General features: G+C 72.4%; 61 protein-coding genes (1 of these 61 running past the window's edge). 36 read left to right on the top strand and 25 right to left on the bottom strand.

Going from position 1 to position 55,751, the window contains the following annotated elements; translation table 11 throughout:
• A protein-coding gene (locus FHG89_RS31095; protein ID WP_139587945.1) for a S8 family serine peptidase crosses the window boundary here: on the bottom strand, positions 1-918 show its beginning. The gene continues 3,453 nt to the left of window position 1, outside the view; only the first 918 of its 4,371 coding nucleotides appear in the window; the start codon lies at positions 916-918; the stop codon falls past the left edge of the window.
• Between the two features lie 212 nt (positions 919-1,130).
• On the opposite strand from FHG89_RS31095, the gene FHG89_RS31090 reads away from it, so the two are divergent.
• Entirely contained in the window at positions 1,131-1,604 is a 474-nt protein-coding gene (locus FHG89_RS31090; protein WP_244296029.1) for a winged helix-turn-helix domain-containing protein, read from the top strand.
• Between the two features lie 67 nt (positions 1,605-1,671).
• The gene (locus FHG89_RS31085; protein WP_139587943.1) at positions 1,672-2,526 is read left to right on the top strand and encodes a hypothetical protein; all 855 of its coding nucleotides are present in this window, start codon (positions 1,672-1,674) and stop codon (positions 2,524-2,526) included.
• 20 nt (positions 2,527-2,546) lie between these two features.
• Here the strand turns inward: FHG89_RS31085 and FHG89_RS31080 are convergent, their stop codons facing one another.
• The 3 genes from FHG89_RS31080 to FHG89_RS31070 form a co-directional block, all read right to left on the bottom strand.
• Positions 2,547-4,598 carry an amylo-alpha-1,6-glucosidase gene (locus FHG89_RS31080; RefSeq protein WP_139587942.1) on the bottom strand — a complete coding sequence of 684 codons (2,052 nt, stop codon included), beginning with the start codon at positions 4,596-4,598 and terminating at the stop codon, positions 2,547-2,549.
• Complete coding sequence (locus tag FHG89_RS31075) at positions 4,595-4,975, bottom strand: SCP2 sterol-binding domain-containing protein (RefSeq protein WP_139587941.1); 381 nt, start codon at positions 4,973-4,975, stop codon at positions 4,595-4,597. Before FHG89_RS31075 ends, FHG89_RS31080 begins: the two co-directional genes overlap by 4 nt.
• 81 nt (positions 4,976-5,056) lie before the next feature.
• On the bottom strand, positions 5,057-5,431 hold the full coding sequence (locus tag FHG89_RS31070; protein WP_139587940.1) for a DsrE family protein: 375 nt from the start codon (positions 5,429-5,431) through the stop codon (positions 5,057-5,059).
• A 12-nt stretch (positions 5,432-5,443) separates the two neighbouring features.
• On the opposite strand from FHG89_RS31070, the gene mtfM reads away from it, so the two are divergent.
• A complete protein-coding gene (gene mtfM / locus FHG89_RS34245) occupies positions 5,444-5,548 on the top strand; it encodes a small membrane protein MtfM (protein WP_030327764.1) in 105 nt (34 codons plus the stop codon).
• A 5-nt stretch (positions 5,549-5,553) separates the two neighbouring features.
• Complete coding sequence (locus FHG89_RS31065; RefSeq protein ID WP_139587939.1) at positions 5,554-6,144, top strand: heme-binding beta-barrel domain-containing protein; 591 nt, start codon at positions 5,554-5,556, stop codon at positions 6,142-6,144.
• A gap of 3 nt (positions 6,145-6,147) precedes the next feature.
• Here FHG89_RS31065 and FHG89_RS31060 read toward each other — a convergent pair whose 3' ends face one another.
• Complete coding sequence (locus FHG89_RS31060) at positions 6,148-7,029, bottom strand: aminotransferase class IV (RefSeq protein WP_139587938.1); 882 nt, start codon at positions 7,027-7,029, stop codon at positions 6,148-6,150.
• A gap of 92 nt (positions 7,030-7,121) precedes the next feature.
• Here FHG89_RS31060 and FHG89_RS31055 point away from each other — a divergent pair, with 92 nt between their 5' ends.
• From FHG89_RS31055 to FHG89_RS31040, 4 genes are all read left to right on the top strand, one after another.
• Positions 7,122-7,526 (top strand): Fur family transcriptional regulator, encoded by a 405-nt coding sequence (locus tag FHG89_RS31055; protein WP_139587954.1) that lies wholly within the window; start codon positions 7,122-7,124, stop codon positions 7,524-7,526.
• Entirely contained in the window at positions 7,523-8,635 is a 1,113-nt protein-coding gene (gene ygfZ / locus FHG89_RS31050) for a CAF17-like 4Fe-4S cluster assembly/insertion protein YgfZ (protein ID WP_139587937.1), read from the top strand. Before FHG89_RS31055 ends, ygfZ begins: the two co-directional genes overlap by 4 nt.
• A 23-nt stretch (positions 8,636-8,658) precedes the next feature.
• A complete protein-coding gene (locus FHG89_RS31045; RefSeq protein ID WP_139587936.1) occupies positions 8,659-9,486 on the top strand; it encodes a beta-keto acid cleavage family enzyme in 828 nt (275 codons plus the stop codon).
• 94 nt (positions 9,487-9,580) lie between these two features.
• Entirely contained in the window at positions 9,581-10,540 is a 960-nt protein-coding gene (locus FHG89_RS31040) for an asparaginase (protein WP_139587935.1), read from the top strand.
• Positions 10,541-10,724: 184 nt separating this feature from the next.
• On the opposite strand, the gene FHG89_RS31035 is transcribed toward FHG89_RS31040, so the two are convergent.
• Positions 10,725-11,522: an alpha/beta fold hydrolase gene (locus tag FHG89_RS31035; RefSeq protein WP_139587934.1), complete on the bottom strand. Its 798-nt coding sequence runs from the start codon at positions 11,520-11,522 to the stop codon at positions 10,725-10,727.
• Positions 11,523-11,636: 114 nt separating this feature from the next.
• Between FHG89_RS31035 and FHG89_RS31030 the strand changes: the two genes are divergently transcribed.
• The 6 genes from FHG89_RS31030 (at position 11,637) to FHG89_RS31005 (ending at position 15,920) form a co-directional block, all read left to right on the top strand.
• Positions 11,637-12,245, top strand: coding sequence for a helix-turn-helix domain-containing protein (locus FHG89_RS31030; protein ID WP_139587933.1), 609 nt, complete (start codon positions 11,637-11,639; stop codon positions 12,243-12,245).
• Positions 12,242-12,940, top strand: a complete 699-nt coding sequence (locus FHG89_RS31025) for a hypothetical protein (RefSeq protein ID WP_139587932.1) — start codon at positions 12,242-12,244, stop codon at positions 12,938-12,940. Before FHG89_RS31030 ends, FHG89_RS31025 begins: the two co-directional genes overlap by 4 nt.
• Before the next feature lie 71 nt (positions 12,941-13,011).
• Positions 13,012-13,326, top strand: a complete 315-nt coding sequence (locus FHG89_RS31020) for a DUF2516 family protein (RefSeq protein ID WP_030327754.1) — start codon at positions 13,012-13,014, stop codon at positions 13,324-13,326.
• Entirely contained in the window at positions 13,323-14,210 is an 888-nt protein-coding gene (locus FHG89_RS31015; protein WP_139587931.1) for an alpha/beta fold hydrolase, read from the top strand. The genes FHG89_RS31020 and FHG89_RS31015 overlap by 4 nt, the downstream gene beginning before the upstream one ends.
• Before the next feature lie 11 nt (positions 14,211-14,221).
• Positions 14,222-14,959, top strand: coding sequence for an alanyl-tRNA editing protein (locus FHG89_RS31010; RefSeq protein ID WP_139587930.1), 738 nt, complete (start codon positions 14,222-14,224; stop codon positions 14,957-14,959).
• A gap of 46 nt (positions 14,960-15,005) precedes the next feature.
• On the top strand, positions 15,006-15,920 hold the full coding sequence (locus FHG89_RS31005; RefSeq protein WP_139587929.1) for an SDR family oxidoreductase: 915 nt from the start codon (positions 15,006-15,008) through the stop codon (positions 15,918-15,920).
• Here FHG89_RS31005 and FHG89_RS31000 read toward each other — a convergent pair.
• Positions 15,911-16,879, bottom strand: coding sequence for a helix-turn-helix transcriptional regulator (locus FHG89_RS31000; protein ID WP_139587928.1), 969 nt, complete (start codon positions 16,877-16,879; stop codon positions 15,911-15,913). The genes FHG89_RS31005 and FHG89_RS31000 overlap by 10 nt on opposite strands.
• Positions 16,880-16,947: 68 nt before the next feature.
• Between FHG89_RS31000 and FHG89_RS30995 the strand changes: the two genes are divergently transcribed.
• Both FHG89_RS30995 and FHG89_RS30990 read left to right on the top strand, forming a co-directional pair.
• Positions 16,948-17,739, top strand: a complete 792-nt coding sequence (locus FHG89_RS30995) for an EI24 domain-containing protein (protein ID WP_139587927.1) — start codon at positions 16,948-16,950, stop codon at positions 17,737-17,739.
• A 1-nt stretch (position 17,740) separates the two neighbouring features.
• Positions 17,741-18,262 (top strand): O-acetyl-ADP-ribose deacetylase, encoded by a 522-nt coding sequence (locus FHG89_RS30990; RefSeq protein ID WP_139587926.1) that lies wholly within the window; start codon positions 17,741-17,743, stop codon positions 18,260-18,262.
• A gap of 366 nt (positions 18,263-18,628) precedes the next feature.
• On the opposite strand, the gene FHG89_RS30980 is transcribed toward FHG89_RS30990, so the two are convergent.
• The 8 genes from FHG89_RS30980 to FHG89_RS30945 all read right to left on the bottom strand — a co-directional run bounded on the left by FHG89_RS30980 (position 18,629) and on the right by FHG89_RS30945 (position 26,586).
• Positions 18,629-19,525: a GNAT family N-acetyltransferase gene (locus FHG89_RS30980; RefSeq protein WP_139587925.1), complete on the bottom strand. Its 897-nt coding sequence runs from the start codon at positions 19,523-19,525 to the stop codon at positions 18,629-18,631.
• A gap of 1 nt (position 19,526) precedes the next feature.
• Positions 19,527-19,802: a Rid family hydrolase gene (locus tag FHG89_RS30975; RefSeq protein WP_139587924.1), complete on the bottom strand. Its 276-nt coding sequence runs from the start codon at positions 19,800-19,802 to the stop codon at positions 19,527-19,529.
• A 235-nt stretch (positions 19,803-20,037) separates the two neighbouring features.
• Positions 20,038-21,045 (bottom strand): LacI family DNA-binding transcriptional regulator, encoded by a 1,008-nt coding sequence (locus tag FHG89_RS30970; protein WP_139587923.1) that lies wholly within the window; start codon positions 21,043-21,045, stop codon positions 20,038-20,040.
• Positions 21,046-21,066: 21 nt separating this feature from the next.
• Complete coding sequence (locus FHG89_RS30965; RefSeq protein WP_139587922.1) at positions 21,067-22,446, bottom strand: GH1 family beta-glucosidase; 1,380 nt, start codon at positions 22,444-22,446, stop codon at positions 21,067-21,069.
• Entirely contained in the window at positions 22,443-23,276 is an 834-nt protein-coding gene (locus FHG89_RS30960) for a carbohydrate ABC transporter permease (protein ID WP_139587921.1), read from the bottom strand. Before FHG89_RS30960 ends, FHG89_RS30965 begins: the two co-directional genes overlap by 4 nt.
• A complete protein-coding gene (locus FHG89_RS30955; RefSeq protein WP_139587920.1) occupies positions 23,273-24,271 on the bottom strand; it encodes a carbohydrate ABC transporter permease in 999 nt (332 codons plus the stop codon). Before FHG89_RS30955 ends, FHG89_RS30960 begins: the two co-directional genes overlap by 4 nt.
• Positions 24,272-24,340: 69 nt before the next feature.
• Positions 24,341-25,648 carry an ABC transporter substrate-binding protein gene (locus FHG89_RS30950; RefSeq protein ID WP_139587919.1) on the bottom strand — a complete coding sequence of 436 codons (1,308 nt, stop codon included), beginning with the start codon at positions 25,646-25,648 and terminating at the stop codon, positions 24,341-24,343.
• Positions 25,649-25,827: 179 nt separating this feature from the next.
• Positions 25,828-26,586, bottom strand: coding sequence for a maleylpyruvate isomerase family mycothiol-dependent enzyme (locus FHG89_RS30945; protein WP_139587918.1), 759 nt, complete (start codon positions 26,584-26,586; stop codon positions 25,828-25,830).
• A gap of 69 nt (positions 26,587-26,655) precedes the next feature.
• On the opposite strand from FHG89_RS30945, the gene FHG89_RS30940 reads away from it, so the two are divergent.
• A complete protein-coding gene (locus FHG89_RS30940) occupies positions 26,656-27,738 on the top strand; it encodes a UDP-N-acetylmuramate dehydrogenase (RefSeq protein WP_139587917.1) in 1,083 nt (360 codons plus the stop codon).
• Between the two features lie 23 nt (positions 27,739-27,761).
• Here the strand turns inward: FHG89_RS30940 and FHG89_RS30935 are convergent, their stop codons facing one another.
• Both FHG89_RS30935 and FHG89_RS30930 read right to left on the bottom strand, forming a co-directional pair.
• A complete protein-coding gene (locus FHG89_RS30935) occupies positions 27,762-28,550 on the bottom strand; it encodes a class I SAM-dependent methyltransferase (RefSeq protein WP_139587916.1) in 789 nt (262 codons plus the stop codon).
• Between the two features lie 7 nt (positions 28,551-28,557).
• Positions 28,558-29,325: an SDR family oxidoreductase gene (locus FHG89_RS30930; protein WP_139587915.1), complete on the bottom strand. Its 768-nt coding sequence runs from the start codon at positions 29,323-29,325 to the stop codon at positions 28,558-28,560.
• Positions 29,326-29,528: 203 nt separating this feature from the next.
• Between FHG89_RS30930 and mshA the strand changes: the two genes are divergently transcribed.
• From mshA to FHG89_RS30915, 3 genes are all read left to right on the top strand, one after another.
• The gene (gene mshA / locus FHG89_RS30925; RefSeq protein WP_139587914.1) at positions 29,529-30,893 is read left to right on the top strand and encodes a D-inositol-3-phosphate glycosyltransferase; all 1,365 of its coding nucleotides are present in this window, start codon (positions 29,529-29,531) and stop codon (positions 30,891-30,893) included.
• Between the two features lie 51 nt (positions 30,894-30,944).
• Positions 30,945-31,460, top strand: coding sequence for a type III secretion system chaperone family protein (locus FHG89_RS30920; RefSeq protein WP_139587913.1), 516 nt, complete (start codon positions 30,945-30,947; stop codon positions 31,458-31,460).
• A 324-nt stretch (positions 31,461-31,784) separates the two neighbouring features.
• The gene (locus FHG89_RS30915; RefSeq protein WP_167517572.1) at positions 31,785-32,660 is read left to right on the top strand and encodes a hypothetical protein; all 876 of its coding nucleotides are present in this window, start codon (positions 31,785-31,787) and stop codon (positions 32,658-32,660) included.
• 392 nt (positions 32,661-33,052) lie between these two features.
• On the opposite strand, the gene FHG89_RS30910 is transcribed toward FHG89_RS30915, so the two are convergent.
• Both FHG89_RS30910 and FHG89_RS30905 read right to left on the bottom strand, forming a co-directional pair.
• Positions 33,053-34,336, bottom strand: coding sequence for an MFS transporter (locus FHG89_RS30910; RefSeq protein WP_139587911.1), 1,284 nt, complete (start codon positions 34,334-34,336; stop codon positions 33,053-33,055).
• A 44-nt stretch (positions 34,337-34,380) separates the two neighbouring features.
• The gene (locus tag FHG89_RS30905) at positions 34,381-35,664 is read right to left on the bottom strand and encodes an MDR family MFS transporter (RefSeq protein ID WP_139587910.1); all 1,284 of its coding nucleotides are present in this window, start codon (positions 35,662-35,664) and stop codon (positions 34,381-34,383) included.
• Between the two features lie 155 nt (positions 35,665-35,819).
• Here FHG89_RS30905 and FHG89_RS30900 point away from each other — a divergent pair, with 155 nt between their 5' ends.
• Entirely contained in the window at positions 35,820-36,587 is a 768-nt protein-coding gene (locus FHG89_RS30900) for a phosphoglyceromutase (RefSeq protein WP_139587909.1), read from the top strand.
• Positions 36,588-36,634: 47 nt separating this feature from the next.
• Here FHG89_RS30900 and phoU read toward each other — a convergent pair whose 3' ends face one another.
• Positions 36,635-37,288 carry a phosphate signaling complex protein PhoU gene (gene phoU / locus FHG89_RS30895; RefSeq protein WP_139587908.1) on the bottom strand — a complete coding sequence of 218 codons (654 nt, stop codon included), beginning with the start codon at positions 37,286-37,288 and terminating at the stop codon, positions 36,635-36,637.
• Between the two features lie 203 nt (positions 37,289-37,491).
• On the opposite strand from phoU, the gene FHG89_RS30890 reads away from it, so the two are divergent.
• Together FHG89_RS30890 and FHG89_RS30885 are read left to right on the top strand one after the other, a co-directional pair.
• Positions 37,492-38,772, top strand: coding sequence for a sensor histidine kinase (locus tag FHG89_RS30890; protein ID WP_139587907.1), 1,281 nt, complete (start codon positions 37,492-37,494; stop codon positions 38,770-38,772).
• Between the two features lie 24 nt (positions 38,773-38,796).
• Complete coding sequence (locus FHG89_RS30885; RefSeq protein ID WP_139587906.1) at positions 38,797-39,480, top strand: response regulator transcription factor; 684 nt, start codon at positions 38,797-38,799, stop codon at positions 39,478-39,480.
• 108 nt (positions 39,481-39,588) lie between these two features.
• Here the strand turns inward: FHG89_RS30885 and FHG89_RS30880 are convergent, their stop codons facing one another.
• The gene (locus FHG89_RS30880; RefSeq protein ID WP_139587953.1) at positions 39,589-40,389 is read right to left on the bottom strand and encodes a DUF3109 family protein; all 801 of its coding nucleotides are present in this window, start codon (positions 40,387-40,389) and stop codon (positions 39,589-39,591) included.
• An 80-nt stretch (positions 40,390-40,469) separates the two neighbouring features.
• Here FHG89_RS30880 and FHG89_RS30875 point away from each other — a divergent pair, with 80 nt between their 5' ends.
• The gene (locus FHG89_RS30875) at positions 40,470-41,414 is read left to right on the top strand and encodes a Ppx/GppA phosphatase family protein (protein WP_139587905.1); all 945 of its coding nucleotides are present in this window, start codon (positions 40,470-40,472) and stop codon (positions 41,412-41,414) included.
• 27 nt (positions 41,415-41,441) lie between these two features.
• Entirely contained in the window at positions 41,442-42,248 is an 807-nt protein-coding gene (locus FHG89_RS30870) for a sugar phosphate isomerase/epimerase family protein (protein ID WP_139587904.1), read from the top strand.
• Between the two features lie 27 nt (positions 42,249-42,275).
• Here FHG89_RS30870 and FHG89_RS30865 read toward each other — a convergent pair whose 3' ends face one another.
• From FHG89_RS30865 to FHG89_RS30855, 3 genes are read right to left on the bottom strand one after another with little or no spacing between them, the layout of a single operon-like run.
• Complete coding sequence (locus FHG89_RS30865; protein ID WP_139587903.1) at positions 42,276-42,863, bottom strand: CGNR zinc finger domain-containing protein; 588 nt, start codon at positions 42,861-42,863, stop codon at positions 42,276-42,278.
• A 19-nt stretch (positions 42,864-42,882) separates the two neighbouring features.
• Positions 42,883-44,049 carry a glutathionylspermidine synthase family protein gene (locus FHG89_RS30860; RefSeq protein WP_139587902.1) on the bottom strand — a complete coding sequence of 389 codons (1,167 nt, stop codon included), beginning with the start codon at positions 44,047-44,049 and terminating at the stop codon, positions 42,883-42,885.
• Position 44,050: 1 nt separating this feature from the next.
• On the bottom strand, positions 44,051-44,323 hold the full coding sequence (locus FHG89_RS30855; RefSeq protein WP_244296019.1) for a hypothetical protein: 273 nt from the start codon (positions 44,321-44,323) through the stop codon (positions 44,051-44,053).
• A 105-nt stretch (positions 44,324-44,428) separates the two neighbouring features.
• Here FHG89_RS30855 and FHG89_RS30850 point away from each other — a divergent pair, with 105 nt between their 5' ends.
• From FHG89_RS30850 to FHG89_RS30800, 11 genes are all read left to right on the top strand, one after another.
• Entirely contained in the window at positions 44,429-45,349 is a 921-nt protein-coding gene (locus tag FHG89_RS30850) for a proline dehydrogenase family protein (protein WP_139587901.1), read from the top strand.
• A gap of 109 nt (positions 45,350-45,458) precedes the next feature.
• The gene (locus FHG89_RS30845; RefSeq protein WP_139587900.1) at positions 45,459-46,259 is read left to right on the top strand and encodes an alpha/beta fold hydrolase; all 801 of its coding nucleotides are present in this window, start codon (positions 45,459-45,461) and stop codon (positions 46,257-46,259) included.
• Positions 46,252-46,845 (top strand): TetR/AcrR family transcriptional regulator, encoded by a 594-nt coding sequence (locus tag FHG89_RS30840; RefSeq protein ID WP_139587899.1) that lies wholly within the window; start codon positions 46,252-46,254, stop codon positions 46,843-46,845. Before FHG89_RS30845 ends, FHG89_RS30840 begins: the two co-directional genes overlap by 8 nt.
• A 19-nt stretch (positions 46,846-46,864) precedes the next feature.
• A complete protein-coding gene (locus FHG89_RS30835) occupies positions 46,865-48,154 on the top strand; it encodes a hypothetical protein (protein WP_139587898.1) in 1,290 nt (429 codons plus the stop codon).
• Between the two features lie 42 nt (positions 48,155-48,196).
• Entirely contained in the window at positions 48,197-49,579 is a 1,383-nt protein-coding gene (locus tag FHG89_RS30830; RefSeq protein ID WP_139587897.1) for an efflux RND transporter periplasmic adaptor subunit, read from the top strand.
• Positions 49,576-50,493, top strand: coding sequence for an ABC transporter ATP-binding protein (locus FHG89_RS30825; protein ID WP_244296017.1), 918 nt, complete (start codon positions 49,576-49,578; stop codon positions 50,491-50,493). The genes FHG89_RS30830 and FHG89_RS30825 overlap by 4 nt, the downstream gene beginning before the upstream one ends.
• Complete coding sequence (locus FHG89_RS30820) at positions 50,490-51,674, top strand: ABC transporter permease (RefSeq protein ID WP_139587896.1); 1,185 nt, start codon at positions 50,490-50,492, stop codon at positions 51,672-51,674. Before FHG89_RS30825 ends, FHG89_RS30820 begins: the two co-directional genes overlap by 4 nt.
• A 201-nt stretch (positions 51,675-51,875) precedes the next feature.
• Positions 51,876-52,085 (top strand): helix-turn-helix domain-containing protein, encoded by a 210-nt coding sequence (locus FHG89_RS30815; RefSeq protein ID WP_091079691.1) that lies wholly within the window; start codon positions 51,876-51,878, stop codon positions 52,083-52,085.
• A gap of 214 nt (positions 52,086-52,299) precedes the next feature.
• On the top strand, positions 52,300-52,401 hold the full coding sequence (locus FHG89_RS30810; RefSeq protein ID WP_007465623.1) for a 30S ribosomal protein bS22: 102 nt from the start codon (positions 52,300-52,302) through the stop codon (positions 52,399-52,401).
• A 122-nt stretch (positions 52,402-52,523) separates the two neighbouring features.
• Positions 52,524-53,600 carry an NAD-dependent epimerase/dehydratase family protein gene (locus FHG89_RS30805; protein WP_139587895.1) on the top strand — a complete coding sequence of 359 codons (1,077 nt, stop codon included), beginning with the start codon at positions 52,524-52,526 and terminating at the stop codon, positions 53,598-53,600.
• 313 nt (positions 53,601-53,913) lie between these two features.
• A complete protein-coding gene (locus tag FHG89_RS30800) occupies positions 53,914-54,723 on the top strand; it encodes a lysophospholipid acyltransferase family protein (protein WP_244296021.1) in 810 nt (269 codons plus the stop codon).
• 9 nt (positions 54,724-54,732) lie between these two features.
• Here the strand turns inward: FHG89_RS30800 and FHG89_RS30795 are convergent, their stop codons facing one another.
• The gene (locus FHG89_RS30795; protein WP_139587894.1) at positions 54,733-55,608 is read right to left on the bottom strand and encodes an HAD family hydrolase; all 876 of its coding nucleotides are present in this window, start codon (positions 55,606-55,608) and stop codon (positions 54,733-54,735) included.
• Positions 55,609-55,751 lie beyond the last annotated feature (143 nt).

Raw genomic sequence — 55,751 nt, 5'->3', positions numbered from 1 at the left:
CAGGTCCGGGCGGGGGTCCTGCCCGTTCAGGTCGGTGGGGGCCAGCACCCACTGACCGGCGGCGAGCAGGGAGGCGTCAGAGCAGGAGGTGGCCTCGCAGCCCTTCGCGGCGATCCATCTCGCGCGGGGGGCGACGCCGATCTGGTTGCCGGCGCCGTCGTCGCCGATCATCGTGCCCATCGTGTGGGTGCCGTGGTCGTTGTTGTCGCAGGGCGCGGCGCTAGGGCAGATGCCGGCCGGGTCGTACCAGTTGTGGTCGTGGTCGAAGGTGCCGTCGCCCAGGTTCCCCCGGTACGTGCCGACCAGCGCCGGGTGGTCGTACTGGACGCCGCTGTCGATGTTGGCGACCACGACGCCCTCGCCGCGGTCGCCGAACTCACTCCACACCTGCGGGGCGTTGATGTTGGTGAGCCCCCATTCGGCGCCGTCGGTGCGGGGACGGCTGGCGGTGGTGGGTTTCGGCCGCACCAGGGGGTAGTTGCGGGTGGGTTCGATCCGGGCGACCTCTGGCCGTTTGGCGATCTCGTCGGCAAGCGCCCGGTCGCCGGTCACCCGTACGGCGTTGGCGATCCAGTAGGTGGTGTGCGGCGCCCGGCGGGCCGTCAGCAGTTCGCGCAGGCCCTTCTGGGTGCGCTCGGCGGTAGTTGTGAGCAGCCGGTGCACCTCCCGGGCCCGGTCGTCCGGGTCGCGCAACCGCGTGGTCCGGGCCACCGGCGCGGTGTCGCGCAGGTAGACCAGGAAGGTTCCGCTGCCCGTCGTACCGAGCTGTCTGAGCAGACGGTGGTCCACGCTGGCCCGGGCCGGCGCGGGTTGGGGTGGAGCGGCGACCGCGGGTTGGGCGGTGAGGCCCAACCCGACCGCGGTGCACGCCAGGGCCGCCCGCCAGAGGGCGGACCGTGTGGCTGATGGTCGGAACATTCTTCCTCCCCACGTCATTGGTCCCGATCGGTTCGGGGCCCGTGCGCGCACCGCGCATCCACCCGGTGCCGAATGGATAACGTCGGTCAGTGCCTGGTCAGTGACGACCGGTGATCCTGCCCGGGGTCGGACCGACGAACTCCATCGGTATACGTCACTATCAATGGGTGGAATTCACGGGTGGAGGCGGCGTCGCCGGCGCAGGGGTCCCGATCGTCGTCTGCGTCAGCGCGGACGTCTCGGTGCGGGAGCGGGTGGTCCGCCAACTCGACGGCGTCGGCCCGGTGGTGAGCTGCGCCGACCTCACCGAGCTGCGCACGATGCTGTTCCCGGCGCCGTCCGGCGCGACGACGCTCCCGCCGACGGTGCCGCCGGGGCCGGTCAGCTGGGGTGAGCTGGTCGTCGACCGCGCCGGCCAGCGGGTCACCTGGCGTGGCGACCCGCTTCCGCTCAGCCGCACCGAACGCGAACTGCTCGCCCGGCTGATCGGCCCGCCGCTTGTGGTGTGGAGCCACGAACAGCTCTTCGCCTCGGTCTGGAGCGACGCGTACCTGGGTGACAGCGCGGTCCTGCACTCCGCGATCAGGCGGCTGCGGCACAAGCTGCGGAGCCTGCCGGGCGGCCCCCGGGTGCACACCGTGCGGGGCGTCGGCTACCGGCTCGACCCGCCACCGGGTCCCGCCTGACGCGGGGCCCGCCGCACCCCTCCCGACCGCCGCCGGAGGCCAGGACCGCCCGTGACACCATGGCCCGGTGAGCGGTGCTGTCCAGACGGGAAGCGTTTCGTCGACCGGTCCCGCCGCCCCGGCGCCCGCCCGGCGGCGGCGCTGGCTGCTGGCCGTGACCGTCCTGTGGGCCGTGCTGCTGGCCGCGCTCACCTGGACGTCGGTCCGCGACGATCCACCCACCGTCCGGGAGCAGCGCACGCTGGATCAGGCCGGCCCGGTGGTGGACCGGGCGGTCGGCGAGCTGGCCCGGGCGGCCGGCGCCTCCGCGCTGCTGGAGCTCGGCCCCGCGCGTATCGCCGCGGGCTGCCGGGTCACCCCGTTCGCCGACGGCGCCCGGCTGCGGCGCGAGGTCGGCGTCCTCGCGCCCGACGGCACCGAACGGTCCGTGCTGGACGGGCTCGCCGAGCGACTGCCGGCGAGCTGGCGCGCCGGCGTCGTCTCCGGTCCGGACGGCCCGGAGCTGTACGCCGACGCCGGGGAGTTCGTCGCCGTCGCGGGTCGACCGACGGGGGACGGCCGGGTCCGGTTGACCGTCGACACCGGCTGCCGGCCGGTCGGCTCCGGTTACACCGCGCCGCCGGCCACCGGCGACGGCGGGGAGGCCGCCGCCCTGACCGCCGCGCTGCGGGCGCTCGACCAGCCGGCCGAGGCCGCGCCGGAGCTGGTCACCGCGCCCTGCCCGGGTGGCGCGACGGCCCGTACCGCGCGCTCCACCGCCGGCCCGGCCAGCTCGGCGACCGCGCTCGCCCCGCTGGCCGGCGGCACCCCGCTGCTGGACGACCCGCCGGTGTACGCGTACCGCGCCGGGACGGTCACCGTGCTGGCCGACCTCACCCCGGACGCCTCCCGGCTGACCGCCACCGTCGGCTGCCCGGGCTGAGCGGGGGGGCGACCCTCCGGTCAGGTGCCCTGCCCGCCCTGCGGATCGCGGCTGCGCCCCAGCGCGTCGACCCGCCCCCAGCGGCCCGGGATGTCCAGCAGCTCCACCCGACCCATGCCCGGCGGCACCGCCGGATCGATGATCAGGTGCTCGCCCTGCGGCTCCAACCCGAGCATCACCCGCAGCAGCAGCAGCGGTGTGCCGGTCGACCAGGCCTGCGGGCTGCATGCCGTCGGATACTGCACCGGGTAGTCGGTGAGGTCTCGGGCGTACCCGGCGAACGCCTCCGGCAGCCGCCCGTCGAAGTAGCGGGACGCGGCGAGCATCCTGTCGCAGATCAGCCCGGCCTCGTCCCGGAAGCCGTACCGCCACAACCCCCAGGCGATTATCGAGTTGTCGAACGGCCACACGGTGCCCACGTGGTAGCCGATCGGGTTGTACCGGCCCTGGTCCTCGGCGAGGGTCCGTATCCCCCACCCGGAGAACAGGCGTGGCCCGAGCAGGTGCTCGACCACCTTGCCGGCCCGCGACTCGTCGACGATGCCGCTCCACAGCAGGTGCCCGATGTTCGACGTCAGCGCGTCCACCTGCTGACCGTCGGCGTCCAGGGCGAGCGCGTAGTACCCCCGGTCGGCGATCCAGAAGTCGTGGTTGAACCGCTGCTTCAGCTCGGCGGCCTCCCGCTCCAGCCGGTTGGCGTACTCCGGGTCGTTCCAGAACGTCCGGGCCAGCCGGGCGGCCCGGATCTTCGCGTCGTACGCGTAGCCCTGTAGCTCACAGGTGGCCCGGGGGAAGCCGGGCATCCGGCCGTCGGCGTACGAGATGGCGTCCCAGGAGTCCTTCCAGCACTGGTTCTGCAGGCCGGTCTCCGGGTTGCGGGTCTGGTACCAGAGGTAGCCGGTGCCGAGCAGGTCACCGTACGTGTCGATCCACTCCAGGCCCGCCCGGACCTGTGGCTCCAGCCGCTTGACCAGCGCGGAGTCGCCGGTCCAGCGCTCGTACTCGTCGAGCAGGATGATGAACAGCGGCGTCGAGTCGGCCGACCCGTAGTACGGCGAGTGTGGCTGCTCCTCGAAGCCGGCGGTCTCCCCGTACCGGAGCTCGTGCAGGATCTTGCCGGGCTCCTCGTCCCGGAAGTCGTCCACGCGGTGCCCCTGGAGGCCGGCGAGCATCAGGATGGTCGGCGGGATCAGGTCCGGCAGGAACGGCAGCACCTGCAACGAGGTGATGATGCTGTCCCGGCCGAACAGGGTCATGAACCAGGGCAGCCCGGCGGCGATCAGCCGTACGCCCAGGGCGATCGACTCGTAGCGCAGCGCGGCCAGGTCGTTGAGGCTGCGCCGGTACGCCCCGGCCAACGGCTCGCAGTCGCAGCCGAGTTTCGGCGCCCGGTCGATCAGCTCCTGCTGTTCGGCGCGGATGGCGTCGGCGCTGCGGCTGCCGCCGTACGGCAGGGTGGCCCGGATGTCCTCGCCGCGCGCCCCGTAGATGATGGTGGACGCGTGCAACCGGGTGGTCCACTCGCTGTTGCTGTCGATCCGGATCCGGAAGGTCATCCCGGCGGCGTCGACGTGCGCCGGCGCGCTCGAGCGGATCACCGTCTCCCGGTGGAACGCCTCCCGCCGGTAGACCAGCCGCAACTCGTTCTCGGCGACCGTGGCCGTCGTCCGGCCCTTCTTCTGGCGCGCGTGCTTGATCTCGAACAGGTCGGCGAAGTCGGCCGCCATCTCGATCCGGACGGTGAACTCCACCTCCCCGCCGGAGTGGTTGAGCACGGTCAGCTCCTCCTCGATGCTGCCCACGATCGCCCGGTTGCGGATCACCGACGCCTTGGCGTCCAGGTAGTGGGTGGGTTCGCCGGGCGCCAGGAAGAACCTGGTCCGGTACGGCTCGCCGGTGTCGATGGAGAGCGGGTGCAGCCGTTCGCCGTCGAGGGTGAGCACCCATTTGGACAGGAAGCGGGTGTCGAAGGAGAACAACCCGGTGGGGAAGTCGTACGACGGCTCGATGTCCCCTCGCCGGTCGCTGACCATGAAGGTGTTGCCGTCCAGGATGCTGACGAGGTCCTTCACCCCAGCCGCCCGGCTGCCCTACGGGCGACCTCGCGCGGGTCGCGGGTGCCCGGCGGGTCCGGGAAGAACCGCCGGAAGGAAAGGAAGAGCACCACGTTGCCGCTGAACGTGCTCTCGTTGCGCAGCACCGCCGCGATCGCCTGGGCCTCGCCGGCGATCAGCCGGTCGAACAACTCGGCGCTGCTGTACCAGATGGCGTCGGCCGGTCCCCGGTTCCGGTTGACCTCCACCGCACCCGGTCGCATCCGGACCAGCCAGTGCTCGGTCTGGTTGCCGGTGCCGAGGTCGATCTGGAGGGTTCCGTGGGCCAGGCCGCGCAGGACGGCGGGGGCGCGAGCCGACAGTGATGCGAAGAACCTCTCCGTCGCCTCGGTCACACCCGAATCGTAGGCAGCTGTCCGAGTTGTCGGGTCGGTATCCGCACTCCACCCGCCCGTCGGGCCGAGTCGCCCCGAAGATCAGTAGACGAGCGCCTGAGCGCCCTCGGCCAACGCCTCCTCGACGAAGGCCGCGGCTCCCGCGATCCGTACCCCCGGCAGGACGTCGTCCGGGCCGATCTCCCGCCGGGCCGCGCACTGGGTGCAGGCGGTCACCCGGCCACTGGTCAGGACGACGTGCAGCAGCTCGGCCAGCGGCGCGGAGTGCGGCAACTCGAACTCCTGCGCGCGGCCGGGCAGCGCGAACCAGGTCGACTCCCCGGTCAGCCAGAGCGACACCTCGGCTCCGGCCGCGACGGCGGTCGCGGCGACCGTGAACGCCTGCGCGCACCGCTCCGGGGCGTCCGCCCCCGCGGTGGCCTTGACGACGAGAGTGCGGGCCATGGGACCCAGCATAGGATGGTCGGGATGGTTACCGAGATCGGGTTCGTCAGCCTGCTGGTCGCCGGCCTGGGCGGGCTCGCCGGTGGTCTGGTCTACCTGGCCGTACGCATATCGAGAGGACGTTGGTGACACTGGTGAGCGACGAGAACCCGCTGCAGCCGCCGTGGTTGAACGCGCCTCCGGTCGAGGAGTACCCGTACGAGGAGAGCTACGACCTGCGGGTCGGGCCGAAGCTGCACCCGGCGCTTGACGGTCTGCTGCCCTACATCGGTCTCTGGCGGGGCCGGGGCAAGGGTGGTTTCCCCACCATCGAGGACTTCGACTACGCGCAGGAGATCCGGATCAGCCACGACGGCCGGCCGTTCCTGCACTACGAGTCCCGGGCCTGGCTCCTGGACGAGCAGAGCCGGCCGGTTCGCCCCGCCGGGCGTGAGGTCGGTTGGTGGCGGCCGGTCATGGTGGACGGCCGGTCCACCGACGAGTTGGAGGCGCTGCTGACCACGCCGACCGGCGTGATGGAGCTGCACCTCGGCAAGCGCACCGGCACCCAGGTCGAGTTCGCGACTGACGCGGTGGTGCGGACGGCGACGGCCAAGGAGGTCACCGGCGGGCACCGGCTCTTCGGCATCGTCGATGGCGCGTTGCTCTACGCGCAGGAGATGGCGGCGATGGGGCACCCGCTCAGCCCGCACCTGTCGGCCCGGCTCGTCCGGGTCGGGGGCTGACGCTCAGTCGACGGGAAAGCCCAGCAGGGCGTGCAGGGCCGGGGTGCGCGGGCAGTGGTCCCGACGCACCCCGTCGAGCATCCGGACCTCGGTGAGCCCGCGTACCGACGAGCTGAACCAGACCCCGTCGGCGTCGTGCAACTCGGCTGGCGTGACCATCCGTTCGGCGGCGCTCAGGCCCAGCTGGTCGGCGTGGGCGAGCAACCACGCCACGGTCGTGCCGGGCAGGATGCCGGTGGTGGCGGCCGGCACCGTGCAGAGCGTGTTCCCGGTGAGCCACACCACGTTGGCGATCGGTCCCTCCAGGGCGTACCCGTCGGAGGAGACCCAGAGCACGTCGTCCACGCCGGCCCGGCGCGCCCAGCGGCGGGCGGCGCTGTTGACCGCGTACGAGGTGGACTTGATGCCCGCCGGCAGCCAGTCCAGTCCGGTACGCGCGTCGGCGGGCACCCCCAGCGGCAGGATGGCCACGGTGATCCCGTTCCGCCGTGCCGCCTGCGAGGACGCCGGCACCTCGGTCAGCGTGGCGTAGACGGTCGGTGGGCCGCCGGCCTCCGAGCCTCGGGTGCAGACCAGCCGGAGCGCGCCCTCCACCGGCGCAGGCCAGCCCGCGCGCACCGTGTCGAGCAGGTCGATGAGCGCCTCGGTGGGGGGCAGATCCAGGTCGACGGCGGCCGCCGCCGTGGCCAGCCGGGCCAGGTGCTCGTCGCGCAGCCACGGCCGGCCCTGGCGCAGGTGCATGGACTCGAAGAGCCCGTCGCCGCGTAGGACACCCAGGTCGTCGCCGCGCAGCACGGGTTCGTCGGCCGGGATGAGACCCCGCCCGAGGACGGCGATCCGGGCGTTCGCGGTGGTCGGGGCCGTACCGACGGATGACGTCACCATGACCGTCGAGCGTAGCCGGGGACGGTCGCACGCAGGAGGGGCCGCGATTGCCGAACTATGATCGGACGGTGTCCGAATCCTCGCTCGCGGAAATGCTCCGAGCCCGTGGCCTGCGGCTGACAGCCCAGCGGCAGCTCGTCCTCCAGGCGGTGCTCGATCTGGGTCACGCCACACCGGAGCAGGTGCACACCGCGGTCCGGGAGGTCGCCGCCGGCGTCAACATCACCACCATCTATCGCACGCTTGAGCTGCTGGAACGGCTCGGCCTGGTGACCCACACCCACCTCTCGCACGGCTCGCCGACGTACCACGCGGCCGGTGAGCACCAGCACGTCCACCTGGTCTGCCGGGAGTGCGGCGCGATCGACGAGGTCGATCCGGAGCTGTTCCGCCCGCTCAGCGACCAACTGGCCGCGCAGCGGGGTTTCCGGGTGGACATCGGGCACGTGTCACTCTTCGGCGTCTGCGCACGCTGCGAGAACGGGGACCACAAATGATCGACATCGCGGGCGCGGTGGCCGTCGAGAGCATCGACGAGGCCAGCCGCGACCAGCCGGATCCGGCGCACGTCGCGGTCGGGGTGCGGGGCGTCGCCGCGCACTACGGCGACCCACTGCGCGAGCAGCGCGTCCTGGACACGGAGGTCGGCCTCGTCGACCGCTCGCACCGGGGCGTCATCGCGGTGCCGGGGGAGGAGCGCGCCGGCTGGCTGCACACGATCACCTCGCAGCACCTGACGACGCTGGCCGCCGGTGACGGCACCGAGCTGCTGGTGCTCTCCCCCCACGGGCACGTCGAGCAGCACGCGCTGGTGGCCGAGGACGGCGAGACCACCTGGCTGGACACCGAGCCCGGCGCGACCGAGGGCCTGCTGGCCTACCTGGAGAAGATGCGGTTCTTCAGCAGGGTCGATCCGCGTGACGCCACCGCCGAACGGGCGCTGTTGTCGCTGGTCGGGCCGGCCGCGCCGGAGGCGCTGGGCACGCTCGGCGTGACCGGGCTGGCCGAACCGGACCTGGTCGCGGTGCCCGGTCCGAAGTTCGCCGCCGGGGCCGTGCCGCCGCGGGCGAGCGTTCGGTACGACGTACGGCCGCTGCCGATCGGCGGGTGGGCCCGGCGAGGACCGCTCGGCGTGGACCTGCTGGTGCCCCGCTCGGCGATGGACCAGGTGGTGGCGGAGTTGCGTGGAGCGGGCGTGCCGGTGGCGGGCCTGTGGGCGTACGAGGCGATCCGGGTCGCCGCCCGTCGGCCCCGGCTCGGGGTGGACACCGACCACCGGACCATCCCGGCCGAGGTGGACCTGATCGGCCCGGCGGTGCACCTCGACAAGGGCTGCTACCGGGGGCAGGAGACGGTTGCCCGGGTGCACAACATGGGTCGCCCGCCGCGTCGCCTGGTGCTGCTGCACCTGGACGGCGTGACCACCGACCAGCCGCCGACGGCCGGTACGCCGGTGACCCTGGACGGTCGGGCGGTGGGCTTCGTCGGCACCGCCGTGCTGCACCACGAGCTGGGCCAGATCGCACTCGCCGTGCTGAAGCGGAACGTTCCGGACGACGCCGCTCTGCTGATCGGTGCGACGGCGGCGGCGATCGACCCGTCCTGAGCCGGCCGTCTAGGATCGCCGGCATGACGACAGGGACGTTGATCACGGTGGCCCCGACCGGCGCGGAGTCGGCCAAGGCGGAGGTGCCGGCACTGCCGGTGACGCTCGACGAGCTGCTGCTCACCGCCAAGGAATGCGAGGCGCTCGGCGCGGCCGTGATCCACGTCCACATCCGCGACGACGCGGCACGGCCCACCCTCGACCCGGCCCGCCTGGCCGAGACGGTGGCGGCTCTGCGGGACAGCACCGACCTGGTCGTGCAGCTCTCCTCGGGCGGCGCGGTGACCGACCCGGAGGCGTCCCGGCTGGCGGTGCTCGACGCCCGTCCCGACATGGCCTCCTGCACGATGGGCACTGTCAACTTCGGCGACGACGTCTTCCTCAACCGCTGGGAGTTCATCGTCGACCTGCACACCCGTATGCAGGACCGCGGGATCGTGCCGGAGTACGAGATCTTCGACCTCGGGCACCTGTCCGCGTTGCAGCGACTCCTGGGCAAGCACGGGATGCCGGCGGGCGGGCACGTGCACGTCGACTTCGTGATGGGTGTGCCGGGCGGTATGCCGGGCACCACCGAGACGCTTGTGGCGGCCCACCGGATGCTGCGGGACCTGCCGGAGGGCACCACCTTCTCGGCCACCGGCATCGGGCGCAGCACCATCCCGGTCATGCTGGCCTCGCTGTCGACGGGTGGGCACCTGCGCGTCGGCATGGAGGACACGGTGACGTACGCGAAGGGCCGGCCGGTGGAGTCCAACATGCAGCTGGTCGCCCGCGCCGTCGGCTTCGCGCAGCTCGCCCAGCGTCCACCGCTGACCACCACCGAGGCGCGCGAGCTGCTCGGGCTGTAAGGCCGCAGCCGTCCCGCGCCCCTGTCACCCGGGCGGTGGACGACCTGGTCACCCCGCCGCCGGTGCCCCCGGGAGCGTCGGTACCGTCCAGCACGTGGGAAAGACGTACGAGGGCGGCGCGCCGCTCGCCGAGGTGGTCCGGTCCGGGTTCGTCGAGGGTGTGCACCGTGGCTCGGTGGTGGTGCTGGACGCCGCCGGAGCGCCGGTGGCCGCCGCCGGGGATGTGACCTCTCCGGTCTTTCCCCGTTCGGCAAGCAAGCCGATGCAGACGATCGGGATGCTCCGCGCCGGCCTGCCGTTGACCGACCCGGCCGACCTGGCGCTGGTGTCGGCCAGCCACGCGGGCGAGGACTTCCACCTCGCCGGAGTCCATGCGCTGCTGGCCCGTGCCGGGCTCGACGCCTCGGCCCTGCACTGCCCGCCCGATCTGCCGGTGGGGGCGGCGGCCCGGGAGGCGGTGCTGCGTGCCGGGGGCGGCCCGACCCGGGTGCAGATGAACTGCTCCGGCAAGCACAGCGGCATGCTGCTGACCTGCGAGGCAGCCGGTTGGCCGCTGGACGGCTACTGGCGGCCGGAGCACCCGTTGCAGCAGGGTCTGCGGGCCGCCGTGGAGGAGTTCACCGGTGAGCCGGCGGCGGCCGTGGGGGTGGACGGCTGCGGCGCTCCGGTGCTCGCGGTGTCACTGACCGGCCTGGCCGGGGCGTACCTGCGCCTGGTCGACGCCGAACCTGGCTCGGTGCCGCGCGCGGTCGCCGACGCCATGCGCGCCCACCCGGAGATCGTCGGCGGTACCCGGGCCGACGACACCCGGCTCATGCGCGGCGTTCCGGGCCTGCTGGCGAAGGTCGGCGCCGAGGGCGTGATCGCGGTGGGGCTGCCGGGCGTCGGCGCCGTCGCCGTGAAGATCGACGACGGCGCCGACCGGGCCCGGATGCCGGTGCTGGTCTCCGCGCTGCGCCGGCTGGGCGTGGACGCCCCGGTGCTGACCGAGTACGCCGAGGTGCCGCTCTTCGGTGGTGGCGTTCCGGTCGGGGCGGTCCGCCCGCTCTGGTGACACCACCGGTCCGCCGGCTGCCCGACCCGGCGGCCGGCTCCGGGACGAGCGCTATACCTCACGGGTATGAATATGACTCTGAGGTATGGCGCTCGGCGCGGCAGGCATGCTGGCGGCGGTGCTGTCGGCCGCCCCCTGACGTCGCCGTCGCAGGGGCGGCCAGACCCGCACTGTGCCGGGCGTTTCAGCTCAGGAAGTCGAGCAACGCGGCGTTGACCGGCTCCGGACGCTCCAGCGGCAGCAGGTGCGCCGCGTCCGGCACGTCGGGCAGTCGTACCGCGCCGGGGACCTCGGCGGCGATCCGGTCGGCGAGCCGGCTGATGTCCGGCACGTCCGCCGCGCCGGCGGTGACCAGGACGGGCACCCTCAGCTCGCCGAGGCGGCCGATCGCGGGCGGGGACAGTTCGCCGACCTCGACCGCACCGAGCGCCAGCTCGGCGGCGAGGGCGCGCTGGTCCATCTCCTGCGCGAACGCGACCAGTCCGGGGTCGACGTCGGCCGGCTGACGGCCCGGGCCGACCACCCAGAAGCGCACCTCGCCGGCCGCCCCGGCGGCGAAGTCGTCCGGGTCGACCTCGCCGACCAGGCCGTCCCAGAGGTCGTTCGCCTCGTCGGACCACTCGTTGCCGGAGACGGCCGTGTCGAACAGCGCGAGCGCGCTCACCCGGTCGGGGTGGGCCAGGGCGGTGTCGATGGCCACCGACCCACCGAAGGAGCAGCCGACCAGGGCCGCCCGGGGCAGGTCGAGCGCGTCCAGCAGACCGGCCACGTCGTCGTGGTGCGCGAAGGGTGTCGGGGGGAGTTCGGAGTCGCCGTAGCCGCGCAGGTCGGGGACGATCACGCGGTGCCGGGCGGCGAGCGCCGGGACCTGCCCGCGCCACATCCGCCGGTCGGCGATGCCGGCGTGCAGCAGCACGACGGGCGACCCGGTGCCGGCCTCGTCGTACGCGAGAACTGCTCCGTTGACTGTGATCTTGTGCACGGAGGGGACGGTACGGACCGGACGAGTCGGGGCGCAAACGGGATGCTGAGACCTTGCTAACTTTGGTTAGCGTTTTGCTTGCAGGAGCTAGCACTCCCGGTTAGCGTCAGCGTCATGGCCACACCGAAGGACCTTCCCGACGTCGGCGGGTTCATCCGCGATCTGCGGCGCAACGCCAAGATCTCGCTCCGGCAGCTCGCCGAGCAGGCGGGGGTGAGCAACCCGTACCTCAGCCAGATCGAGCGCGGCCTGCGCAAGCCCAGCGCCGAGGTGCTCCAACAGCTGGCCAGCGCGCTGCGGGTCTCGACCCCGGCGATGTACCTGCGGGCCGGGCTGCTCGACGACAAGGAGGGTCACGGTGTGCTCGCCGCCATCGCGGTGGACACCGACCTGACGATGGCCCAGAAGCAGTCTCTCAGCCAGATCTACGAGACGTTCCGCCGGGAGAACGCGCGGCTGGCCGAGGCGCAGGCCGCCGCCGAGACCCCGGGCTCCACCGGCATCCCGACCGATGTCGCCGACCAGCCGGCCGACCTGGCCAACCTCGCGGCCACCGGCCCCACCACCGCCGGCGGCACGCCGACCGAGGCCGTCCTCGAGTCGGTCGCCGTCACCGAGGCGGGCACCGCTCCCGCCCCGAGCAGCACCAACACCCCCGAGAAGAAGGCCGCCGGTCCGGCGGTCCGGAAGGCCGCCGAGGCGGCCGAAGAGGAGACGTCATGACCGAGCCGAAGACCAACCGCATCCCCGCCCCGATCTACGCCGCCGCCGGCGCCGGTGAGTTGGCCCTGGAGCAGCTGCGCAAGCTGCCGAGCGTGGTAGGCGTCCTCGGCACCCGGGTCGTCGCCGACCTGGGCGGCCGGGCCGTGCTGACCGGCTTCGAGCTGCGCCAGAAGGCCACCGAGACGCTGCGTACCGCCAACGAGACCGCTGGCACCCTGCGTGGCCGGGCGCAGGCCGAACTGGACCTCGCCAAGCTGCGTGAGTCGGCCGACCTGGCCAAGCTGCGCGAGGTCGCCGACCTTGACAAGCTGCGCGCCGCCGCGACCCGCAACGCCGCCGTGGTGGTCGCGAGCGCCCAGGCCGCGCAGGAGCGGGCGTTCGCCGCGTACGGCGCGCTTGTCGCCCGCGGTGAGCGGGTCGTCGGCGCCGGTGTGCTGGAGGCCGCCGAGACGGTGAACGCCGACATCGAGGCCACCCAGGCCACGACGCCGGACACCACCCCGGCCGTCGAGACCACCACCCCGGCCGCCGCCCCGGCCGAGGTGCCGACCCCGGCCGAGGTCGCCGAGATCGCCGAGGCCAAGCCGGCCGCCGTCAAGAAGGCCGCCCGCGCGCCGAAGGCCGCCAAGCCCGCCGCCACCCCGTCGGCGAAGCTGCCCCGGGCCACCAAGCGGACCCGCCCGGCGGCCGAGTAGTTCGCCGCGTCGGCGACCCCGGCGGCGTCCTTGTCGGACGAAGCCGGGGTCGCCGACATAAGCTTGCCGGCATGGCCAACGCCGCGCCGATCTTCGCCTTTGAAGTCCGCTACGTGATCGAGCTGATCCTGCTCGTCTTCGCGCTGATCATCCAGGGCGTCGCACTGGTGCACGCCGTCACGCAGCGCTCCGACGCCTTCCCCGCCATCGGGACGCTGCCCAAGGGTGGCTGGATCGCCATCCTGGCGGTCTGCCTCGTGCTCACCCTGCTCGGCTTCGGTCCGATCAGTCTCTTCGGACTGATCGGCATCGCCGCCGCGCTCATCTACCTGCTCGATGTCCGGGTCGGCCTGCGCGACCTCAGTGACGGCAAAGGTTTCTGGTGAGAGGTTTCCGCTGGCCACCCCCACCGGACAGCGGGCCCCGCAGCTGGGGTCCCGGCCCGGGTGGGCCACGCACCGGCCGGCCCGCGTTACCGGAGCCGGAGACCGAACTGGTCACCACCCCGCACGGCGTACGCCTGGAGCGGCTGGTCACCGGCACCGGTGATCCGGTCACCGTGTTCGCGCACGGGCTGGGCAACGGCATCGCCACCACCCGCCCGTTCGGCAGCGGCGTGACCGGCCGCAAGGTGTTCTTCCAGTTCCGCGGGCACGGCCGTTCCGACGCCCCGGACGGCCCATGGACGTACCTGGACCTGGCCCGGGACCTGCGCGCGGTCGCGGATCTCACGGGTGCGGGTCGCGCGTTCGGGGCGAGCCTCGGCGCGGGCGCCCTCTGCCGGCTGCTGGCCGAGAGCCCGGAACGCTTCGAGAAGCTGGTCTTCTTCCTGCCCGCCGTGCTCGACGAGCCACGCGGGCCGGTGGCCCGGGAGCGCGTCACCGACCTGATCGAGGCGGTGGAGAGCGGAGACGCCTCGGCGGTGGCCGACGTCGTGTCGCTGGAGCTGCCGGCGGCGGTACGGAACACTCCGGCCGGCTGGGCGTACCTGCGGCAGCGGCTCGACCAGCTGCTCCGCGACGGTCTCGCCGACGGCCTGACCACACTGCCGGATCAGGCGCCGCTGCGCGACGTGACGGCCCTGGCGGCGGTCACCGCGCCGGCGCTGGTGATCGGCTGCGCGGGCGACGACCTGCACCCGGTCGAGGTCGCCGAGCGGCTCGCCGCCGCACTGCCCCAGGCGACCCTGCACGTGTACGACCGCCCCGGCGTGCTCTGGTCGGAACGCGCCGACCTGCGTGAGCGCATCTCCGGCTTCCTCAACGAGTAGCCTGCCCTGTCATGGGCGTCACACAGCATGGCCGGACGCACCGGCTGGATCTCGCCGACCCGACCCTTCGTGAGTGGACCTGCACGGTCCTGCACGCCGACCCGGAGCAGGGCATCGTGCTGGACCGCTCAGCGTTCTACCCGGGCGGTGGCGGCCAACCTCCCGACCACGGCGTGCTGCTGTGGCAGGGCGTGCAGACCCGCATCGTCGGCACCCGCAAGGGCGACGACCCGTACCTGATCCCCGCCGAGGGTGACCCGCTGCCGCCGGTCGGCACCGAGGTCGTCGGCGCGGTGGAGGACGAGCGCCGGACCCGGCTGATGCGCACCCACTCCGGCCTGCACGTGCTCTGCGGTGTGGTGTTCCGCGACTTCGGCGCGCTCGTCACCGGCGGAAACATGGAGCCCGGTGAGGCCAGAATGGACTTCAATCTCCCCGAGGTGCCGCCGGACTTCAAGAGCCGGATCGAGGAGCTGGTCAACGCCGAGGTGGCCGCCGACCGCTCGGTCGCCACCCGGGTGCTGCCGCGCACCGAGGCGCTGGCCCTGCCGGACATCATCCGCACCCAGTCCAACCTCATCCCGCCGGACGAGCAGGAGGTCCGGATCGTCGACATCGTCGGGCTGGACGTGCAGGCCGACGGCGGCACCCACGTGGCGTCCACCGCGCAGATCGGCAAGGTGCAGGTGGTGAAGGTGGAGAGCAAGGGCCGGGCCAACCGGCGGGTCCGCGTCCGACTGGCAGATTGACAAATTCGGACGGCGGTTGTCAGGTATCGCTGACAACCTCGCAGGTATGACACAACCGCTCACAGGAAAGATCGCGCTCGTCGCCGGCGCCACCCGGGGCGCCGGCCGGCAGATCGCGGTCCAGCTCGGCGCCGCCGGTGCCACCGTGTACGCCACCGGACGCAGCAGCCGCGCCGGCCGCTCGGAGATGGACCGGCCGGAGACCATCGAGGAGACCGCCGAGCTGGTCACCGCGGCCGGCGGCACCGGCATCGCCGTCCAGGTCGACCACCTGGTGCCCGAGCAGGTCCGCGACCTCATCGCCCGGATCGACGCCGAGCAGGGCCGACTCGACGTGCTGGTCAACGACATCTGGGGCGGCGACCCCCTGGTGACCTGGAACAAACCGCTCTGGGAGCAGCCGCTGGACGCGGGCTTCCGCACGCTGCGGCTGGCCGTCGACACGCACATCATCACCAGCCACTTCGCCCTGCCGCTGCTGATCCGCCGGCCCGGCGGCCTGGTCGTGGAGATGGGCGACGGCACCAAGGCGTACAACGACGACAACTACCGGCTGTCGGTCTTCTACGACCTGGCCAAGGTCTCGGTCAACCGGCTCGCCTTCAGCCAGGCGCACGAGCTGAAGCCGCACGGCTGCACGGCGGTCGCCCTCACCCCCGGCTGGATCCGCTCCGAGGCGATGCTGGAGCACTTCGGCGTGACCGAGGACAACTGGCGCGACGGCGCTGCCACCGACCCGAACTTCCTCATCTCGGAGACCCCCGCCTTCGTCGGGCGCGCGGTGGCCGCGCTCGCCGCCGACGAGGACAAGGCCCGCTGGAACGGCCAGTCCGTCGACGCGGGCACGCTGTCGAAGGTGTACGGCTTCACCGACGTCGACGGCAGCCAGCCGGAGGGCTTCCGGTACATCGTGGAGGTGGTGGACGCCGGCAAACCGGCCGACGTGACCGGCTACCGGTAGAGCGCCCGGGAACGCTCGGCCGCCTCGGCGAACAACCGCCGCAGCTCGGGCGGATCGAGGACCTCCACCTCGGGGCCGAGCCCCAGCAGCTGGTGGTACGCCACCGGGACCGACTCGACGGGCAGCCGGGCCACCACCCAGCCCTGCCCGTCGGGTGGGCCGGCGGCGGTGACCACCTCGTCGTACACGAAGGGGGCATCGACCAGGTGCCGGAGCTGGCGCAGGCCGGCGGGGCTGAGCCGGACGGTGACCTCGGCCCGCAGCATGGTCCGCAGGAACGACCCGGCCTGCTCGCCCCAGTGCCCGGCCAGGTCGAAGCCCTCGTCGCGGTCGAAGTGCTCGTCGCTCACCTCGACCCCGGTGACCCGGTCCACCCGGTAGGTGCGGGTGTCGTCGCCGACGCGGCCGACCAGATACCAGACCGCGCTCTTGAGGACCAGGCCGTACGGCTGGACCCGACGGGTCACCTCCTGGTCGCCGCGCCGGTAGCGCAACTCCACCACCCGGTCTCCCCAGACGGCCCGGGCCAGTTCGGGGAGCCGTAGAGGCGGTGCGGTCTCCCGGAACCAGCCCGGCACGTCCAGGTGGAACCGCTGCCCGGTGCGGGCCGGCGCGTCCCGCAGGGACGGCGGCAGCGCGGCGAGCACCTTCAACTCGGCCGCCGCGACCGCGTCGGCGAGCCCCATGTCGCCGGCCGGCCCGGGCAGGCCGGCGAGGAAGAGCGCCTCGGCCTCGTCCCGGGTCAGCCCGGTCAGTCGGGTCCGGTAGCCGCCGAGCAGCCGGTACCCGCCGGCCCGACCCCGGTCGGCGTACACCGGCACGCCGGCTGCGGAGAGCGCCAGGACGTCCCGGTAGACGGTCCGCTCGGAGACCTCCAACTCCCGCGCCAGCTCGCTCGCGGTCATCGACCCGCGCGCCTGCAACAGCAACAGCAACGAGATCAGTCGGGACGCGCGCACCCGCCCATCCTGCCTCGTACCGCTCGCCGCCCGGCGGATTCGATCACCGGTCGTTAGGCTGCTCGATCGTGGACGTCAGCAGAATCGCCAGCCCGGTGACCGGGGTCGTCGGACGCTTCTTCGCCGGTGCGGGGCTGCTCCTGCGCGGCCTCGGCCTGTACGTCCGCAGCCCGGGGCTGATGCTGCTCGGTATCGTGCCGGCGCTGATCTCCGGTGTCCTCTTCCTGGCCGCGCTGGCCACCCTCGTGTACTTCGTGGACGACCTCGCCGCGCTGGTCACCCCGTTCGCCGACGACTGGTCGACCTCCGCCCGCAGCCTGGTCCGGGTGATCGCCGGGCTGGCCTTCCTGGGGCTCGGCGGGCTCCTCGGCGTGCTCACCTTCACCGCCATCACCCTGGTCATCGGCGACCCGTTCTACGAGAAGATCTCCGAGCGGGTGGAGGAGCGGCTCGGCGGCACCCCTGAGGCGGTGGAGGTGCCCTTCTGGTCGTCGCTGCGCCGCAGCATCGCCGACTCGGTACGCCTGGTGGCGCTCACCGCGCTCGTCGGCATCCCGCTCTTCCTCGCCGGTTTCATCCCGGTGGTCGGCCAGACGGTCGTACCGGTGATCGGGGCTGCGGTCGGTGGCTGGTTCCTCGCCGTGGAGCTGGTCGGAGCGCCGTTCTACCGGCGCGGGATGCGGCTGCCGCAGCGCCGGACGATCCTCAAGGCGGACCGGCCGGCGGCGCTGGGTTTCGGAGTGGCGGTCTTCCTCTGCTTCCTCATTCCGCTCGGCGCGGTGCTGATCATGCCGGCGGCGGTCGCCGGTGCGACCCTGCTGGCCCGCCGATCGTTGGGCCAGTCGACCGAGGAGCGCTGACATGCAGATCACCCTGGTCGAGGGGGACATCACCACCGAGCGGGTGGACGCTGTCGTGAACGCCGCGAACTCGTCCCTGCTCGGCGGCGGCGGGGTCGACGGCGCCATCCACCGGCGCGGCGGGCCGGCCATCCTGGCCGAGTGCCGGGCGCTACGCGCGTCCCGGTACGGCAAGGGCCTGCCCACCGGGCAGGCGGTGGCGACCACCGCCGGGGAGCTGCCGGCCCGTTGGGTCATCCACACCGTCGGCCCGGTCTGGTCGTCCACCGAGGACCGGTCGGCGCTGCTGCGCGACTGCTACGCCAACAGCCTGCGCGTGGCGGACGAGTTGGGCGCGACGACGGTGGCGTTCCCGCTGATCTCCGCCGGCATCTACGGGTGGCCGGTCGACGACGCGGTCCGCCAGGCGCTGGAGGTCCTGCGGTCGGCCGCCCCGGCCACCGTCACCGAGGCCCGCCTGGTCCTCTTCGGCGCCGACACGTATGCCACCGCACGCCAGGTCTTCGGCGATCCCGTCAGCTAGGGGATGGATCGGCCTCGGTCCCCCTGGGGGTGAGAGTGTCGCTGGCGAGCCATATACCTGAGTGTCATATACATACCTCTGAGGTATATCGCTTACCGGAGCAACGCAGCCGGCGGCTACGCCGCCCGTGCGTCATCCCACAGGGACTCGAAGTGCTTCCTCCGGCCGATCTTCGTCCGGGTGATCCGGCTTCCCGACTGGGTGACGTATGACGGCTGGCTCTGGATTGAGGGCTACGAGTTGGGCCCGAAGGGCGAGGCGGTCGTACGGTGGTCGCCCGGATCCCGCCGTGATGCACACCCGCTTCCTCGGGTGGCTGTCCCTGGCCCGCCGATCGCGCGTCGGGCAGGGTGATTCATGATCAGGTCAGGTCAGGTCGGCCAGGCAGGTCCACTGGGATGCCACCGGCCGGTAGCCCAGCCGAGCGTTGATCGCCAGCATCGGCGCGTTGGCCTCGTCGTTGGAGGTGTACGCGATGCGGACGCCGTTGGCGGCGGCCCGGTGCAGCGCCGCCGCCTTGGCCAGCCGGGCCAACCCACGACCCCGGTACGCGGGGACCGAGCCGGTGTAGTCCGACCACATCCGGTCCCCGTCCCGCTTCACGAGGCTGAAGGCGACCACCGCGCCGTCGACCTCGACGGCGGTGCTGGACGCCTTGTCCAGCCCGAGGTTGTCCCACACGTCGTACTGCCAGCTTTCGTAACTCTTCGCGTCGACCGGCACGTCGCCCGGTTCGTCCGCCGCCGAGGCCACGTCCGCCACGTACAGCAGGTGTGGGTCCAGGTCGGCGATCGGGTGCAGTCGTACGCCCGGGGGCGGCTCGGGCAGCGCTGGCGCCGCATTCAGGTCGAGCGCCGAGTAGCGCACCTCCCGGCTGGGCTCGTACCCGTGGTGACGGGCGAACGGCAGCGCGTCCGGCTGTGCCATGGCACGTACCCGGCGGATTCCCAACGGGCGAAGGTGGTCGGTCGCGGCGGTCAGCAATGCCGTCCCGATGCCCCGCCGTCGGTGCTCCGGGTGCACGTGCAGCAGGTTGATGCCACCGACGTTCGCCGCCGAGGTCGTCCCGATGCGTTCGGCGGACACCCAACCCACCACGCGGCCGTCCACCTCAGCGACGAACGCGGTCCAGTCCTCCCCGGGCGGCGGATCGGCGATCATCGTGCGGGTCGACGCGACCCCGCGCACCAGGTACGGAAAGACCATCGCCCGCAGGGCCACCACACCCGGGGCGTCGTCCGGCTGCGCCACCCGGATGCGCATGTCAGGCCCCCGGCCGTACGGCGGCGACGGCCTCGACCTCGACGAGCTGGTCGGTGTAGCCGAGCGCGGCCACGCCGAGCGCGGTCTCCAGGTTCGCCAGCACCTGCCGGGCCTGCGCCGCATGGTCGCCGGGCGCGACGGTACGGCCCTCGGCGTCCAGCGGGCAGGCGCCGGCGGTGAACACCAGCCGGGCGGGCGGCTCGACGGTGGCCGCGTACGCGTACTCGGCGACGTCGGACAGGGCGGGGACGTGCAGCAGCGCGACAGGATCCGGCATGTCGGCGAGGCTAGCGACGATCGCCCGCCGCAGCGACGCATTAAGCGACCCCTGCGCCGTGATCGGGATCGTTAGGGTCCAGCGAAGTGCGATCGACGTGAGTGGCGTCGGTCGGTCGCCCATTCGAGATGGCCCGGCGTAGGTGGTGGGAGGCTGCCGTGACGATCGATGCGACCGAGGGGTACGACGACTGCCGGCTCTTCGTGCGGACCCTGAAGAGGCGCAGGACGCCCGGTCACGCCGACTCGCGGACGATCAGCTCGGTGGGGAGCATGATGGCCTGCTCGATGGTCTCCCCGGCGGCCAGCCGGAGCAGTTGTCGGGTCATCCGGCGGCCGAGTTCCACGATCGGTTGCCGGACGGTGGTCAGCGGCGGTTCGGTGTAGGCGGCGGTCTCGATGTCGTCGAAGCCGACCACCGCCACGTCCTCGGGCACGCGGCGGCCGGCCTCGCGCAGTGTCCGCATGGCGGCGTGCGCCATCAGGTCGGAGGCGGCGAACACGCCGTCCAGGTCGGGGTGTTCGGCGAGCAGCCGCTGCATCGCCGCGCCCCCGGACTCCCGGGTGAAGTCACCGACGGCGACCAGTTCGGGGAGCCCGGCGGCGGCCACGGCGGTGCGGTAGCCGGTGAGCCGTTCGATGCCGGCGACCATGTCCTGTGGGCCGGCGATGGTGGCGATCCGCCGGCGACCGCTGTCGATCAGGTGCCGGACGGCGGCGGTCACCCCACCGACGTGGTCGACGTCGACGTACGGCACGGGCACGTCGCCGAGCGGTCGGCCACTGCACACCACCGGGATGCCGAGCCGGGCGAGGGTGCCGGGCAGCGGGTCGGCGCCGTGCAGCGACGCGAACAGCACCCCGTCCACGTGCCGGCCGGTGGTGTACCGCTCGACGCGGTGATGCCCGGCCGGTGAGCCGGCGAGCATCAGCACCAGTTGCTTGTCGGCCGCCTCCAGTTCCTGGCTGACGCCGCGGATGATGCCGGGGAAGACCTGGTCGTCGGAGAAGACGCGGGTGGCCGCCTCCGGCATGACCAGGGCGATCGAGTCGGTGCGCTGGGTGACCAGGCTGCGGGCGGCCAGGTTGGGGACGTACCCCAGCTCGGCGACCGCCCGGTTGACGGCCTCGCGGATCGGCTCGGCGACGGTGGTGGAGCCGTTGACCACGCGGGAGACGGTGGCCCGGGAAACCCCGGCCCGTGCCGCCACCGCCTCAAGCGTCGGCCGGTGTGCCGTCGTCATCGCGACTCCTTCCCCCGCTCGTCACAGCCCGTTCCGGGAGATCACCTCCTGGTACCAGCGGGCGCTGGCCTTCGGTGTGCGCCGCTGGGTCAGGTAGTCGACGTGCACGATCCCGAACCGCTTGCGGTAGCCCTCCGCCCACTCGAAGTTGTCCAGGAATGACCATACGAGATAACCGCGCAGGTCCACGCCCCGGGAGATCGCCTCGTGCGCCGCACGGAGGTGCCCGTCGAGGTAGGCGATCCGGTCGGCGTCGATCACCTGCGCCGGTCCGTCGGGCGAGTCGGCGCCGGGCTTGTCGGGGAACGCCGCGCCGTTCTCGGTGATCAGCAGCGGCACGCCGGGGTAGTCGGCGGCGATCCGCTCCAGCAGCCGGGTCAGCCCGGCCGGCTCGATCATCCACCCCATGTCGGTGAGCGGCCCGGTGGGCGGCAGGAAGTGCACGGCGCCCTCGGTGCCCGGGTACGCGGCGTTGCCGGCGCCGTCCGGCCGACCTGCCACGTAGCCGGGCGCGTAGTAGTTGATGCCGAGCAGGTCGATGGGTGCGGCGATCAGCTTCTCGTCACCGTCGCGGATGAACGTCGGCTCGACGATGCGGGCCACGTGCTCGCGTACGTCGTCGGGGTAGCCGCCGGCCAGCAGTGGGTCGAGGAAGATCCGGTTGTGCAGGCCGTCGACCAGGCGGACCGCGGCGGCGTCCGCCGCGCTTTCGGGGTCGGCCGGCCGTACGTCGGCGGGGTTGACGGTGATGCCCACGCTGCGCGCGCCGGCCGCGCGGAGCGCCCGCGCCGCCAGGCCGTGCCCGAGCAGCAGATGGTGTACGGCGGTGAAGGCCGCCGCCGGGTCCTGCTCGCCGGGGGCGTGCACCCCGTTGCCGTACCCCAGGTACGCCGAGCACCACGGCTCGTTCAGGGTGGTCCACACGTCCACCCGGTCGCCGAGGCGGGCGTACACGGCGGTGGCGTACGTGGCGAAGTGCTCCGCGGTGTCCCGGTTGGTCCAGCCGCCCCGGTCGCCGAGGGTCTGCGGCAGGTCCCAGTGGTAGAGGGTGACGATCGGGTCGATTCCCCGGTCGAGGAGCGTGTCGGTGAGCCGGTCGTAGAAGTCCAGCCCGCGCGGGTTGGCCGGGCCGGTGCCGTCGGGCTGGATCCGGGGCCAGGAGACCGAGAAGCGGTACGCCCGCAGGCCCAGCTCGGCCATCAGCGCCACGTCGTCGGCGTACCGGTGGTAGTGGTCGCACGCGACGTCGCCGGTGTGGCCCTGGTACACCTTGCCCGGGGTACGGCTGAAGGTGTCCCAGATGGACGGCCCGCGGCCGTCGTCGCGGGCGGCGCCCTCGATCTGGTACGCGGCGGTGGCCGCCCCCCAGAGGAAATGCTCGGGAAAACGGAGTTCGTTCACGCCTTGACCGCACCTTCCATGATCCCGCCGATGATCTGACGGCCGAACAGCACGAAGACCAGTAGCAGGGGCAGTGTCGCGATTGCCGTTCCGGTGAACACCTGCGACATGTCCTGGTAATACCCGTCGGACAGCGCTCGCAGGGAGAGCTGAACGGTTGGGTTCGCCGGATCGTTCAGCACAGCGTACGGCCACAGGAAGTCGTTCCAGGTGGTCATGAACGTGAGCAGACCGAGCACGGCGGCGGCCGGGCGCAGCGCGGGCAGCACCACGTGCCACCAGATGCGGGCGGTGCCGCAGCCGTCCATCCGGGCGGCCTCGATCAGTTCGTCGCTGATGGCCTGGCCGGCGTACTGCCGCATCATGAACACGCCGAACCCGGTGACCAGCACCGGGACGATCACCGCGGGCAGTCGGTCGTTCCACTGCAGCTTGGTCATGAGCAGGTAGAGCGGGATCACGCCGAGCTGGGTCGGCACCATCATGGTCGCGATGATCACCAGCAGCAGGGCGTTGCGGCCCCGGAACCTCAGTTTGGCGAAGGCGAACCCGGCCAGGCTGGAGAAGAACACCACGGAGACGGTCACTGTGGTCGCGACGATCGCCGAGTTGATCAGGCCGGTGAGGAAGTACGCGTCGGTGTTGTCGAACAGCCGGGCGATGTTCGCGCCCAGGTTGCCGCCGGGGGTGACCGGGGGTGGCAGTTGGCCCATCGCGTCGTTGCTGCGGCTGGCGACGACGAACATCCACCAGATCGGGAAGATCGACAGGACGGCGGCGAACACCAGGGCCAGGTAGGTGAGCGGGGTGGCCCGCCAGAGCCGGCTCATCGGGTGGGTCCCTTCCGGGCGCTGGGACGCGCTCCGCCGCCGAGTCGGCGCAGGATCAGCACGTTGACCGCTGCCACGATCGCGATGAGCGCGAAGAGCAGCCAGGCCACGGCCGAGCCGTACCCGAAGTTGTAGTGCGGGGAGAAGGCGTTCTCGAACATGTACATGGTCAGGGTCTGCGACTCGCGCAGCGGCCCACCGCGGATCGGATTGGTGCCGGAGTTGAACATCCGGGGTTCGGTGAAGAGTTGCAGGCCGCCGATGGTGGCGATGATGGTGCAGAAGATGATCGTCGGTTTGAGCAGCGGCACGGTGACCGACCAGAACTGCCGGGCCCGGCTGGCGCCGTCGATCGCCGCCGCCTCGTACAGGTCGCGGGGGATGGCCTGCATCGCGGCCAGCAGGATCAGCGCGTTGTAGCCGGTCCACCGCCAGTCGACCATGGCGGAGATCGCCACCCAGGAGGCGATCCGGTTGGACTTCCACTCGATGGCGTCCATCCCGATCAGGTCGAGCAGCCAGTTGATCATGCCGAACTCGCGGCCGAAGAGCACCCCGAAGACGATCGCCACGGCGGCCGTGGAGGTGACGTTCGGGACGAGCACGGCCATCCGCCAGCCGGTGCGGGCCCGCAGCCCCCGGTTCAGGAGGTTGGCCAGCCAGAGCGCGGCGAGCAGTTGCGGCACCGTGGAGATCACGAAGATGCCAAGCGTGTTGACAAGCGCGTGCCAGAAGTCGACGTCGGCGAGCAGCCGGGTGTAGTTCTCCGCGCCGACGAACGGGTGGTCGCTGCCGAGCAGGTCCCAGTCGTGCAGCGACACCCAGAAGGTGTACGCCAGCGGGTACGCCCCGAAGACGCCGAAGATCAGGAAGAACGGGGCGATGTAGAGGTACGGCGAGAAGCGGGTGTCGAACCGGCTGAGCCGACCCGAGGATTGGCTGTGGTTACCGGTTGCCGGTGTGACCGGCGGACGGGCGTCGAGCTGGACGGCCATGCCCGAGAACTCCTTTCGTCGCGCGGGCGGGACCCCGGCTCCCGAGGCCCGCCCGCACGCTCGCTCGGGCTACTTGGCGGCGGCCTTCTTGGCGTTGTTCACCGCGTCCGTCCAGCCCTGGGCAGGGTTACGCTGGCCCAGCTCCACGGTCCGTACGGCGTTCTCCACCTCGGTGCGGACGGCCTGGTTCTTCGGGCCCATGTAGACCGGCTTGAGGCTCTTCGCGCCGCTGCCGAAGATCGAGCCGACGGGCGCCCCGGAGAAGTACGCGTTTGTCGCGCCGGTGATCGCCGGGTCGTCGAGGGCCTGCGGCGAGGAGGGCAGCGGGCCCTTGGCCTTGAACGCGCCGATCTGGCCCTTGGCGCTGGTCAGGAACTTGGCCAGCTCGATGGCCTCGGCCTGGTGCTTGCTCTGCTTGGGCACGGCGAGGTGCGAGCCGCCCCAGTTTCCGCCGTTGCCGGGCACCCGGGCGATGTCCCACTTGCCCGTGGCGGCCGGGCCGGCGTTCTGCTCGATGACACCGGTCATCCAGGCCGGGCAGGCGATGGTGGCGAACTTCGACTGCTTGAAGGCGGACACCCACTCCTCGGACCAGGAGCCGTACTTGCCGGAGAGGCCCGAGTCGATGATGTCCATTGTGGTGTCCCAGGCCTGCCGCACGGCCGGGTTGCTGTCGACAACCAGCTTCTCGCTTGTGTCGTAGTAGCTGTAGCCGGAGGTGTTGCCGGCGTTCTGGAGCAGGATGGTGTTGAAGGTGTTGGTGGCCGCGTCGAGGAAGGACGCGCCGGTCTTGGCGGCGACGAACTTCTCGCCGGTGGCGATGTAGTCCTGCCAGGTGGGCCAGAGCTTCGACACCTCGTCCCGCTCGGTGGGCAGGCCGGCCTTTTCGAAGAGGTCCTTGCGGTAGCACATGGCGATGCCGCCGACGTCGGTGCCGAGCCCGATGAGCTGCTTGCCGTCGGCGGTCAGACCGGCGTTCCACTTCCATTCGAGGAAGTTGCCCTTGAGGTCGGCCGCGCCGTGGTCCAGCAGGTTGACGAAGTTGCCCGGGTTGGCCTTGTACTCGACCAGCAGGCCCTCCTCGATGGCCACCACGTCGCCGGCGCCCCGGCCGGCGGCGAGCCACTGGGTGAGCTTCGGTGAGTACTCGTCGAGGTTGGTGCCGGTGCCCCGCTCGACGATCTTCACGTCGGGGTGCGCGGCCATGTACTCCTGGTAGAGCTGCTCGTAGCCGAACTGGCCGAAGACGTCGACGGTCAGTGTGACCGGTCCGTCTCCGCCCTGCTCGTCTCCGCTGCCGCAGCCGGCGGTGACGAGCAGGGCTGTGGTGGCGGCGAGGGCCACCGCTGCGAGGCGGCGGCGCGGGAAGACTGCCATGGGGTTCGGACCCCTCTCAAGGTGATCGATGGCGGTGTGTTGAGAGAGCGCTCTCACCCGAGAGTGGTGGGTGTGGTCGGCGCTGTCAAGAGAGCGCTCTCTCGAAGTTGCCGAGAAAGTCCCGAACACGAACGAGGGCGTCACCCCCTGGGGTGACGCCCTCGTTCGTGTTGGGTTGGTCAGCCGGTACGCAGACCGTCGAGCAGCGTGCCGTCCCCGGTGACGTCCAACGTCTCGAAGCTCACCCGACCCCAGAGCGCCAGCAGGAGGTCGCTCGCGGTGCCGGTGACCTGCGCCCGGGCGTGGTGATCGTCGTGGTCGAGGATGGTCGCGGTGTCCAGCAGGGCCACCCCCTGGCCGCGCAGCCGCAGATACCACTCCTGATCCGCGTCCGTCGCCGCGAGCTGCACCACGCCATGCCAGTCGCCCGGCACCTGCCGCCGGCCCGCCGGCAGCCAGGTGTCCAGCACCTCGCTCACCCCGTCCGCCGCGAGCTTCGCCTCCACCGGCTCACCGGCGGCGATGGCGAGCTGCGCGTCCCAGCGGTGCACCGCCGTCTCGTGCGCCATCCGGCGCGGCCAGAAACCCGCCCGCTTCGGCTGCGGGGCCCAGTTCCACGCCGGCGCCTCCGGGTCGAGGCCGTCGAAGAGGGTCATCACCTTGTCGTAGCCCTGCTGCCAGAACTGCAACGGGCTGACACCGGGCTCCAGCTCGACCCGTTCCCGGCGGGCCGGCGCGCTCGTCACGCCGGAACCGACGAACGAAGAAACCCAATGGTAGATACCGGCGAGGTGCAAGGTGAGATCGTTGACTGTCCAGCCCGGACAGGACAGCACCGGTGTCTCCGGCGGCGCCTCGGCCACCGCCGCGGCGAAGGCGGGCCCCTCCGCTCGGAGCGCACCGATCCAGAAATCCTTGCTGCCCTGCAGTCTGCTCATCGCCATCCTCCCGGGGGTGCCGGGCGACCAGTGGGTGCCACGGCTACTCCTCAGCCTAAGGTGAAAGACGTGTCAGACGCCTACGCCCAGCCGACAACCGAAGCCGATCGTGCCATCCCTGGTCCACTGGCCAGCTACACCACGCTGCGGATGGGCGGGCCGGCCGGGCGGATCGTGGCCGCGACCAGCGCCGACGAGATCGTCCGCGCCGTCCGCGCCGCCGAGGAACCGATCCTCGTCCTGGCCGGCGGCAGCAACGTGGTGATCAGCGACACAGGCTTCGCCGGCACCGTCGTGCTGGTGCGCTCCCGGGGCCTGCGGGTCGTCGCCGAGGACACCGGGTCGGTCACCGTACGCGTCGAGGCCGGCGAGCCATGGGACGACCTGGTCGCCGCCACAGTCGCCAACGGCTGGGCCGGCCTGGAATGCCTCTCCGGCGTCCCCGGCTCGACCGGCGCGACCCCGATCCAGAACGTCGGCGCGTACGGCCAGGAGGTCGCCGAGACGATCACCGGTGTCGAGGTGTACGACCGGGCCGAGGACACTCGCTACCTCATCCCCGCCGCCGACTGCGGATTCGCCTACCGGGGCAGCATCTTCAAGTACCGGGACCGCTGGGTGGTCCTCTCCGTCGACTTCCGGCTCACCCGGTCCCCGCTCTCCGGCCCGGTGCGGTACGCCGAACTGGCCCGGGCGCTCGGCGTCGAGGTCGGCGACCGGGTGGCGCTTGCCGACGCCCGCGCGGCCGTGCTGCGCCTACGCGCCGGCAAGGGCATGGTGCTCGACGCCGCCGACCCGGACACCCGCTCCGTCGGCTCCTTCTTCACCAACCCGGTGCTCGACCCGGCGACGTACGAGTCGCTGCGGGAACGCGCCGCCGACCTGGGTGACCCGCCGAACTGGCCCGGCGCCGACGGCATGGTCAAGGTGAGCGCCGCCTGGCTGATCGACAAGGCCGGCTTCGCGAAGGGGCACCCCGGCCCGGACGGCGTGGCCATCTCCGGCAAGCACACCCTGGCCCTCACCAACCACAGCGGCACGGCCAGCACCGGTGACCTGCTCACCCTGGCCGCCACCATCCGCGACGAGGTGCACGCCCGCTTCGGCGTGACCCTTCACCCCGAACCGGTCCTGATCAACTGCACCCTCTGACCCACCCCATGCGTTCGGGTGGGTCAGGAGAGGGGCCAGGGGAGGGTCAGTTCGCCCTGGCGCCAGCGCTTCGGGGTGGGCAGGACGGGCCAGCCGCTGTCCTTCAGGCTGGTCACCGCCCGCACCCAGCGCTGGCGGGGGCCGAAGGTGGCGTACGGGGCGGCGGCCCGCCAGGCGCCGTCCAGGGCCCGGATCAGGTCGTGGACCGGTTCACCAGGGACGTTGCGATGGATCAGCGCCTTGGGTAGCCGCTCGGCCAGCTCGGCGGGGCTGCCCAGCGTGGTGAGCTTCGCGGCCAGGGTCAACGTGCGGGGGCCGTCCGCGTCGATCAGCAACCAGCTGGCGAGTCGACCCAGCTCGTCGCAGGTGCCCTCGACGAGTGCCCCACCGGGGGCGAGCGCGGCGGTCATCGTCCGCCAGGCGTCGGTCACCTCGGTCTCGTCGTACTGTCGTAGGACGTTGAACGCGCGGACCAGCACCGGCCGGAGCCCGGCCAGCTCGAACCCACCGCGGGCGAAGGTCAGCCCGGGCGGGTCGGCGGCCGGCGCCGCGGCGGCCACCCGGGCCGGGTCGATCTCCAGCCCGACCAGGCGTACGTCGCGACGTACCGCCGCGGCCAGCCGGGCCCGCAGCTCCACCGCGGTCACCGGGGTCGCGCCGTAGCCGAGATCGACCACCAGCGGGTCGGCCGCCGCCACCAGCCGGTCGGCGCAGGTGGCGACGATCCAGTTGTCCACCCGGCGGAGCCGGTTCGGGTTGGTGGTGCCCCGGGTGACCACGCCGAGCGGCCGGCGCCGCGCTGCCCCGCTCATGCCAGCGTCAACTACCGATTCGGTGCACCTTGTGCTGGGCTGCCTGCGCCCGTGGCCGGACCACCAGCCGGTCCACGTTGACGTGCTGCGGGCGGGTGGCGCACCAGGCGATGCAGTCCGCCACGTCGTCGGCGACGAGCGGGTCGGGCACTCCGGCGTAGACGGCGGCGGCCCGGTCGGCGTCGCCGTCGAAGCGGACCAGCCCGAACTCGTCGGTCCTCACCATGCCCGGATCAATCTCGACGACCCGCAGCGGTCGGCCGCACAACTCCAGCCGGAGCGTGCCGGCGATGGCGGTCTGCGCGTGCTTCGCGGCCGTGTAGCCGCCTCCGCCCTCGTAGACGGTCAGGCCGGCGGTGGAGGAGACCACCACGATGGTGCCGCCGCCGGACGCCTCCAGCGCCGGCAGCAGCGCCTGGGTGACCCGCAGGGTGCCGAGCACGTTCACGTCGTACATCCACTGCCAGTCGCCGATCGAGGCGGACTCCACCGGGTCCAGCCCGCGCGCGCCGCCTGCGTTGTTGACGAGCAGGGTGACCGGACCGGGCGCCTGTGCGGCGGCCTCGGCCAGCCCGGCGACCGACTCGTCCGAGGTGACGTCGCAGGTCACCGCGGTGGCCTGACCGCCGGCGGCGGTGATCTCCTTGACGAGGTCGGCGAGCCGGTCGGCGCGGCGGGCGGCGGCGAGTACGTGGAAACCCTCGGCGGCGAGGCGACGGGCGGTGGCCGCGCCGATCCCGCTGGACGCTCCCGTGACGATGGCGACAGAGGTCATCGGGCCATTGTCACCCCGGCCGCGCGGCCGCCTCCGACCGGGCGTGGCGCGCATCGACGGGCGTCCGGTGATGAGGTCCGTCACCCCGGGCGGGCGCGCTGGCGCATTTCCGTAGCCCGATGGGGAAGATGACATCCGGCGTACAGGTTGACCGAGAAGCGCCGGTCGTGCGGGACGGCATCAACCGTGACAGAGGAGCGGACGTGGCGGAAATGCACACCGGCGTCGGTCGTCAGCGAGGTGCCCAACCCTGGCCCCGGCCGCGTCGGATCGCCACCCTGTCGGTGCACACGTCACCGCTGCACCAACCCGGCACGGGTGATGCCGGCGGGATGAACGTCTACATCCTGGAGGTCGCCCGGCGGCTGGCCGAGGCCAACGTCGAGGTGGAGATCTTCACCCGGGCCACCTCCGGCGACCTGCCTCCGGTGGTCGAGATGGCCCCCGGCGTGCAGGTCCGGCACATCACCTCCGGCCCGCTGGAGGGGCTGACCAAGGAGGAGCTGCCCGGGCAGCTCTGCGCCTTCACGGCCGGGGTGCTGCGGGCCGAGGCGTCCCGCCCGCCCGGTCACTACGACCTGATCCACTCCCACTACTGGCTCTCCGGCCAGGTCGGCTGGCTCGCCAAGGAGCGCTGGGGCGTGCCGCTGGTGCACACCGCGCACACCCTGGCGAAGGTCAAGAACGCCCAGCTCGCGGCCGACGACAGGCCGGAGCCCAAGGCCCGGGTGATCGGCGAGGAGCAGGTGGTCGCGGAGGCGGACCGGCTGGTCGCCAACACCCGCGTGGAGGCCGCCGACCTCGTCGATCGGTACGACGCCGATCCGGCCCGCGTGAGCGTGGTGCAGCCGGGCGTCGACCTGGACCGGTTCCGACCCGCGCCGGGCGAGCGGTCCGCGGCCACCCGCGACGCCCGTCGTCGGCTGGGACTGCCGGTCGAGGGGTACGTGGTCGCCTTCGTCGGTCGGATCCAGCCACTCAAGGCTCCCGACGTGCTGATCCGGGCGGTGGCCGCGCTGCGGCAGCGCGATCCGGCCCTTGCCGGTCAGGTGACCGTGGTGATCTGCGGTGGTCCCAGTGGCAGCGGCCTGGACCGGCCGACCGCGCTGATCGAGCTGGCCGCCACGCTCGGGGTGACCGACCGGGTGCGGTTCCTGCCGCCGCGTACCGGGGACGACCTGCCGGCGCTGTACCGGGCCGCCGACGTGGTCGCGGTGCCGTCGCACAACGAATCGTTCGGGCTGGTGGCGCTGGAGGCGCAGGCCTGCGGTACGCCGGTGCTGGCGGCCGCCGTGGGCGGGCTGGTCACCGCCGTACGGGACCAGGTGAGCGGGGTGCTGATCGACGGGCACGACCCGGTGGACTGGGCCCTCGCGTTGGGCCGTCTGCTGCCCGACCCGGCCCGCCGCGCCTCGCTGGCCCGGGGTGCCGAGCAGCACGCCCGGCACTTCTCCTGGGAACGGACGGTCGCCGGCCTGCTCGACGTGTACGGCGAGGCGATCGCCGCACACCGCACCCGCCTCGCCGCCGACCTGGTGGCCGATCCGGCGCTCTCCTGCTCCTGGTGACCGCCTGTCGTCGCCGGGTGGGGTGACCGGGTCGGTCGTAGAGTGGGTCCGGTGAGCCCGAAGAGCGATCTTGCGAGTCTTATCGAGTCGGTCTGCGCCGAGCGGGACCTGGCCTGGGAGTCGACAGGTCCCGGCTCGTACGCGGTGACCCTGCCGGGCACCCACAAGCTCAAGACGATCTGCAACCTGATCGTGGGTGAGCACGCGCTGCGGGTCGAGGCGTTCGTGATGCGCCAGCCGGACGAGCGGCGCGAGGAGCTGTGGGCCTGGCTGTTGCAGCGCAACGCCCGGATGTACGGTGTCTCGTTCTCCACCGACGCGGTGGGCGACGTGTACCTGACCGGGCGGGTCAACCCGGCCGGGGTGGACGCCGACGAGCTGGACCGGCTGCTCGGGGCGGTGCTCACGTACGCCGACGAGTCGTTCGACACCATGCTGGAGATCGGCTTCGGCAGCTCCATCCGGCGCGAGTACGAGTGGCGGGTCAAGCGCGGCGAGTCGACGGCGAATCTGGCCGCGTTCGCCCATCTCTTCGAGCCCTCCGGGTCCGGTCCCGACCCGACCTGACGCATCCGTTCCGCGGCCGGTGGTTCGGAGTGCTCCTGACGGGTATGCCGCACCGCGCGGTGCGGCAGGGACCCCCGCGCGCCGAGGACGGAGTGTCGAGGAGCGGAGCGTCCCATGGCTCAGCGGAACAGCTCGGGTCGCGGCGGAGTTGCGACCAGGACCAAACGACAGGCCGGTAACCAGACGCCTGGTACTCCTGGAGTCTCCGAGTCGGAGATCTCCCGGATGCGGGTGGACGACATCCGGGGGCAGCTGCGCAAGCGCGGTGTCTCCGGGATCTCCGCCCTGCGCAAGCCGGAACTGGTGAAACAGCTGGTGCGCTCGATGCGGGCCGGCGCGGGCCGGGGCAGCACCGGCCCGGCGGGTCGGGCCGGCGGCACCAGGGCGTCGGCGGGTCGCGCCGCCGCGACGAAGAAGACGGCGGCACGGCCGGCGTCGGGCCGGGCGAAGGCAGCGCCGGCGAACAAGAGCGCGCCGGCGAAGCGCGCCGCCGCGAAGAGGACCACCGCGGCCAAGAGGACCACTGCGGCGAAGAAGACCACTGCGGCGAAGAAGACCACTGCGGCGAAGAAGACCACTGCCGCGAAGAAGACCACTGCGGCGAAGAAGACCACCGCCGCGAAGCGGACCACCGCGGCGAAGAAGACCACCGCCGCGAAGCGGACCACGGCCGCGCGGAAGTCGACGGCGGCCAAGCGGACCACGGCGACGGCCCGTACCGCGCCCGCGCGTAAGGCGCCGGCGCGCAAGGCCCCGGCACGCCCGGCGGCGAAGCGGGCGCCCGCGAAGCGCGCGGCGACCCGGTCGACCGGGGGTACGACCGCCGGTGGGATCCGGACCGGTCGGGGCACCGGCCGCTCGGTCCGCAGTTCGCAGGTGATCTCGTCGATCGCGGACCGGCCGGAGCGGCCGGGGCGGAGTCTGATCACCGCGAACCACGAGGTGATCCAGCGGTGGGCCCGGGAGCGTGGTGCGAAGCCGGCCACCATCGCCGGTACCGAGCGGGACGGCCGGGCCGGGGTGTTGACGTTCAACATTCCCGGTTACCGGGAGAGCAGCCGGATCCGTGAGATCACCTGGGATGAGTGGTTCCACACGTTCGACCTGCGGCGGCTGAACCTGATCTATCAGGAGCAGATGCGGGACGGCCGGCAGAGCAATTTCTTCCGGACCGAGTCACCCGATCGTGAGGACGGGTGAGGTGTTTGCGGGAATGCCCCGGGGGTATGCGGCTGTTGCCAGTGAGCGACGCCCGAACTGGGGATACCGGCCAGTTGTGATCGGCGAGACAGCCGGTCTGGGTTGAATCCAGAATCCGGGCGAACTAACTTTATTGCACCGCGCCACGCTTGGAAACGTTCGGGGGAGCGGCGGATCGATCAGATCCGCGCACCAGGCGAGGTGCGAGGGGACGGGTGGACAAACCGTTGGGGGACGGTGGCCACCTGTTTGGACCGGCGGCGTGAGCGGGCGATGCTTACGGGGGTGAGTGTTGCCCGCCGCCGCCGGCCCCACCGGCGGGCGCCCACCATGACCTTCGGGACGTGGTGGGCGCTTTGCGTTGTGCGTACCCCATCGGGGTTTTGCCGGGATCACCCGGCCGACACACGGTCGGCGGGTGCCGTCGGCTCCCGGCCCGCGGCCCGACGCAGCGCTGCGACGTGCCGCTCCCGGGGCGGCCCGGCGAGCAGGTGGCCGAGCGCGGCCAGCAGCCCCAGCCCGCCGACGATGAGCCAGTGTCGGTCACCGAGGTACTGCAGGCTCACCCCGCCGAGTGTGGGAGCGACGAACGCGGCGGCCGGGAACGTCAGATAGAAGACCGACTGGTAGCGCGCCCTCAGTTGCGGCGGCGCGAGGTCGGCGTTGATCTGCGCGTTGGGTGGGGCGGCGAGCATGGACCCGACCGTCCAGACCACGGCGGCGCCGAGGTAGACCGCGAGGTCGTCCGCGACGGCGAGCACGCCGAAACCCAGCGCGAGCAGCGCGGTGGAGACCGCCAGCACCACGTCCTTGCGGTGCCTGTCGATCAGCCGGGGGACGAACAGTTGCCCGATGACGATCAGCGCGCCGCCCAGGGCGACCACCACCCCGTACGCCGACGGGCCCAGGCCGTCCGACCGCATCGCCAGCGGCATGATCGTCGAGGTCTGGAGGGTGAGGACGGCCAGCACGAAGGTGAGCCCGACGAAGACCAGGAAGGTCCGGTCGGTGAGCGCGGTGTACAGGCCGGGACGCCGGGTTCGGCCGGAGCCGGTCGGCGGCCCGAGGTCGACGGCCGGCGCGGCCCGTCGCAGGGTCTCCGGCACCTTCCAGCCGATCACGACGGCAGCGATCAGGGTGGCGCCCGCGTCGACGAGGAACAGGGCTGTGAAACTCGCCTCGGCCAGCAGGCCGGCGAGCAGCGATGCGGCAGCCATGCCCAGGTTGAACGCCCAGAACTGGAGGTTGAACGCGCGTGAGCGGCGATGCGCCGGCACCACGTCGACGATCGCCGCGACGAGGGCCGGGCTGGACATCGAGTGCGCGACCCCGGCCAGCGCGGCAAGTGCCGCGATCAGCCCGAGGGGCCGGCTGAACGCCATCGCGACCAGCAGGCCCGCGGTGGTCAGGTGTGCGGCGAGCAGCGTGGCTCGGCGGCCCCAGCGGTCGGCCAGGACTCCGCCGAGCAGCGCGCCGGCCGCCCCACCGGCTCCGTACGCGCCGACGACCGTGCCGGCCAACGCCTCGCTGGCCCCGCGCGCGTCGGTGAGGTAGAGCGACAGGAAGAGCATCGCGAACGCGCCGGCCCGGTTGATGAGCAGACCGGCCCAGAGGTACCAGAAGGTGGCGGGGAGCCCGCCGGCAGTGTCGTCCCACCAATGGCGCAGCGCCCGCACCCGACCTCCCGACAGTTCAGCTTCCTAACAGTAGCGGGACGGGTTCAGGCGACCGCCTCGGTGGGCTGCGCCTTCCGGGTGGTGCTGACCGGTGCCAGTGCCTCGCCGGAGCGGCGCAGCTCGGCGGCCCGCCGCTCCCGGGCCGGCCCGGACACCAGATGGGCCACCGCCGTCAGGGCGCCGATCACGGCGCAGGCGTACCAGAGCGTGTCGTTGCCGGCGTGCTCGCGCACCAGGCCGCCGAGGATCGGCGCGCTGGCACCCGCGATCTGCCAGGAGAGGGAGAAGACCCCCTGGTAGCGGCCCCGCAGCTCGGCCGGCGACAGCTCGGCGATCAGGGTGGAGTTGGACGGGGAGTTCAGCATCTCGCCGACCGTCCAGATCAGCACGGTGAGGCCGTAGAACCAGGCGGTGCCGGCGAACGCGGTGAGCCCGAAACCGACGCCCATCACCACGGCGGCCAGCGCGAGCACGTGGGAGCGGCTGCGACCCCGGATCAGTCGGGGCACGAAGAGCTGGCCGACCACGATCAGGATGCCGTTGAGCGCGATCACCGAACCGTAGGTGGCCGGGCTGAGGCCGTCGTCGCCCATGGCGATCGGCAGCATGGAGATGTGCTGGAGGAAGACGAGCGCGGCGAACAGGTTCAGCGCCACGAACCCGAGGTAGACGCGGTCGGTGAGGATCGTCCGCAGGGCGCCGCGCGGGGCCTGCGCCGTGGCCTTGGCGGCGGGTCCGGCCTCCCGGGTCTCTGGCACCCTGACGAAGATGATCAGCGCGGTGATCAGCATGGTGCCGGCGTCGACCACGAACAGCAGCAGGTAGTCCGCCTGTGCGGCCAAACCGGCGAGGATCGCGGCGCAGGCGAAGCCGAGGTTGATCGCCCAGTAGTTGAGCGAGAACGCCCGCAGCCGGTCCTTCGCCGGCACCACGTCGATCATCATGGCGCCGAACGCGGGCCGGGCCGCCTCGGCGAACAGGCCGAGCAGCAGGGCACCCAGCGCCACCGCCCAGAGGTCCCGGGCCAGGCCGAGCGCGAGCATCATGGCTGCCGCCCCGACGTGCGCGGTGAGCAGCGTGGGGCGGCGTCCCCACCGGTCGGCGAGCGTCCCGCCGGCGGTGGTGCCGACCGCGCCGCCGACGCCCCACAACCCCAGCACCAGGCCGGCCTGGGAGGCGGAGAACCCGCGTTCCTGGGTCAGGTAGATGGCGAGGAAGACGAGGACGAACGAGCCGAGCCGGTTGATCAGGGTGCCGGTCCACAGGTACCAGAAGGTGGTGGGTAGGCCGCCGGTGGTGTCCCGGAACCAGCTCCGCATCGTCCGCACGCCGTGCCCCCGCTTGCAGTGGTAATGAGCGCTATGACTACAGCGCCTTACAACCCTAGTGGCGCGTTGATCGAGAGGTCACCCGCTTTTTCACGTGGTGGTCGTCACGACGGGTGCCCGCGTGTCCCGTACCGGGTTGAGGCAGGATGATCCGCATGACTGCGAGCGAGGGGCCCACCATCGGGACGCTGGTCCTGCTGCGGCACGGCGAGAGCGACTGGAACGCCAAGAACCTCTTCACCGGCTGGGTCGACGTCGACCTGACCGAGAAGGGCGAGGGCGAGGCACGGCGCGGCGGCGAGCTGCTGCGCGAGCACAGCCTGCTGCCGGACGTCGTACACACCAGCGTGATGCGCCGGGCGATCCGCACCGCCGAGCTGGCGCTGAACGCCGCCGACCGGCACTGGATCGCGGTACGTCGGTCGTGGCGGCTCAACGAGCGGCACTACGGCGCCCTGCAGGGCAAGAACAAGAAGCAGACCCTTGACGAGTACGGCGAGGAGCAGTTCATGCTCTGGCGCCGCTCGTACGACACGCCCCCGCCTCCGATCGACGACAACGACGAGTGGTCGCAGGTCGGCGACCCGCGGTACGCGCTGCTGCCGACCGAGCTGATGCCGCGTACCGAGTGCCTCAAGGACGTCGTCGAGCGGATGCTGCCCTACTGGTACGACTCGATCGTGCCGGACATCCTGGCTGGCCGGACGGTGCTGGTGGCCGCGCACGGCAACTCGCTGCGCGCCCTCGTCAAGCACCTCGATCAGATCTCCGACGAGGCGATCGCCAAGCTGAACATCCCGACCGGCATCCCGCTGCGCTACGACCTCGACCCGCACCTGCGTCCGCTCAGCCTGGGCGGCACGTACCTGGACCCGACGGCGGCGAAGGAAGCGGCCGCCGCGGTCGCCAACCAGGGCCGCTGACCGCACGAGAAAGGGGCCCCGCACCGCGGGGCCCCTTTCTCGTCGGCTCAGTTGCTGGCGGGCTTGTTCTCCCCCGTGATCAGGAAGATCACGTGCTCGCCGGCGTTGACCGCATGGTCGGCGAAGCGCTCGTAGAAGCGGCCCAGCAGGGTGGCGTCGATCGCGGTCTCCACCCCGTACGGCCAGTCGTCGCCGAGCAGCACCGAGAACAGGCTCTTGTGCAGCTCGTCCATCGCGTCGTCGTCGCGGTCCAGTTCGCCGGCGAGGTCGGCGTCGGGCTTCGCCAGCACCGAACCGATCTTCGCCGCCATCCGGTCGGCGATTTCGGACATCTCGGTGAAGACCGTGCGCAGCTCGGCCGGCACGGCGGGCGACGGGTGCCGGCGCAGCGCCGTCTTCGCCACGTGGTCGGCGAGGTCGCCCATCCGCTCCAGGTCGGCGGCGACGTGCAGTGCGGTGATCATCGCCCGTAGGTCGGAGGCCACCGGCGCCTGACGGGCGAGCAGGTCACAGACCCGCTCCTCGACGTGTCGGTAGAGGTCGTCGATCTCGGCGTCCCGCTCGATGACCGTCTCGGCGGCCTGCCGGTCGGCGGTGAGCAGGGCCCGGGTGGCCTGGCGCATGGCGGCGCGGACGCCCTCCGCCATGTCCACCAGCAGTTGGCTGACGATCTGGAGGTCGGCCCGGAACTCGTCGCGCATCATCACGTCCTGTGGTCGGTCGCCGCCGACGGGGTGCCGGCGCAGTGTTGAGCAGGTGCGACGCCAACGGTAGGTGGCGCGGACGGACCCCGGATGAACCACGGTGAACGACGCCAGACGCGGGGGTGAACATTCCTCGAAGTGCGGGTGGTTCGTCCCGTTCTGTGTGGTAGCCAGGTTAACAATGACCCTACGATCGCCAGGTGGAGTGGGCGGTGGCGGTCGTGGTGGCCGTGGCGTTGGTGGCCGGTTTGGCCGCCGGTCTCGTGCTGCCCCGGTTCTGGTCGACCCGGAACCGCTCCACGTCGACGGGGAGCGAGAGCTCTCGCTGGAGCAGGGGGAGGCCCGCGATAGCCGACGAGCAGCAGGCCGGGCTCGGCCGCCGGACGATCGACTCGCTCCGGGCCGGTGTCGTGGTGCTGGACAACGACGACGTACCTGTGCTGATCAACCCGGCCGCCCGCGCGATGGGTCTGCTGCGCACCGGCGGCACGCCGGGCACGATCGCCGCGCACCCGTTGATCCGTACCCTCGCTGGCCAGGTGCGGCGCACAGGCGTGCGGCGCGAGATCGAGCTGGACCTGCCCCGGGGCCGCGACAGTGCGGGGGAGAACCCGCTCGGCGTGCACCTGCGGGCGATGGGCATCGGCAACGGTTTCATCGCGGTGGAGGCGGTCGACGTCACCGAGTCACACCGACTGGCCCGGGTGCGACGTGACTTCGTGGCCAACGTGAGCCACGAGCTCAAGACTCCGATCGGCGCGCTCCAACTGCTCGCCGAGGCGTTGCTGGACGCCACCGAACCGGCCGAGGCCGCGGCACCCGACCTCTCCGAGGACCTGGTCGCCGCCCGGCGGTTCGCCGAACGGATCCAGCACGAGTCGACCCGGCTGGGTCGACTCGTGCAGGAGCTGCTGGAGCTGACCCGGTTGCAGGGTGCCGAGCCGCAGCCGCCGGCGGAGCCGGTCGCGCTGGACTGGGTGATCGCGGAGGTGGTCGACCGGACCCGCACCACGGCCTCCGCCCGGGGCGTCGAGGTGACGGTGGACGGCGAACGTGGCCTCACCGTGTACGGCAGCGACACCCAGCTCGCCACGGCGGTGGCGAACCTGGTGGAGAACGCCATCAACTACTCGGCCGAGGACACCTCGGTACGGGTCACCCTGCGCGGGGGTGACGAGCACGTCGAGATCGCGGTCGCCGACCAGGGCATCGGTATCGCCCCGACCGACGTGGACCGGATCTTCGAACGGTTCTACCGGGCCGACCAGGCCCGCTCACGTTCCACCGGCGGCACCGGGCTCGGCCTGGCCATCGTCAAACACATCGCGAGCAACCATGGCGGACGGGTCGAGGTGTCGAGCACTCTTGGTGGTGGATCGACGTTCACCCTCCGGTTGCCCGCAAGTCCACCGGACGACCTGCTGGCGACACTGCCGCCGGTTGGGATCGAGGCCGGTCCGGCCGAGCTACGGCAGGTCTGACAGCAAATGGAAAGGAAATCCCCGTTGAGCCGCGTTCTCGTGGTCGAGGACGAGGAGTCGTTCTCCGACGCCTTGTCGTACATGCTCCGTAAGGAGGGCTTCGAGGTGTCGGTCGCTGCGACCGGCACCGACGCCCTCACCGAGTTCGACCGGACCGGCGCCGACATCGTGCTGCTCGACCTCATGTTGCCCGAGATGTCGGGGACCGAGGTCTGCCGGCAGCTCCGGCAGCGCTCGGCCGTGCCGATCATCATGGTGACCGCCCGGGACAGCGAGATCGACAAGGTGGTCGGGCTGGAGATCGGCGCCGACGACTACGTCACCAAGCCGTACTCGCCCCGCGAGCTGGTCGCCCGGATCCGCGCGGTGCTGCGCCGGCAGAGCCCGGAGGTAGCCGACGCCGGCGCCCCGACGCTCGCCGCCGGCCCGGTGCGGATGGACATCGAACGGCACGTGGTGACCGTCGAGGGCGGCGCGGTGCAGCTGCCGCTGAAGGAGTTCGAGCTGCTGGAGCTGCTGCTGCGCAACGCCGGCCGGGTGTTGACCCGTGGCCAGCTCATCGACCGGGTCTGGGGCGCCGACTACGTCGGTGACACCAAGACGCTTGACGTGCACGTCAAGCGCCTCCGCTCGAAGATCGAACCGGAGCCGTCCGCGCCGCGCTTCATCGTCACCGTCCGGGGACTGGGCTACAAGTTCGAGCCGTGATCGGCTGTCCGCTCTCGCCCTGGTCGCGTCCGAGGGCGCAGGACCGGGGTGTGGCCGCGGCTCCCGCCACCACCTCCAGCTGCTCCGCAGCGGGTCGTGCTACCAAGATCAGCTGAGATCGTCGGCGGGGTGCGGGGCGACCATGCCCTGCCTCACCCGGTCCGCGCACAGCTCGGCCAGCCGCTCGTACGCGGCCGCGCCGATCAACGCGGTCAACTCCGGCCCGTACGACAGGTACATCGGCTCGGCGCCGACGTGCGCGTCCGTCGAGGAGGTGCACCACCAGTCCAGGTCGTGCCCGCCGGCACCCCAGCCGCGCCTGTCGAACTCCGACAGGGTCGAGACCAGCACCTTGGTGTTGTCCGGACGCTTGACCCAGTCCTGGTCCCGCCGGATCGGGAGCTGCCAGCAGACGTCCGGCTTGTACTCCAGCGGGTGCACCCCGTCGCGGAGCGCCTGGGCGTGCAGCGCGCAGCCGCCCCCGCCGGGGAAGTCGGCGTCGTTGAGGAACACGCACGGCCCCTCGGCGCCCTGGGTGGCGGTGCGGCGGGCCGGGGTCTTGCCGTCGATGGTGTCCTCGTCGGTCCAGTTCTTGAACCCACGCCGGAAGTGCTGCCAGGTCGACGGGTTGAGCCGCCGGACGGCGCCGCGGACCCGCTTCTCGTCGTCCGAGTCGGTGAAGAACGCCCCGTGCGAACAGCAGCCGTCGGCGGACCGGCCGGCGATGATGCCGTGGCAGCCCCGGCCGAAGATGCAGGTCCAGCGGGACAGCAGCCAGGTCAGGTCGGCCCGGATCAGGTGGCTCTCGTCCGCCGGGTCGGCGAACTCGATCCACTCCCGGGGAAAGTCCAGTGGCACCTCTCGGCTGCGGGGGTCGCCCGGGTCGTCCACCAGCACACGGAGCTCCATCGTCACCCGGCCCAGCGTACGCGCGGTGCCGTCTGCGGGCCGGCGAGCCGCGCAAACGAGTTGCACCTAGGGTCTTCACCATGCGACTGGGTGTCCTCGACGTCGGATCCAACACGGTGCACCTGCTTGTGGTGGACGCGCACCACGGCGCGCACCCGTGGCCCGCGCACTCCGAGAAGGTGGTGCTGCGGCTGGCCGAGCAGATCGGCCCCGACGGCGCGTTGACCGAGGCGGGCGCGGACGGCCTGGTCAAGGCCGTGGGCATGGCCAAGGCGGCGTCCACCGGTCTGGACGCCGACGACCTCATCGCGTTCGCCACCTCCGCGGTGCGCGACGCCACCAACGCCGCCGACGTGCTCGCCCGGGTCCGGGAGGAGACAGGCGTACGTCTCGCTGTGCTCTCCGGCGCGGACGAGGCGCGGATGACCTTCCTGGCCGTGCGGCGCTGGTTCGGCTGGTCCGCGGGGCGGCTGCTGGTGCTGGACATCGGCGGCGGCTCGCTGGAGATCGCCGCCGGCATCGACGAGGACCCGGACGTCGCGGTCTCGCTGCCGCTGGGAGCCGGGCGACTGACCCGGGAGCGGCTGCGGGTCGCGCCGGACAGCACGACGCCGCCGTCCGCCGAGGCCGTCGACAAGCTGCGGGAGTACGTGGACGGCCGGCTGGACAAGGTCGTCGACCAGATGACCGAGGTGGGTTGGGACCGGGCGGTGGCCACCTCGAAGACGTTCCGCACCCTGGCCCGACTGGCCGGGGCGGCGCCGTCCGGGGCCGGGCTCTGGGTGCGGCGCAGCCTGACCCGGGCCGGGTTGCGGCAGGTCATCGGGTTCATCCGGCACATCCCGCCGGCCCAGTTGATGGAGTTGGAGGGGGTCAGCGCGGGCCGCGCACACCAGTTGCTGGCCGGCGCCGTGGTCGCCGAGGCGGTGATGCGCCGCCTGGATCTGGACTCGCTGGACATCTGCCCGTGGGCGCTGCGCGAGGGCGTCATCCTCCGTCGGTTGGATCAACTCGAACCGATCTGATCGCGCCACCGGGCTACGCTGGCCGATGTGACTTCCCGCGTTCCGGTGCTCCTGTCCAGCTCGTCGGTCTTCCCCGAGCCGACCGCGGCGGCGTTCCAACTGGCCGCGGCGCTCGGCTACGACGGCGTCGAGGTGATGGTCTGGACGGACGTCGTCAGCCAGGACGCGGGCGCCCTGCGCGGCCTGTCGGCGCACTACGACGTGCCGGTGCTCTCGGTGCACGCGCCCTGTCTGCTGGTCACCCAGCGGGTGTGGAGCCCGGACCCGTGGGAGCGGCTGCGCAGGGCCGCCGAGCTGGCCGAATCGCTGGGGGCGCCCACGGTCGTGGTGCACCCGCCGTTCACCTGGCAGCGCGACTACGCGCGCAACTTCGCCGAGGGTCTGGCCACCGTCGCGGACCGGTTCTCCGGGCTGCGCTTCGCCGTGGAGAACATGTACCCGGTACGGATGGCGGGCCGGCAGTTCGTCCCGTACGTCCCCGGATGGGACCCGACCGACACCGGCTATCCGTCGTACACCCTGGATCTGTCGCACTGCGCGGCGTCGCACAGCGACCCCCTCGAGATGGCCGACCGGATGGGCGCCGGGCTGGCGCACGTGCACCTGGGCGACGGCACCGGCGAGGGCCGCGACGAGCACCTGGTGCCCGGGCGCGGCACGCAGCCCTGCGGCGAGCTGCTCTCCTCGCTGGCCGGGCGGGGTTTCACCGGGTCGGTGGCGGTGGAGGTCGCGACCCGGGGCGCGAAGAGCCGCGCGGTGCGCGAAGCGGACCTGCGCGCCGCGCTGGAGTTCGCCCGCCAGCACCTGACCGCGCCGTCCCCGGTCGACGCCTGACCCGCCCGTGACCACCGGGCGGTGGCGTCAGCTGACCGGGGTGAGGGAGTCGGCGTCGCCGGTGGGCTGGGCGGCCACCGTCACCTGTTCGCCCACGGCGGCCCGCTTGCGGGCCCGGTGCGCCGCCACGTGCGACCGGGTCGCGCAGCGCTCGGAGCAGAACCGCCGGCAGCAGTTCGACGACGTGTCCAGGTAGACGTTGCCGCACCGCTCGTCGGCGCAGACCCCGAACCGGGCACTGCCGTACTCGCAGAGCCAGACCGACAGACCCCAGACCGCACCGGCCAGGTATTCGGCGCTGACCGAGGCGCCCCGACTGGTCACGTGCATGTGCCAGTCGCTGGAGTCGTGCCCGGAGATGCGCGGCTGGACCGGGAACGCCTCGAGCAGCGCGTTCAGCTCGGTCACCGCCTGGGCGTCACGCCCCGAGGTGCCGTACTCGAAGACGTCGCGGAGCCGCTTCTGCGCCCGCCGGAAGATCGCGACGTCGCGATCAGCGACCTCGTCGCGCATCCAGGCGTTGTCGTCGGGGAAGAGGGCCTGCAGGTCGTCGAGGTCGTCCAGACGGGCGTTGACCAGGTCAACGCCGGTCCGGGCGTACGCGTCGAAGTTCACGCCCCCAACGGTAGACGACTCACGGGGTGCGTGGCGCGTCGATGTAGTGCGGCAGGAACCGCGCGTAGCCGTCGGTGATCAGGCTGGCGCTCTCGCGCACCCCCACCCCGGCCGACTCGCCGTCGACGATCCAGCTGCCCAGCACCACCCGATTGCCGGCGAACTGCGGCAACGCCCGGAACTCCTGGTAGCACCATCCCTCGTCGCCGTAGATGCCCGGGTTGGTGATCTCCTCGTCGGCGGTGACGATGCGTACCGAACCGCCCTCCCGGCCGAGCAGCGGCTTGGCCACGTACTCCGTCATGCCGCGCGGCGAGTCCAGGTACGCCGGGAGCAGGTACTCGTGGCCGGGGAACAGCTCCCAGAGGACCGCGAGCAGCGCCTTGTTGGACAGCAGCAGCTTCCAGGCGGGCTCGATCCACGTGGTGGGGGTGCCCGGGGCCAACGCCGCCGGCCCGTACGGCTCGGCCAGCATCCACTCCCACGGGTAGAGCTTGAAGCAGGTGGTCACCGGGCGGTCGTCGGCGTCGACGAAGCGGCGGCCGTCCCAGCCGATGTCCTGGATGGGTTGCAGCTCGACGCTCAGCCCGGCCTGCCGGGCGGTCTCGGCGAGGTAGCCGGCGGTCATGTGGTCCTCGCCGGACTCCTCCTCGTTCGACCAGAGCACGTGCACAAGCGGGTCGTGCAGCCCGGCCCCGATCTTGGACCAGGCGCCGACCAGCCGCTCGTGCAGGCTGTTCCACTGGTCCAGGTCGGGTCGGGTCTGCTCCAGCCAGTACCACTGGATGATGCTCGCCTCGACAAGCGCGGTGGGGGTGTCCGCGTTGTACTCAAGCATCTTCGGGGGCCAGGTGCCGTCGTACGCGAGGTCGAAGCGCCCGTAGAGGGTGGGTGGCGTCTCCCGCAGCGACCGGGCCACCGCCTCGGCCGCCCACTCCGGGATGCCGAACTCGGCGTACCGGCGCTGCGCCACCACGTGCTCGGCGGCGGCTACCGACATCCGGTGCAGCTCCTCGGTGGCCTCCTCCAGCCGCAGCACCTCGTCCAGGTCGAAGGCGTACGCGGCGGTCTCGTCCCAGTACGACATGATGCCGCCGTCGGGCAGCTCGGTGTCGACGTAGACGAGCCCCTGGGACCGGATGGTGGCGTCCCAGTCCGTGCGCGGCGTGACCGTCTCGCGGCGCACCTCAGCCCCCGCAGGAGGCGAGGTGGGTGCCGAACCCGCCGCGATCGGGCAGGGCCGCGGTGGTCGGCTCCGGGGCGCCGCGGCCGGCGGCCGGGGCCGGCACCCGCATCGCCAGCGCGACGGTTCCGCCGCCGCCGACCGGCCCGAGAGCGCAGTCGTCGTCATCGTCGTCGTCCGAGGTCATGTTGCAGCCGGAGAGGGCGAGCGCGAGAGCGGTGAGCGCGCCGAGCTGCACGGAGGCCGACCGGAGCCGGCGGCGGGGGCGTTGGTCCACGGCATCGTTGTAGCCGATCGGCGCCACCACCGCCGCCCCGCCCCGGCGTCGAGCGGCCCGGCCGCCCCTCGGCGGGGCTGCTGGCAGGGGCGATACGCTCGGCTCATGCTCCGTTCCGTCATCCTCGCCGCCTCCCGGTCATCCCAGGTCGAGCGGCTCGTCGCGACCGCCCCGTACACCCGGGACGTCGTACGCCGGTTCGTCGCCGGCGCCGCCACCGACGACGCGTTGCGCGCGACCCGCGTGCTCGTCGACGACGGCCTCGCGGTCACCCTCGACCACCTCGGCGAGGACACCGTCACCCCCGAGCAGGCCACGGCCACCCGGGACGAGTACCTGAGGTTGCTCAAGATGCTCGCCGGCGCGGGGCTGACCCCGGCGGCCGAGGTGAGCGTGAAGCTCTCCGCCCTCGGCCAGATGTTCGACGAGCAGTTGGCGTACGACAACGCGCGGGCGATCTGCGCGGCCGCCGACGCGGCGGGCACCACTGTCACCCTGGACATGGAGGACCACACCACCACCGACTCGACGCTTGAGGTGCTGGGCCGGCTGCGCAAGGACTTCCCGTCGACCGGCGCGGTGCTCCAGGCGTACCTGCGCCGGACCGAGTCGGACTGCCGGGAGTTGGCGTACGCCGGGTCGCGGGTTCGGCTGTGCAAGGGCGCCTACAAGGAGCCCGAGTCGGTGGCGTACCAGTCGACCCGCGAAGTGGACAGGTCGTACGTGCGCTGCATGAACATCCTGATGTCGGGCGACGGCTACCCGATGCTGGCGACCCACGACCCGCGGATGATCGCCATCGGGGAGGACCGGGCCCGCTGGTTCGACAGGGGGCCGGAGCGCTTCGAGTTCCAGATGCTCTACGGCATCCGCCCGGAGGAGCAGGCCCGGCTGGCCGGCGAGGGCTACACGGTGCGCACCTACGTCCCGTACGGCGACCAGTGGTACGGCTACCTGATGCGCCGGCTCGCCGAGCGCCCGGCCAACCTGGTCTTCTTCGGCCGCGCCCTGGTCTCCAGGAAGTAACCCGACCCGGATCGGCTGACGGGCCGGCGGCGACCCCGACAGGGTCACCGCCGGCCCGTTTCGGTGACATGGCTTGACAGCCTTGGTTAAGTGCCTTAGCTTTACGGCTATGACAACTAGCCAGGTGCGGCGCGGCGGCGGACACATCGCGTACGAGGTGCAGGGCGAGGGGCCGTTGGTCGTCCTCGCGCACGGCATGGGCGAGAACAGGGCGAGCTACCGGCACCTCGTGCCCCTGCTGGTGGCCGCCGGTCACCGGGTCGCCTCGGTCGACGTCCGGGGTCACGGGGAGTCCAGCGCCGGCTGGCCCTCGTACGCCCCGGCGGAGGTCGGCGCGGACCTGCTGGCCGTGGTCCGCGACCTCGACGCCGGTCCGGCCGTCCTGGTCGGCAGCTCGTCCGCCGCGGCGGCGGTGGTCTTCGCCGCCACCGACGCGCCCGAGCTGGTCACCGGCATCGTGCAGATCGGCGCGTTCGTCGGTCAGCCGAAGCTCAACCCGCTGCTGCGGATGGCGATGTGGTCCGTGCTGCACAGCCCCCGACTCTTCGGGATGTTCCACAACACCCTGTTCCCGGTGCACCGACCCGCCGACGACGCGGCGTACCGCCGGTCCATGGTGGCCAACCTGCGCGAGCCCGGCCGGATGGCGGCGACGCGTGGCGTGATCGCACCGGCCGAGCCGCACTGGACCGCCCGAGCCCCGCAGGTGCGGCAACCGGTGCTTGTGCTGATGGGCACCAGGGACCCGGACTTCCCCGACCCGGGCGCCGAGGCGCGGGCCGCCCGCCGGCTCTACCGCCTCGCCGAGGCCCGGATGGTCGAGGGGTCCGGCCACTATCCGCACGCCGACCAGCCGCAGCGGACCGCCGACGAGCTTGTCGATTTCCTGGCGGTGTGCACCGGTGCCTAGGGTCGGGCTCAACCAGCAGATCGTGGTCCGGGAGGCGGCCCGGCTGGCCGACGAGGTCGGCTTCCAGCAGCTCACCCTCGCCGCGCTCGCCAGCCGGCTCGGGGTCGCGCTGCCCAGCCTCTACAAGCACGTGCGTGGTGCGGACGCGCTGGCCCAGAAGCTCTCCGCGCTGGCCACCGCCGAGCTGGCCACCGAGATGACCACCGCCGCCGCCGGTCGGGCCGGCGGGGAGGCGCTACGGGCGATGGCTGATGCCTACCGCGACTATGCCCGCCGGCACCCCGGCCGCTACCCGGCGACCCAGCGGGTGCCCGATCCGACCGACCCCGAGCACGTCGAGGCGGGGACACGGGCGGTCGGTGCCGTCTACGCGGTGCTGCGCGGGTACGGACTCACCGACGACGACGCGGTCGACGCGACCAGGGCGCTGCGCAGCGCCCTGCACGGCTTCGTCGCGCTGGAGGCCGCCGGTGGCTTCGGCCTGCCCCGCGAGGTGGACCGGTCGTACCACCAACTGGTCGCTGGTCTGGACATCGCGTTCCGCTCCTGGCCGTCCGCCGGGGCCGGCCTCGCCCGATCGGCGTAATGGTCGTACCCTTCGGCGGGTGATTGACGGGGTGCAGCGCCCGGCACCGCAGCGGCTCTGGCCGCTGTGGACGGCGTTTCTGGTGATCGTCCTGGTACTGGGCTGCGGTCTGCCGGCGCTGCTGATCGTCGGGGTGATACGCGAATCCGCAGGCCGACCCACGATCAGCCGGATCGGCGCCGCGGCGACGGACGACCCGGCGACCGCCGTCGCCCGTGGGCTGTCGGACCGGATGACCGCCCAGCTTCAGCGGCAGTCCACGGCCCTGCTCGGCGGGGACCGTGCCGGTTACCTCTCCATCGCCGACCCGGCCGCGCACGCCGACCTGCGCCGCCGCTTCGCCGCGCTGCGCGCGCTCCAGGTGACCGTCTGGCGTGCCGAACCGAGTGGCCTTCCCGCGCCGGTCGTCGGCAAGCCGGGCGAGTGGCGGCAGTTGGTGCGCTTCCAGTACTGCTTCGTGGCACCGGGCTGCCAGCCCAGCCCGGTGCTGATCGGCACCCGCTGGCGCGAGAACGGCGACCGGCCGCTGCTGGTCGCCATGGAGGAATCCAAGTCGGCCGAGACCGGCACCCGGCCGTGGGAGATCAGCGACCTGGCGGTGGCGGTCGGCGCGCGGACCATCGTCGCCACCACGCCCGCGCTGCGCGGCAAACTGCCAGGCCTGCTCGCCCAGGCCGAGGCGGCGGCCACGGTCGCCGACGGGTACGTGGTCACCGGCACTCCGCCGGACCGCTACCGGATCTTCTACGCCGGTCGCGCCGAGTGGCAGCGCTGGTACGGCGGCGGCCGACCACAGTGGACCGGCGGCTACGCGGTCACCGTGGGCGGTGGCCACCACGAGGTGGTCCTCAACGCGGACGGGTTGAGCAGCAGCGGCACCGACGACCTGCTCCGGCACGAGCTGACCCACGCGGCGTCCCTGCCGGCGCGCGGCTACCCGGGCAAGTTGACCTGGTGGCTGGTCGAGGGGCTCGCCGAGTACGCGGGTGCCGGCGGCCAGCCCGTCGACCGGTACGAGGGCCTCGCCGAGGTGCGCAAACTGGTCAAGGGTGGCTGGGACGGCAAGCTGGACGGCGTCACCCCCGCCGACGACGCCTCCGCCGAACGGGTCGGCGGCAGCTACGGGGTCGGCTACCTCGCCGTCCGGCACCTTGTCGACAGGTACGGGCCGCAGCGGCTGCTCGCCTTCTTCAAGGCCGTGGTGCACGACCGTAGAACCCTCGACGCCGCATCCGAGGAGGCGTTCGGCGAGCAGTGGTCGACGCTGCACGACGAGTGCGTGGCGTCCATCCGCGCCACCGCCGCCTGACAGCTCCCGGGCCGCTGTGACGGCGGGTCGTACGATCGACCGGTGCGCCGCACCCACCCGCCGCGGCCCGCGAGCGCCACGCGGCCCCGCCTGCTCGTCGCCCTGACCGCCGTCGCCGTCCTCACCGCCACCACCGCCGCGTCCTGCGGCGACGACGATCCCGACCTCGCGCTGGCGTCGGCCGCCCGCAACCCGGTGAGCGAGGTGATCGACGCCCCGGCGACGGTGACCGCCCGCGCCGCGGCGACGCTCACCGCTCCCGCCGACGGCACCCTGGCGAGCCTGCGCGTCCAACCTGGACAGCGGGTGAAGCGTGGCCAGGTCCTCGCGGTGGTCGACTCGCCGTCCGCCCAGCAGCGCCTGCGTCAGGCGAAGGAGGCGTTGACCGCCGCGAAGCGCGCCGGTCGGGGCGTCTCCACAGGCGACCTGACCGGCAGTCGGCGCGGCACCGACAAGGCCGCCGACGAGGCGTTCGACGCCGCCCGCAAGGCCGCCGAGAAGATCGCCGACCCGCAGTTGCGCGACGCGTTGCTCACCCAGGTGACGTCGGCGCAGCGGCAGTACGCGGCCGCCGCGCGCAGTGCCGACCAGGCGGTCCGCGCGGTGCAGCGGGGGATCGACGGGCTGGGTTCCGCCGTCGGCGCGCTCTCCGCGGCCCAGCGCCTCCAGGCCGAGCAGGCGTACGACCTGGCGAAGGCGACAGTCGACGCGTTGACGCTGCGCGCCCCGATCGCCGGGGTGGTGCAGCCGGGTGGCGCCCGCGCCGGCGGTGGCGCGAACGGGGGCCTGGCCGAGCTGTTGGAGCAGGCCGGTGGGGGCGGCATCGACCCGTCCGTGCTGGCCCCCGGCCAGGGTGGGCCGCCGGCTGGGGTGGACGACGCGGTAGCGGTCGGCGGTCAGGTCACCGCCGGCACGCCTGTGCTGACCGTGGTGGACACCGGGCAGCTGGGGCTGCTCGCCGAGGTGGACGAGACCGACGTGCTGCTGGTCCAGGCCGGTGTGACCGCCACCGTCGAGTTGGACGCCGTCACCGGCGCCAGCTACGACGCCACCGTCCGGTCGGTCGACGTGCTCCCCACCAGCTCCGCGCAGGGCGGCGTCACCTACCGGGTACGCCTCACCCTGGGCGCGGGGAAGCTGGCCGAGGACGAGCCGGCCCCGGCGCCCCGCCCCGGCATGAACGCGATCGTGCACCTGCGGGTACGCGAGGTGGCCGACGCGGTGACCGTCCCCGCCTCGGCGGTGTTCTCCGCCGACGGCCGTGACGCGGTCTGGGTGGTCCGCGACGGTAGGGCGGGCCGGGCGCCGGTGACCGTCGGCGTCCAGGGGTCCGACCTGGTGCAGATCCTCAACGGTGTGCAGCCCGGCGACCGGATCGTGGTGCGCGGCACCGACCAGGTCCGCGACGGCCAGGAGGTCCGGTGACCGGATCCCCGCCGGCCATCGAGGCGGTGGACGTCTCCCGGACGTACCAGCTCGACGGGGTGTCGGTGGAGGCGCTGCGTGGGGTGTCGTTGACCGTGCGGCCGGGTGACTACGTGGCGCTGGTCGGGCCGTCCGGCTCGGGCAAGTCCACCCTCATGCACCTGCTGGGTGGGCTGGACCGGCCCACCGGCGGTCGGCTCGTGATCGGTGGACGGGACGTCAACGCCCTGTCCCCGCCGGAGATGGCCACCCTGCGCAACGAGACCATCGGGTTCGTCTTCCAGGCGTTCCACCTGCTGCCGCGTACCTCGGCGGTGGAGAACGTGGCGTTGCCGCTTGTCTACCGGGGTGTGTCGGCCCGGCAGCGTCGGGAGCGGGCGGCGGCGATGCTGGGCCGGGTCGGCCTGGGCCACCGCCTCGACCACCGGCCCAACCAGATGTCCGGCGGCGAGCAGCAGCGGGTGGCCATCGCCCGCGCGCTGGTCACCGAGCCGACGGTGCTGCTGGCCGACGAGCCCACCGGCAACCTGGACAGCGTCACCGGGGCCGCCGTGCTGGAACTGCTGGAGCGGCTGAACGCCGAGTCCGGGGTCGCGTTGGTGATGGTCACCCACGACCAGGAGGTGGCGGCCCGCGCCCAGCGGCGGATCACGATGCGCGACGGCGTGGTCGTGGCGGACAGCGCCGCTCATGATCGGCCGCTGCCCGTCGATCACGGTCGACCTGAGACACTGGTGCCCGCTCCCAGCGCGGAGCCCCGGTCCGTTTCCGGAAGCGGCCCGGGGCACCCGTCCGGTGGCTCCGGTGGCGCCGCCGGAGCCACCGGGCGCCTTCCGCGGGAGCCCGGGCCGAGTCACGCCGGGGCCGACACGCGGGAGCCCGGCCGGGGCGAGCCCGAGGACGGCGCGACGTGAGGATCGCCGAGGCGTGGCGGGTGGCCCTGGACGCGCTGCGGGCCAATCGCCTTCGCAGCGCCCTCACCATGCTCGGCGTGATCATCGGGGTGGCCTCGGTGGTGCTGCTCGTGGCCATCGGCACCGGCACCAAGCAGCAGGTCGAGCAGCAGGTCGAAGGGCTCGGCTCCAACCTGCTGCTCGTCGTCCCCGGCAAGATCGAGGTGGGCACCGCGCCTGTCGTCTCGCCGCTGACCCTCAAGGACGTGGACGCGGTGACCCGCGTGGTCGGGGATCCCGAGCGGGTGGCGGTCACCGTCGCCTCCGGTGCGACCGCCCGCGCCGGCGCCCGCTCCGACTTCACCACCGTGCAGGGCGTCCTGGAGACCACCCCTGCGGTGTTCACCCGTTCGCTGGCCCGGGGGCGGTACCTCACCGGCACCGACGTGGACACCAGCCGGCGGGTGGCGGTGCTCGGCGACTCGGTGGCCCGCGCCCTGTTCCCGGACCGGGACCCGCTGGGCCAGCAGGTGACGTTGGCCGGGGTGCGGTTCCGCGTCATAGGCGTCTTCGCGCCGCTGGGGCAGAGCCTCGGCGTCGACCGCGACGACGAGGTGCATGTGCCGGTGACCGCCGCGCAGCGGCTCTGGGGCACCCAACGGGTCGACGGCATCGCCGTGAAGGCGCCGGACCGGGAGCGGATCGACGAGCTGGGGGAGCGGATCGTCGCCGAGCTGAACCGCCGGCACCCGGACACCGAGTTCAGCGCGGTCACCCAGCAGCAGATCCTCGGCGTCCTCGGCGACATCCTCGGCGTCCTCACCGGGGTGCTCGCCGCCATCGCCGGAATCTCGCTGCTCGTCGGCGGGGTCGGCGTCTCGAACATCATGCTGGTCAGCGTCCGGGAACGGACCCGGGAGATCGGGCTGCGCAAGGCCGTCGGCGCCCGCCCCCGGGACATCGGCGTGCAGTTCCTGCTGGAGGCGGTACTGCTCACCACGATCGGCGGGGTGACCGGAATGGCGTTGGGGGTGGGCACCGCGCTGCTGGTGGACGCGCTGTCGCCGATCCCGGCGGCGATCACCTGGTGGTCGTTGGCGCTCGCCTTCGGCGTGTCGGCGGCGGTGGGCATCGTCTTCGGGGTGGTCCCCGCGCAGCGCGCCGGCCGGCTCGACCCGGTGGTCGCGCTGCGCGCCGAGTGACCCAACCGGACGACGGGCGCGGGCGGGGAGATAACGGCAGGCCGGATCGAGTGAACCGGCGGCCAAAGCATGATCAGTTGTACGAAGGGATCGCGCCGGTCACAGCGGCCCCGCTACCGTACTGGTAACACGCGCGTCGCCGCCCGACCCGGAGCATCCGTCGGGTTGGCACGCGCCGGGCATGGGATGGGTCGGTGAGCCATGGCCGGGTCGCAGTCCGACGGACGGCTGTCGGATGTCAAGTTCCTGACCGTCGCCGAGGTGGCAACGGTCATGCGGGTGTCGAAGATGACGGTCTATCGCCTCGTGCACAGCGGTGAGCTCACCGCCGTCCGGGTTGGCCGGTCCTTCCGGGTGCCCGAGCACGCGGTCCACGAATATCTTCGAGGCGCCTTTCAGGAGACCGCCTGAGCCACCGGCGCACCGATCGAGTGCGACGTGAGCGGCATCGACGGGGGCGCGTTGGTCCTGCTGACGCTCTCCAGCTACCCTGGAGCCCGACCGAGACCCCACCGGTGCTCCCTGCCGCCCAGACTGGTCCGGTCCGTTGTCCGCAAGCGGTCGCCGTCGCCACCTGCGTGGTGTCATCCGGTCCGCCCCGCACGTTGTATCGAAAGGCTGTCGTATGGGCTCGGTGGTCAAGAAGCGCCGTAAGCGCATGGCTAAGAAGAAGCACCGCAAGCTGCTGCGCAAGACCCGCGTCCAGCGTCGCCGTCTCGGCAAGTGATCGCCGCCGGGCTCGGGGCCCGGCGTCCGGCGTCACTTGCCAAACTGTCGACCTCCGGAGGCTCAGGTGATCAGGCCGTGGTCGTCCCGGCTCGATCCCTCCTGCCGGGGTAGGTGCGTCAGATGACCCCCGGTAGCACCCCAGGTGCTCCGGGGGTCGTCGTCGTCACCGGGGTGAGCCGCTACCTGGGTGCCCACGTGGCGGCCCGCCTGGCCGCCGACCCACGGATCGAGCGGGTCATCGGGGTGGACGCCCCGGAGGCCGGCGCCGAGTTCAGCGACCTGCTGGACCGGGTCGAACGGATCCACGTCGACGCCGGCTCGCTCGGCGGAGTCCTCGCCGACCTGGACGTCGACGCGGTGGTGCACCTCGCGCTGGTCAGCGCCCCCGACCCGCAGCTCGGCGGCCGGTCGGGCATGAAGGACCAGAACGTCATCGGCACGATGCAGCTGCTCGCCGCCTGTCAACGGGCACCCCGGCTGCGCAAGCTCGTGGTCCGCTCCTCCACCGCCGCGTACGGGGTGTCGTTCCGGGACCCGGCCGTGTTCACCGAGGAGACCGAGCCGCGCGAGGTGCCGCGCGGCGGCTTCGGCCGCGACATCCTGGACGTCGAGGGGTACGTTCGCGGCTTCCGCCGCCGTCGGCCCGACGTCACGGCGACGGTGCTGCGGTTCGCCCCGTTCATCGGCTCGACCGCCGACACCACGTTGACCCGCTACTTCGCGCAGCCGTTCGTGCCGACCGTCTTCGGCCGCGACCCGCGCCTGCAGTTCCTGCACTTCGACGACGCGTTGGAGGTGCTGCACCGGTCGATCGTGGAGGACCACCCCGGCACCTACAACGTCGCAGGTCCCGGCGTGTTGTCGCTGTCCCAGGCGATCCGGCGGGCCGGTCGGGTGGCCGTACCGGTGCTGGAGCCGGGGCTCTCGGGCGCCGCCGCGCTGGCGCGCAGCATGGGCTTCGGCAGGTACGGCCTGGACCAGGTCGACCTCTTCGTGCACGGCCGCGTCGTCGACACGACCCGGCTGGAGCAGGAGTACGGCTTCACACCCCGCTCCACCGCCGCCGCCTTCGACGACTTCATCCGCGCCCACCACGGCGGGGTGGTGGTCACCCGGGGGCAGTTGGCCGCCGCCGAGCAGCTCGTCCTGGACGGCATCCGGCAGGTCCGTGACGCTGTGCGGGAGCGGTCGTCGTGAGCGAGGTGGCAGCGTGACCGGGCAGGGGCAGGACCCGCAGGGGATCGGCCGGTTCGACGTACCGCAGGGGGTGCCCGCGCCGGACGCGGAGCCGGCGCGGCGCAACGGACACCGACCGGCGGCCCAGGTCGCCCCGACCCCGACGCCGGCCGACGAGGTCGACACCGCGGCCACCGACGAGCCGACGGGCACGGGTGGCGAGCCGGCGACCGACGACCCGACGGGCGCGGGTGGTGAGCCGGCCACCGGCGGCACCCGGCCGGCCGTCTCGGACCGGCCGGGTGACCAGTGGGACCGTCGGGTCGCCAACGGCCTGGCGTTCCTGCGTCGGCGACTCTCCGGCGACTACGAGGTCGACGAATTCGGCTTCGACCCCGATCTGACCGACGCGGTCTTCCACCCGTTGCTGCGCCTGCTCTACCGGGACTGGTTCCGCACCGAGGTCACCGGCGTGGAGCACGTGCCCGTCGACGGGCCCGCCCTGGTGGTCGGCAACCACTCCGGCACTGTGGCGTTGGACGCGTTGATCCTCTCGGCGGCGCTGCACGACAAGCACCCCGCGCACCGCTACCTGCGGCTGCTCGGCGCCGATCTGGTGTTCCGGATGCCTGTGGTGTCGGAGATCGCCCGCAAGACCGGCGGCACGGTGGCCTGCAACCCGGACGCGGAACGACTGCTCGGCGGCGGCGAACTGGTCGGCGTGTTCCCCGAGGGCTTCAAGGGCATCGGAAAGCTCTACGCCGACCGGTACAAGCTGCAACGGTTCGGCCGGGGCGGTTTCGTCTCGGCGGCGCTGCGCACCGGCACCCCGATCGTGCCGGTCGCCATCGTCGGCGGCGAGGAGATCTACCCGATGCTCGCCGACCTCAAGCCCCTCGCGCGGCTGCTCAAGCTCCCGTACTTCCCGGTCACGCCCACCTTCCCTTGGCTCGGGCCGCTGGGCATGGTGCCGCTGCCCAGCAAGTGGCTGATCGAGTTCTGCCCGCCGATCCCCACCGCCCATCTGACCGACTCGGCGGACGACCCGCTTGTGGTCTTCAACCTCGCCGACCAGGTCCGCGAGACGATCCAGCAGACCCTGCACACGCTGCTGGAACGACGCCCCGACCCATTCGGCCCCTGAGCGCGGCCGTCAGCCGGCGCGGCGACGGCGCTGCATCGCCAGCCCCGCCGTGACCGCGCCGGCGACCAGCCCCGCCGCCGCCGTCGACGGTACGGCGATCTTGACCGCTCGGCGGCCGGTGCGGAAGTCACGGACCTCCCAGCCGTGCTGCCGGGCCTGCCGCAGCAGCGCGCCGTCGGGGTTCACGGCCACCGCCCGGCCCACGGCGGACAGCAGCGGCAGGTCGTTCGCCGAGTCGCTGTAGGCCGCGCAGCGGGTCAGGTCCAGCCCCTCCACGGCCGCGAGCTGGGTGACCGCCTCGGCCTTCGCCGGCCCGTGCATCAGGTCACCCACCAACCGCCCGGTGTACGCCCCGTCGACCACCTCGGCCACCGTGCCGATCGCGCCGGTGAGGCCGAGCCGGGTGGCGATGATCCGGCCGATCTCCACCGGTGCGGCGCTCACCAGCCAGACCCGTTGGCCGGCGTCCAGGTGCCCCTGGGCGAGCCGGTGGGTGCCGGCCCAGATCCGGGGGGCCATCAGCTCGTCGAAGATCTCCTCGGACAGGCGTTCCACGTCGTCCACCCGCCAGCCCTGCACGAAGGCCAGCGCGGCCTCCTTGGCCAGGGACATGTCGCCTGCGTGCTCCCGGGCCAGCACCCGGAACCGGAGCTGCTGCCAGGCGAAACGGGCCAGGTCGGCGGTGGTGAAGTAGTTGCGGGCGGCCAGCCCCCGGGCGAACCAGTAGATCGAGGCGCCCTGCATCATCGTGTTGTCCACGTCGAAGAAGGCCGCGGCGCTCGGGTCCGGTACCGGTGGGGTCACCGGCGCCAGGTCGGTCTCCGCCCAGCCGGCGGTGTGACCCTGGGCGTCGGTGCTGACCGTCACCTTGCGGCTGCGCGCCACGCGACTCCCTTCCTCACCGGGTACGGCGGATGCCTCCAGCGAGGGTAGCCGGCCCACCTGGTCGACCGGCTGGACACGCGGCGAACTGCGGCGGAGCCGGTCGGACCTGCGGTATAGGGGTCAGCGGGTGCCGGGGCAGGCGG

This window comes from Micromonospora orduensis, assembly GCF_006228125.1.
Taxonomy (GTDB): Bacteria; Actinomycetota; Actinomycetes; order Mycobacteriales; family Micromonosporaceae; genus Micromonospora; species Micromonospora orduensis.
This window is presented reverse-complemented; position numbering and strand designations above follow the sequence as displayed.

Bases quoted from the DNA above. Each gene is read 5' to 3' on its own strand.
- phoU (WP_139587908.1), bottom strand. From the start codon at position 37,288: ATGCGCGACGAGTTCCGGGCCGACCTCCAGATCGTCAGCCAACTGCTG.
- FHG89_RS30900 (WP_139587909.1), top strand. From the start codon at position 35,820: ATGACTGCGAGCGAGGGGCCCACCATCGGGACGCTGGTCCTGCTGCGG.
- FHG89_RS31030 (WP_139587933.1), top strand. From the start codon at position 11,637: ATGGCCACACCGAAGGACCTTCCCGACGTCGGCGGGTTCATCCGCGAT.
- FHG89_RS30950 (WP_139587919.1), bottom strand. From the start codon at position 25,648: ATGGCAGTCTTCCCGCGCCGCCGCCTCGCAGCGGTGGCCCTCGCCGCC.
- FHG89_RS30805 (WP_139587895.1), top strand. From the start codon at position 52,524: ATGACCCCCGGTAGCACCCCAGGTGCTCCGGGGGTCGTCGTCGTCACC.
- FHG89_RS31055 (WP_139587954.1), top strand. From the start codon at position 7,122: ATGCTCCGAGCCCGTGGCCTGCGGCTGACAGCCCAGCGGCAGCTCGTC.
- FHG89_RS30850 (WP_139587901.1), top strand. From the start codon at position 44,429: ATGCTCCGTTCCGTCATCCTCGCCGCCTCCCGGTCATCCCAGGTCGAG.
- FHG89_RS30845 (WP_139587900.1), top strand. From the start codon at position 45,459: ATGACAACTAGCCAGGTGCGGCGCGGCGGCGGACACATCGCGTACGAG.
- FHG89_RS31060 (WP_139587938.1), bottom strand. From the start codon at position 7,029: ATGGTGACGTCATCCGTCGGTACGGCCCCGACCACCGCGAACGCCCGG.
- FHG89_RS31070 (WP_139587940.1), bottom strand. From the start codon at position 5,431: ATGCTGGGTCCCATGGCCCGCACTCTCGTCGTCAAGGCCACCGCGGGG.
- FHG89_RS30880 (WP_139587953.1), bottom strand. From the start codon at position 40,389: ATGGAGCTCCGTGTGCTGGTGGACGACCCGGGCGACCCCCGCAGCCGA.
- FHG89_RS30930 (WP_139587915.1), bottom strand. From the start codon at position 29,325: ATGACCTCTGTCGCCATCGTCACGGGAGCGTCCAGCGGGATCGGCGCG.
- FHG89_RS30935 (WP_139587916.1), bottom strand. From the start codon at position 28,550: ATGAGCGGGGCAGCGCGGCGCCGGCCGCTCGGCGTGGTCACCCGGGGC.
- FHG89_RS31025 (WP_139587932.1), top strand. From the start codon at position 12,242: ATGACCGAGCCGAAGACCAACCGCATCCCCGCCCCGATCTACGCCGCC.
- FHG89_RS31045 (WP_139587936.1), top strand. From the start codon at position 8,659: ATGACGACAGGGACGTTGATCACGGTGGCCCCGACCGGCGCGGAGTCG.
- FHG89_RS30945 (WP_139587918.1), bottom strand. From the start codon at position 26,586: ATGAGCAGACTGCAGGGCAGCAAGGATTTCTGGATCGGTGCGCTCCGA.
- FHG89_RS30980 (WP_139587925.1), bottom strand. From the start codon at position 19,525: ATGCGCATCCGGGTGGCGCAGCCGGACGACGCCCCGGGTGTGGTGGCC.
- FHG89_RS31020 (WP_030327754.1), top strand. From the start codon at position 13,012: ATGGCCAACGCCGCGCCGATCTTCGCCTTTGAAGTCCGCTACGTGATC.
- FHG89_RS30875 (WP_139587905.1), top strand. From the start codon at position 40,470: ATGCGACTGGGTGTCCTCGACGTCGGATCCAACACGGTGCACCTGCTT.
- mtfM (WP_030327764.1), top strand. From the start codon at position 5,444: ATGGTTACCGAGATCGGGTTCGTCAGCCTGCTGGTCGCCGGCCTGGGC.
- FHG89_RS30810 (WP_007465623.1), top strand. From the start codon at position 52,300: ATGGGCTCGGTGGTCAAGAAGCGCCGTAAGCGCATGGCTAAGAAGAAG.
- FHG89_RS30815 (WP_091079691.1), top strand. From the start codon at position 51,876: ATGGCCGGGTCGCAGTCCGACGGACGGCTGTCGGATGTCAAGTTCCTG.
- FHG89_RS30975 (WP_139587924.1), bottom strand. From the start codon at position 19,802: ATGCCGGATCCTGTCGCGCTGCTGCACGTCCCCGCCCTGTCCGACGTC.
- FHG89_RS30970 (WP_139587923.1), bottom strand. From the start codon at position 21,045: ATGACGACGGCACACCGGCCGACGCTTGAGGCGGTGGCGGCACGGGCC.
- FHG89_RS30960 (WP_139587921.1), bottom strand. From the start codon at position 23,276: ATGAGCCGGCTCTGGCGGGCCACCCCGCTCACCTACCTGGCCCTGGTG.
- FHG89_RS30915 (WP_167517572.1), top strand. From the start codon at position 31,785: ATGCGGGCCGGCGCGGGCCGGGGCAGCACCGGCCCGGCGGGTCGGGCC.
- FHG89_RS31005 (WP_139587929.1), top strand. From the start codon at position 15,006: ATGACACAACCGCTCACAGGAAAGATCGCGCTCGTCGCCGGCGCCACC.
- FHG89_RS30990 (WP_139587926.1), top strand. From the start codon at position 17,741: ATGCAGATCACCCTGGTCGAGGGGGACATCACCACCGAGCGGGTGGAC.
- ygfZ (WP_139587937.1), top strand. From the start codon at position 7,523: ATGATCGACATCGCGGGCGCGGTGGCCGTCGAGAGCATCGACGAGGCC.
- FHG89_RS30955 (WP_139587920.1), bottom strand. From the start codon at position 24,271: ATGGCCGTCCAGCTCGACGCCCGTCCGCCGGTCACACCGGCAACCGGT.
- FHG89_RS31010 (WP_139587930.1), top strand. From the start codon at position 14,222: ATGGGCGTCACACAGCATGGCCGGACGCACCGGCTGGATCTCGCCGAC.